Source organism: Haladaptatus caseinilyticus (assembly GCF_026248685.1).
Lineage (GTDB): Archaea > Halobacteriota > Halobacteria > Halobacteriales > Haladaptataceae > Haladaptatus > Haladaptatus caseinilyticus.
This window is the reverse complement of sequence record NZ_CP111036.1, coordinates 385,986-440,211: the sequence shown is the minus strand read 5'-3', so window position 1 is coordinate 440,211 and position 54,226 is coordinate 385,986. Positions and strand designations below refer to the sequence as shown.

General features: G+C 59.5%; 60 protein-coding genes (1 of these 60 running past the window's edge). 29 read left to right on the top strand and 31 right to left on the bottom strand.

All coding sequences use genetic code 11. The features are described 5' to 3' along the window. The 4 genes in view from OOF89_RS02465 to OOF89_RS02450 are tightly spaced (at most 31 nt apart) and all read right to left on the bottom strand, a layout consistent with a single transcriptional unit that may run on beyond the window. Nucleotides 1-684, bottom strand: partial view of an ABC transporter ATP-binding protein gene (locus OOF89_RS02465; RefSeq protein WP_266078121.1) — the 5' portion only. 516 nt of this gene lie to the left of the window's left edge; only the first 684 of its 1,200 coding nucleotides appear in the window; its start codon is at nt 682-684; the stop codon falls past the left edge of the window. Then, nucleotides 681-1,697 carry an ABC transporter permease gene (locus tag OOF89_RS02460; RefSeq protein ID WP_266078119.1) on the bottom strand — a complete coding sequence of 339 codons (1,017 nt, stop codon included), beginning with the start codon at nt 1,695-1,697 and terminating at the stop codon, nt 681-683. Before OOF89_RS02460 ends, OOF89_RS02465 begins: the two co-directional genes overlap by 4 nt. Further along, nucleotides 1,694-2,680 (bottom strand): ABC transporter permease, encoded by a 987-nt coding sequence (locus tag OOF89_RS02455; protein WP_266078117.1) that lies wholly within the window; start codon nt 2,678-2,680, stop codon nt 1,694-1,696. The genes OOF89_RS02460 and OOF89_RS02455 overlap by 4 nt, the downstream gene beginning before the upstream one ends. 31 nt (nt 2,681-2,711) lie before the next feature. Continuing rightward, a complete protein-coding gene (locus OOF89_RS02450) occupies nt 2,712-4,310 on the bottom strand; it encodes an ABC transporter substrate-binding protein (protein ID WP_266078115.1) in 1,599 nt (532 codons plus the stop codon). A 130-nt stretch (nt 4,311-4,440) separates the two neighbouring features. Here OOF89_RS02450 and OOF89_RS02445 point away from each other — a divergent pair, with 130 nt between their 5' ends. Continuing rightward, nucleotides 4,441-5,076, top strand: coding sequence for a reverse transcriptase-like protein (locus OOF89_RS02445; RefSeq protein ID WP_266078113.1), 636 nt, complete (start codon nt 4,441-4,443; stop codon nt 5,074-5,076). Nucleotides 5,077-5,089: 13 nt separating this feature from the next. Here the strand turns inward: OOF89_RS02445 and OOF89_RS24600 are convergent, their stop codons facing one another. Continuing rightward, a complete protein-coding gene (locus OOF89_RS24600; RefSeq protein ID WP_407661578.1) occupies nt 5,090-5,188 on the bottom strand; it encodes a C2H2-type zinc finger protein in 99 nt (32 codons plus the stop codon). Between the two features lie 181 nt (nt 5,189-5,369). Here OOF89_RS24600 and OOF89_RS02440 point away from each other — a divergent pair, with 181 nt between their 5' ends. Next, nucleotides 5,370-5,786, top strand: a complete 417-nt coding sequence (locus tag OOF89_RS02440; RefSeq protein ID WP_266078111.1) for a hypothetical protein — start codon at nt 5,370-5,372, stop codon at nt 5,784-5,786. A 104-nt stretch (nt 5,787-5,890) separates the two neighbouring features. Here OOF89_RS02440 and OOF89_RS02435 read toward each other — a convergent pair whose 3' ends face one another. Further along, nucleotides 5,891-8,146 (bottom strand): NADP-dependent malic enzyme, encoded by a 2,256-nt coding sequence (locus OOF89_RS02435; protein WP_266078109.1) that lies wholly within the window; start codon nt 8,144-8,146, stop codon nt 5,891-5,893. A gap of 72 nt (nt 8,147-8,218) precedes the next feature. Continuing rightward, complete coding sequence (locus tag OOF89_RS02430) at nt 8,219-9,298, bottom strand: M24 family metallopeptidase (protein ID WP_266079833.1); 1,080 nt, start codon at nt 9,296-9,298, stop codon at nt 8,219-8,221. 327 nt (nt 9,299-9,625) lie between these two features. On the opposite strand from OOF89_RS02430, the gene OOF89_RS02425 reads away from it, so the two are divergent. The 5 genes from OOF89_RS02425 (at nt 9,626) to OOF89_RS02405 (ending at nt 14,365) form a co-directional block, all read left to right on the top strand. After that, nucleotides 9,626-10,105 carry a COX15/CtaA family protein gene (locus OOF89_RS02425; RefSeq protein ID WP_266078107.1) on the top strand — a complete coding sequence of 160 codons (480 nt, stop codon included), beginning with the start codon at nt 9,626-9,628 and terminating at the stop codon, nt 10,103-10,105. 94 nt (nt 10,106-10,199) lie between these two features. Next, entirely contained in the window at nt 10,200-11,036 is an 837-nt protein-coding gene (locus tag OOF89_RS02420; RefSeq protein WP_266078105.1) for a basic amino acid ABC transporter substrate-binding protein, read from the top strand. 18 nt (nt 11,037-11,054) lie between these two features. Further along, nucleotides 11,055-11,885, top strand: a complete 831-nt coding sequence (locus OOF89_RS02415; protein WP_266078103.1) for an amino acid ABC transporter permease — start codon at nt 11,055-11,057, stop codon at nt 11,883-11,885. Next, nucleotides 11,882-12,616, top strand: a complete 735-nt coding sequence (locus OOF89_RS02410; protein ID WP_266078101.1) for an amino acid ABC transporter ATP-binding protein — start codon at nt 11,882-11,884, stop codon at nt 12,614-12,616. Before OOF89_RS02415 ends, OOF89_RS02410 begins: the two co-directional genes overlap by 4 nt. 75 nt (nt 12,617-12,691) lie before the next feature. Then, nucleotides 12,692-14,365: a Na+/H+ antiporter NhaC family protein gene (locus OOF89_RS02405; protein WP_266078099.1), complete on the top strand. Its 1,674-nt coding sequence runs from the start codon at nt 12,692-12,694 to the stop codon at nt 14,363-14,365. A gap of 399 nt (nt 14,366-14,764) precedes the next feature. On the opposite strand, the gene OOF89_RS02400 is transcribed toward OOF89_RS02405, so the two are convergent. Further along, nucleotides 14,765-16,225 carry a replication factor C large subunit gene (locus OOF89_RS02400; protein WP_266078097.1) on the bottom strand — a complete coding sequence of 487 codons (1,461 nt, stop codon included), beginning with the start codon at nt 16,223-16,225 and terminating at the stop codon, nt 14,765-14,767. A gap of 85 nt (nt 16,226-16,310) precedes the next feature. Further along, the gene (locus OOF89_RS02395) at nt 16,311-17,198 is read right to left on the bottom strand and encodes a PhzF family phenazine biosynthesis protein (RefSeq protein ID WP_266078095.1); all 888 of its coding nucleotides are present in this window, start codon (nt 17,196-17,198) and stop codon (nt 16,311-16,313) included. A gap of 82 nt (nt 17,199-17,280) precedes the next feature. On the opposite strand from OOF89_RS02395, the gene OOF89_RS02390 reads away from it, so the two are divergent. Then, nucleotides 17,281-17,730 carry a pyridoxamine 5'-phosphate oxidase family protein gene (locus OOF89_RS02390; protein ID WP_266078094.1) on the top strand — a complete coding sequence of 150 codons (450 nt, stop codon included), beginning with the start codon at nt 17,281-17,283 and terminating at the stop codon, nt 17,728-17,730. A gap of 177 nt (nt 17,731-17,907) precedes the next feature. Here OOF89_RS02390 and OOF89_RS02385 read toward each other — a convergent pair whose 3' ends face one another. Together OOF89_RS02385 and OOF89_RS02380 are read right to left on the bottom strand one after the other, a co-directional pair. Next, complete coding sequence (locus tag OOF89_RS02385) at nt 17,908-18,168, bottom strand: HalOD1 output domain-containing protein (RefSeq protein ID WP_266078092.1); 261 nt, start codon at nt 18,166-18,168, stop codon at nt 17,908-17,910. A gap of 82 nt (nt 18,169-18,250) precedes the next feature. Continuing rightward, on the bottom strand, nt 18,251-18,961 hold the full coding sequence (locus OOF89_RS02380; RefSeq protein ID WP_266078090.1) for a bacterio-opsin activator domain-containing protein: 711 nt from the start codon (nt 18,959-18,961) through the stop codon (nt 18,251-18,253). A gap of 100 nt (nt 18,962-19,061) precedes the next feature. Between OOF89_RS02380 and OOF89_RS02375 the strand changes: the two genes are divergently transcribed. Next, entirely contained in the window at nt 19,062-19,691 is a 630-nt protein-coding gene (locus OOF89_RS02375) for a GNAT family N-acetyltransferase (protein ID WP_266078088.1), read from the top strand. Next, nucleotides 19,688-19,924 (top strand): DUF7385 family protein, encoded by a 237-nt coding sequence (locus OOF89_RS02370; RefSeq protein WP_266078086.1) that lies wholly within the window; start codon nt 19,688-19,690, stop codon nt 19,922-19,924. The genes OOF89_RS02375 and OOF89_RS02370 overlap by 4 nt, the downstream gene beginning before the upstream one ends. 22 nt (nt 19,925-19,946) lie before the next feature. On the opposite strand, the gene OOF89_RS02365 is transcribed toward OOF89_RS02370, so the two are convergent. The 3 genes from OOF89_RS02365 to OOF89_RS02355 form a co-directional block, all read right to left on the bottom strand. After that, nucleotides 19,947-20,174 carry a hypothetical protein gene (locus OOF89_RS02365; protein WP_266078084.1) on the bottom strand — a complete coding sequence of 76 codons (228 nt, stop codon included), beginning with the start codon at nt 20,172-20,174 and terminating at the stop codon, nt 19,947-19,949. Nucleotides 20,175-20,357: 183 nt separating this feature from the next. After that, the gene (locus OOF89_RS02360; RefSeq protein ID WP_266078082.1) at nt 20,358-20,843 is read right to left on the bottom strand and encodes a GNAT family N-acetyltransferase; all 486 of its coding nucleotides are present in this window, start codon (nt 20,841-20,843) and stop codon (nt 20,358-20,360) included. 24 nt (nt 20,844-20,867) lie between these two features. Then, nucleotides 20,868-21,479 carry a metal-dependent hydrolase gene (locus OOF89_RS02355; RefSeq protein ID WP_266078080.1) on the bottom strand — a complete coding sequence of 204 codons (612 nt, stop codon included), beginning with the start codon at nt 21,477-21,479 and terminating at the stop codon, nt 20,868-20,870. Nucleotides 21,480-22,118: 639 nt separating this feature from the next. Here OOF89_RS02355 and OOF89_RS02350 point away from each other — a divergent pair. Genes OOF89_RS02350 through OOF89_RS02340 form a run of 3 tightly spaced genes read left to right on the top strand, consistent with a single transcriptional unit; the run spans nt 22,119 to nt 23,568 of the window. Further along, a complete protein-coding gene (locus OOF89_RS02350; protein ID WP_266078078.1) occupies nt 22,119-22,826 on the top strand; it encodes a helix-turn-helix domain-containing protein in 708 nt (235 codons plus the stop codon). 56 nt (nt 22,827-22,882) lie between these two features. Further along, entirely contained in the window at nt 22,883-23,188 is a 306-nt protein-coding gene (locus OOF89_RS02345; protein WP_266078076.1) for a hypothetical protein, read from the top strand. Further along, entirely contained in the window at nt 23,173-23,568 is a 396-nt protein-coding gene (locus tag OOF89_RS02340) for a hypothetical protein (protein WP_266078074.1), read from the top strand. Before OOF89_RS02345 ends, OOF89_RS02340 begins: the two co-directional genes overlap by 16 nt. 44 nt (nt 23,569-23,612) lie before the next feature. On the opposite strand, the gene hmgB is transcribed toward OOF89_RS02340, so the two are convergent. The 5 genes from hmgB to OOF89_RS02315 all read right to left on the bottom strand — a co-directional run bounded on the left by hmgB (nt 23,613) and on the right by OOF89_RS02315 (nt 28,801). Continuing rightward, the gene (hmgB, locus tag OOF89_RS02335) at nt 23,613-24,950 is read right to left on the bottom strand and encodes a hydroxymethylglutaryl-CoA synthase (RefSeq protein WP_266078072.1); all 1,338 of its coding nucleotides are present in this window, start codon (nt 24,948-24,950) and stop codon (nt 23,613-23,615) included. Between the two features lie 66 nt (nt 24,951-25,016). Then, the gene (locus OOF89_RS02330) at nt 25,017-26,780 is read right to left on the bottom strand and encodes a hypothetical protein (RefSeq protein ID WP_266078070.1); all 1,764 of its coding nucleotides are present in this window, start codon (nt 26,778-26,780) and stop codon (nt 25,017-25,019) included. A 44-nt stretch (nt 26,781-26,824) separates the two neighbouring features. Beyond that, the gene (locus OOF89_RS02325) at nt 26,825-27,406 is read right to left on the bottom strand and encodes a DUF2150 family protein (RefSeq protein WP_266078068.1); all 582 of its coding nucleotides are present in this window, start codon (nt 27,404-27,406) and stop codon (nt 26,825-26,827) included. Nucleotides 27,407-27,455: 49 nt separating this feature from the next. Next, a complete protein-coding gene (locus tag OOF89_RS02320) occupies nt 27,456-28,304 on the bottom strand; it encodes a TatD family hydrolase (RefSeq protein ID WP_266078066.1) in 849 nt (282 codons plus the stop codon). Between the two features lie 32 nt (nt 28,305-28,336). Beyond that, the gene (locus OOF89_RS02315) at nt 28,337-28,801 is read right to left on the bottom strand and encodes an NYN domain-containing protein (protein WP_266078064.1); all 465 of its coding nucleotides are present in this window, start codon (nt 28,799-28,801) and stop codon (nt 28,337-28,339) included. A 229-nt stretch (nt 28,802-29,030) separates the two neighbouring features. Between OOF89_RS02315 and OOF89_RS02310 the strand changes: the two genes are divergently transcribed. The 3 genes from OOF89_RS02310 to OOF89_RS02300 all read left to right on the top strand — a co-directional run bounded on the left by OOF89_RS02310 (nt 29,031) and on the right by OOF89_RS02300 (nt 32,744). After that, nucleotides 29,031-30,587, top strand: a complete 1,557-nt coding sequence (locus OOF89_RS02310; protein ID WP_266078062.1) for a S8 family serine peptidase — start codon at nt 29,031-29,033, stop codon at nt 30,585-30,587. 172 nt (nt 30,588-30,759) lie between these two features. Beyond that, nucleotides 30,760-32,448, top strand: coding sequence for a Na+/H+ antiporter (locus tag OOF89_RS02305; RefSeq protein ID WP_266078060.1), 1,689 nt, complete (start codon nt 30,760-30,762; stop codon nt 32,446-32,448). Nucleotides 32,449-32,552: 104 nt separating this feature from the next. Further along, complete coding sequence (locus OOF89_RS02300) at nt 32,553-32,744, top strand: hypothetical protein (RefSeq protein ID WP_266078058.1); 192 nt, start codon at nt 32,553-32,555, stop codon at nt 32,742-32,744. Here OOF89_RS02300 and OOF89_RS02295 read toward each other — a convergent pair. Continuing rightward, nucleotides 32,720-33,172 carry a hypothetical protein gene (locus OOF89_RS02295; RefSeq protein WP_266078056.1) on the bottom strand — a complete coding sequence of 151 codons (453 nt, stop codon included), beginning with the start codon at nt 33,170-33,172 and terminating at the stop codon, nt 32,720-32,722. The two genes, OOF89_RS02300 and OOF89_RS02295, sit on opposite strands and share 25 nt — an antisense overlap. Before the next feature lie 63 nt (nt 33,173-33,235). Here OOF89_RS02295 and OOF89_RS02290 point away from each other — a divergent pair, with 63 nt between their 5' ends. The 5 genes from OOF89_RS02290 to gcvPB all read left to right on the top strand — a co-directional run bounded on the left by OOF89_RS02290 (nt 33,236) and on the right by gcvPB (nt 37,942). Beyond that, nucleotides 33,236-33,403 carry a hypothetical protein gene (locus OOF89_RS02290; protein ID WP_266078054.1) on the top strand — a complete coding sequence of 56 codons (168 nt, stop codon included), beginning with the start codon at nt 33,236-33,238 and terminating at the stop codon, nt 33,401-33,403. A 76-nt stretch (nt 33,404-33,479) separates the two neighbouring features. Further along, nucleotides 33,480-34,577, top strand: coding sequence for a glycine cleavage system aminomethyltransferase GcvT (gcvT, locus tag OOF89_RS02285; RefSeq protein ID WP_266078053.1), 1,098 nt, complete (start codon nt 33,480-33,482; stop codon nt 34,575-34,577). After that, complete coding sequence (gcvH, locus tag OOF89_RS02280; RefSeq protein ID WP_266078051.1) at nt 34,574-34,957, top strand: glycine cleavage system protein GcvH; 384 nt, start codon at nt 34,574-34,576, stop codon at nt 34,955-34,957. The genes gcvT and gcvH overlap by 4 nt, the downstream gene beginning before the upstream one ends. A gap of 226 nt (nt 34,958-35,183) precedes the next feature. Then, the gene (gene gcvPA, locus OOF89_RS02275) at nt 35,184-36,524 is read left to right on the top strand and encodes an aminomethyl-transferring glycine dehydrogenase subunit GcvPA (protein WP_266078049.1); all 1,341 of its coding nucleotides are present in this window, start codon (nt 35,184-35,186) and stop codon (nt 36,522-36,524) included. Beyond that, nucleotides 36,521-37,942: an aminomethyl-transferring glycine dehydrogenase subunit GcvPB gene (gene gcvPB, locus OOF89_RS02270; RefSeq protein ID WP_266078047.1), complete on the top strand. Its 1,422-nt coding sequence runs from the start codon at nt 36,521-36,523 to the stop codon at nt 37,940-37,942. The genes gcvPA and gcvPB overlap by 4 nt, the downstream gene beginning before the upstream one ends. 495 nt (nt 37,943-38,437) lie before the next feature. Here gcvPB and OOF89_RS02265 read toward each other — a convergent pair whose 3' ends face one another. The 3 genes from OOF89_RS02265 to OOF89_RS02255 form a co-directional block, all read right to left on the bottom strand. Further along, complete coding sequence (locus OOF89_RS02265) at nt 38,438-38,605, bottom strand: DUF7838 family putative zinc beta-ribbon protein (protein ID WP_266078045.1); 168 nt, start codon at nt 38,603-38,605, stop codon at nt 38,438-38,440. A gap of 48 nt (nt 38,606-38,653) precedes the next feature. Further along, nucleotides 38,654-39,658 carry a DHH family phosphoesterase gene (locus OOF89_RS02260; protein WP_266078044.1) on the bottom strand — a complete coding sequence of 335 codons (1,005 nt, stop codon included), beginning with the start codon at nt 39,656-39,658 and terminating at the stop codon, nt 38,654-38,656. A 95-nt stretch (nt 39,659-39,753) separates the two neighbouring features. Then, nucleotides 39,754-40,248 (bottom strand): pyridoxamine 5'-phosphate oxidase family protein, encoded by a 495-nt coding sequence (locus tag OOF89_RS02255; RefSeq protein ID WP_266078041.1) that lies wholly within the window; start codon nt 40,246-40,248, stop codon nt 39,754-39,756. 128 nt (nt 40,249-40,376) lie between these two features. Here OOF89_RS02255 and OOF89_RS02250 point away from each other — a divergent pair, with 128 nt between their 5' ends. The 3 genes from OOF89_RS02250 (at nt 40,377) to OOF89_RS02240 (ending at nt 41,480) form a co-directional block, all read left to right on the top strand. After that, nucleotides 40,377-40,619, top strand: coding sequence for a glutaredoxin family protein (locus OOF89_RS02250; RefSeq protein WP_266078040.1), 243 nt, complete (start codon nt 40,377-40,379; stop codon nt 40,617-40,619). After that, nucleotides 40,616-41,149, top strand: a complete 534-nt coding sequence (locus tag OOF89_RS02245) for a cob(I)yrinic acid a,c-diamide adenosyltransferase (protein ID WP_266078038.1) — start codon at nt 40,616-40,618, stop codon at nt 41,147-41,149. Before OOF89_RS02250 ends, OOF89_RS02245 begins: the two co-directional genes overlap by 4 nt. A 112-nt stretch (nt 41,150-41,261) precedes the next feature. After that, nucleotides 41,262-41,480 carry a hypothetical protein gene (locus OOF89_RS02240; RefSeq protein WP_266078037.1) on the top strand — a complete coding sequence of 73 codons (219 nt, stop codon included), beginning with the start codon at nt 41,262-41,264 and terminating at the stop codon, nt 41,478-41,480. 64 nt (nt 41,481-41,544) lie between these two features. Here OOF89_RS02240 and OOF89_RS02235 read toward each other — a convergent pair whose 3' ends face one another. After that, a complete protein-coding gene (locus tag OOF89_RS02235; RefSeq protein ID WP_266078036.1) occupies nt 41,545-42,687 on the bottom strand; it encodes an acyl-CoA dehydrogenase family protein in 1,143 nt (380 codons plus the stop codon). 362 nt (nt 42,688-43,049) lie between these two features. Here OOF89_RS02235 and OOF89_RS02230 point away from each other — a divergent pair, with 362 nt between their 5' ends. The 5 genes from OOF89_RS02230 (at nt 43,050) to OOF89_RS02210 (ending at nt 47,249) form a co-directional block, all read left to right on the top strand. Next, on the top strand, nt 43,050-43,868 hold the full coding sequence (locus OOF89_RS02230; protein ID WP_266078035.1) for an RIO1 family regulatory kinase/ATPase domain-containing protein: 819 nt from the start codon (nt 43,050-43,052) through the stop codon (nt 43,866-43,868). 80 nt (nt 43,869-43,948) lie between these two features. After that, nucleotides 43,949-44,452: a cupin domain-containing protein gene (locus tag OOF89_RS02225; RefSeq protein ID WP_266078033.1), complete on the top strand. Its 504-nt coding sequence runs from the start codon at nt 43,949-43,951 to the stop codon at nt 44,450-44,452. A gap of 124 nt (nt 44,453-44,576) precedes the next feature. Then, the gene (locus OOF89_RS02220; RefSeq protein WP_266078032.1) at nt 44,577-46,112 is read left to right on the top strand and encodes an aldehyde dehydrogenase family protein; all 1,536 of its coding nucleotides are present in this window, start codon (nt 44,577-44,579) and stop codon (nt 46,110-46,112) included. 81 nt (nt 46,113-46,193) lie between these two features. Beyond that, a complete protein-coding gene (locus OOF89_RS02215; protein ID WP_266078031.1) occupies nt 46,194-46,361 on the top strand; it encodes a hypothetical protein in 168 nt (55 codons plus the stop codon). 390 nt (nt 46,362-46,751) lie between these two features. Then, nucleotides 46,752-47,249: a YciE/YciF ferroxidase family protein gene (locus tag OOF89_RS02210; protein WP_266078030.1), complete on the top strand. Its 498-nt coding sequence runs from the start codon at nt 46,752-46,754 to the stop codon at nt 47,247-47,249. A gap of 25 nt (nt 47,250-47,274) precedes the next feature. On the opposite strand, the gene OOF89_RS02205 is transcribed toward OOF89_RS02210, so the two are convergent. The 7 genes from OOF89_RS02205 to OOF89_RS02175 all read right to left on the bottom strand — a co-directional run bounded on the left by OOF89_RS02205 (nt 47,275) and on the right by OOF89_RS02175 (nt 54,216). Next, nucleotides 47,275-48,936, bottom strand: coding sequence for a tRNA uridine(34) 5-carboxymethylaminomethyl modification radical SAM/GNAT enzyme Elp3 (locus OOF89_RS02205; RefSeq protein WP_266078029.1), 1,662 nt, complete (start codon nt 48,934-48,936; stop codon nt 47,275-47,277). Between the two features lie 414 nt (nt 48,937-49,350). Then, complete coding sequence (locus OOF89_RS02200) at nt 49,351-51,381, bottom strand: DHH family phosphoesterase (protein WP_266078028.1); 2,031 nt, start codon at nt 51,379-51,381, stop codon at nt 49,351-49,353. 348 nt (nt 51,382-51,729) lie between these two features. Next, on the bottom strand, nt 51,730-51,981 hold the full coding sequence (locus OOF89_RS02195; RefSeq protein WP_266078027.1) for a hypothetical protein: 252 nt from the start codon (nt 51,979-51,981) through the stop codon (nt 51,730-51,732). 110 nt (nt 51,982-52,091) lie between these two features. After that, on the bottom strand, nt 52,092-52,355 hold the full coding sequence (locus tag OOF89_RS02190) for a hypothetical protein (RefSeq protein WP_266078026.1): 264 nt from the start codon (nt 52,353-52,355) through the stop codon (nt 52,092-52,094). Nucleotides 52,356-52,382: 27 nt separating this feature from the next. After that, on the bottom strand, nt 52,383-52,997 hold the full coding sequence (locus OOF89_RS02185; RefSeq protein WP_266078025.1) for a YIP1 family protein: 615 nt from the start codon (nt 52,995-52,997) through the stop codon (nt 52,383-52,385). Nucleotides 52,998-53,005: 8 nt separating this feature from the next. After that, on the bottom strand, nt 53,006-53,593 hold the full coding sequence (locus tag OOF89_RS02180) for a thymidine kinase (RefSeq protein WP_266078024.1): 588 nt from the start codon (nt 53,591-53,593) through the stop codon (nt 53,006-53,008). Nucleotides 53,594-53,634: 41 nt separating this feature from the next. Continuing rightward, nucleotides 53,635-54,216: an NADPH-dependent FMN reductase gene (locus tag OOF89_RS02175; protein WP_266078023.1), complete on the bottom strand. Its 582-nt coding sequence runs from the start codon at nt 54,214-54,216 to the stop codon at nt 53,635-53,637. Between the last annotated feature and the right edge of the window lie 10 nt (nt 54,217-54,226).

The following is a 54,226-nucleotide window of genomic DNA, read 5'->3' as shown; positions in this document are numbered from 1 at the left end:
GTCCGCGATGAGCAGGTCCGGTTCCCCCGCGAGTGCCTGGGCTATCATCGCCCGCTGAAGCATCCCGCCGGAGAACTGGTGTGGATACTCCTCTGCGCGGTCCGCAGGGTCGGGGATGCCGACTTGCTCCAGCAGGGAGACAGCTTTCGCGTGACTCGCCTCGCTGACGTAATCCTGCGACGGCAGGACGGTACTCGCGATCAGGTTGGTAAGCCCGTACCCCTGCGTCCGCGAGCGCGTCGAGCGTGGGTTCGACCGCGCTCGCCGTTGGACTTCGACCGCTTCCGCGATCTGTTCGCCGACGGTAATCGACGGGTTCAGACTGCTCATCGGGTCCTGGAAGATCATGCTGAACGACGGGCCCCGAAGGGCGCGTCGTTCGCGGGTCGTCAACTGCCGAATATCGACGAACTCGCCATCGACGGCCTCCGGCCGGTCGCTTTTCGTCTCCTCGGCGAGCGTCGGGTTCCGGTACCACACTTCGCCGGAGGTGATTTTACCCGGCGATTCCACGAGGTCGATGATGGAAAGCGCGGCGACGCTCTTCCCCGACCCGGATTCGCCGACGACGCCGAACACTTCTTCCTCCCGGACGTCGAAACTGAGCGATTCACAGGCGTTGACCTGCCCCTTCTCCGTGAAGAAGCGCGTCGAGAGGTCGCGGACGCGAAGCAGGTCGCTCATACGCCACCTCCTTCGCCCTCGATACCGGGGTCGAGGGCGTCTCGCAACCAGTCTCCGACGAGGTTGATGCCGATGACGGTGATGACGATCGCTAAGCCGGGAACCGTCGAAATCCACCACGAGGTGGCCAAATAATCCCGCCCTTGCGAGATGTCGAAGCCCCACGAGAGGTTCACCCCGGAGAATCCGAGGTACGACAGCGCGCTTTCCAGCAGGATGATCGCGGCGATCTGGATGGTCGCCAGCACGATGATCGGCGTCACGCTGTTCGGCAGGATGTGTTTGCGCAGGATGAACGAGTCTCGCGCCCCGACTGACCGGGACGCTTTCACGTACTCCTTACCGGACACGGATAGGGCCTCACCACGTGAGACACGGGCGAACCACACCCAGTTGACGAGCGCAACGACGAGGATAACCGTCCCCGGAAGCGCGATTTTCGCGGGCATTCCGGAGACGACTCCCAGCGCCACGAGCGGGTCTGGGAACGTAATCACTGCGCGCTTGAACAGGCCAACCAGCGCGATGGCCAACACCAGCGACGGAAACGCCAGCATGATGTCGGCGCTCCGCATCAGCGCGTCGTCCACGAGTTTGCCGTAGTACCCCGCGACCAGCCCGACGGTCACGCCGATAAGCGTGGCCAGCGCGGTTCCGAACAGGCCGACGAGGAGCGACGTTCGCGCCCCGTAGATCACTCGCGACAACATGTCCCGGCCGAGCTGGTCGGTTCCGAGCGGATACGTGGGATTTGCTTCGACGTAGCTCGTGTTGTTGATGAGTTTTATCTCTCCATCGACCATTTCAGTGGTCGTCTCCGTCGTCTGTTTGCTGAACCCCAGCGGCGGCAGATTGGAGTCGTCCAGGTTCTGCCGAGTCGGGTTGTGCGGTGCCAACAGCGGTGCGAACATCGCGACGAAGATGACACCGATAACGACGACGATGCCGATTTTCGCGAGCAAACTCTGCCGGTATTCCCGCTTGAGGTTTCGAAGCGTACGCGGCGAAATCATTCGTACACCACCTGTGGATTGATGTAGGCGTACAGCGCGTCCACGAAGATGTTCAGAACGACGAAGCCGGTGCCGACGACGATGAGCGACCCCTGGATCAACGGCCAATCACGGGCGTTGATGGAGTTGATGATGAGGGTCCCGAGTCCCGGCCACGCGAACACCTGTTCGGTGATGACCGCGCCGCCGATGAGCGTCCCCAACTGCAGTCCGAGGACGGTGATGACGGGGATGAGTGTGTTCCGGAGCGCGTGTTTGTATCGGACCAGCGTCTCCGGCAGTCCCTTCGCCCGCGATGCGCGGATGTAGGTCTTACCCAGTTCGTCGAGCATGCCGCTCCGCGTGAGACGGGTGATGAGGGCGGTGAAGTACGTCCCGAGCGTTATCGCCGGGAGGAAGATGTGTGTCGCCCACGTCACCAGTCCGTTGAAGCTCCCCTGCGTGAACAGCATCTCTATCGCGGGGAGCAGACCGATTCCACGTTGACTCGTCGGAAGCGGCCCACCGACGGCCAGCAACAGTACCAACATAATGCCGAGCCAGAAGTTCGGCGTGCTGATACCGGCCAGCGAGAACGTCGTCGCTAGATAGTCCGCCGGCTCGTGACGACGCGTCGCACTGAGGACGCCCAGCGGAATCGAGATGACGACCGCGACGAGACTCGCCGCGACCGCCAGTTCGAGCGTCGCCGGAAGGCGATTGAAGATCCGCGTACTGGCCTGCGTTCCCGAGATGTACGAGTAGCCCATATCCCCTTGCAGGAGTCCCGCAAGATACTCGAAATACTGGACGTACAGTGGTTTGTTCAACCCGAGTTCGACCGCGATTCGCTGTTTTAACTGCGGACTCGCGTCCAACGGTGCGATAAACGTGACGGGGTCGCCGGGCGTGATGAATCGCAGGAGAAACACCACGGTGACGACGCCCCAGATGACGAATATCCCCTGTACGCTCCGTCGGAGCATGAATCGACCCATCGACATCTACTGACACCTCATCGATAGTTCCGACATCCTACTTTTGCGAAATCGCGTAGGCGTCGATGAGTTCATCGCGCCGTGCTTCCCACTTTAACTGTTGGTTGACGCCGTAAACGCTGTACTGCCGGTTGAGGTATATCCACGGCGCGTCGTTGTGGAGGATCTTGTTCACCTCTTTCAGCTTCGCGTTGCGCTTTTGGCCGTCCGGCATGTTCTGAGCCTCCTTCATCAGCTTGTTCACCTGCTCGTTGCTGTAGGAGGTGAGCGCCCCATCCTTCGTCAGTAGCGGGATGATAGTTTGACTGGCGTCGAACGTCGCATTACCCCATCCGATGAGGTAGAAGTGTGGGCCTGTTTTGATGTCCCCGTCGGCCAACTCCCCGGCGAGTGCGTTGAAATCACGCTGTTGGACGGAACAGTTGACGTTGCTGAGTTGGTTTATTTGCTGGGAGACGGCCTGTGCGATTTCCACGTCCTTCAGGTACCGACCGACCGGCGTGTGAAGCGTAATCTGCGCACCGGCGTGACCACTCTCCCGGACGAGGCGCTCGGCCTTCTTTTTGTTCTGCTCGTACGGTTTGACGTTCGAATTGTAGCCGGTAAATCCCTCCAGCGTCGGTTGACTGGTCTGGTCGGCGAAGCCGGAGAGGACGTTCTTGATGATGCTCGGCAGGTCGATGGCGAGGTTCATCGCCTGACGGAACTTCGTGCTAGAGAACGGCTCCACGTCGTAGCGCATCGCGTTGTAGATGATGCGCGTGCTCGGCACCGCGGCGAGGCGCGACTTGTCGGACCCTCTCACGCGTCCTGCGTCCTGTGGCGGGACGTTGACGACGATGTCCGTCTCGCCGTTGACGAGTTGGTTCACTCGTGTGCTCGACTCCTTCGCCGCGTTGAAGGTGAGCTGTGAAACGGCGGCCGGGTCGCGCCAGTAGTTCTCGTTGCGCTGGAAGACGACCTTCACGTCCTCCTGATAGTTCTGCAGCTTGAACGGCCCGGTGCCGTTCATGTTCTTGGCGATGAAGTTCTTGTTGTTGTTCTCTATCCACTTCTTCTGGACGATGTCACAGTACGTGGCGAACAGGCCGAACACGATAGGGTTGACGCCGTCGGACGTGACCTCGATCTTGCCGTCTTTGACTTTCGCGCCCGTCACGCCGGAAAGCTGGTCGCTCTGTGGACTTTCCAACCCACCAACGTCCGATTTCACGATGCGGTTGATGCTGAAGGCGACGTCCTCCGGAGTCAGGTTGTCCCCGTTGTGGAATTTCACGTCGTCGCGGATGGTGAACTCGACCGTCCTATCGCCGGTACGTTCGTAGTTCGTCGCCAGTTTCTTCGTGATTTTTCCCTTCGGGTCGCGGGAGAGCAAGCCTTCGTAGGCCTGCAGGACGACGTTGTCCGTCGTTGTTTCCCGATGGTTGTGGGGGTCGAGCGTCGATGGCATCTGCCCCTGAGTGATGATGACGGGGAAATCGCCCGTCTGTCCGCCGCCTCCACCGTTACCGCCGGTAGTCGTTCCGTCCTGATTTCCGTTGCCGTTTCCGCTCGTGCATCCGGCGATCGAAGCCGTTGCCGCGGCTCCACCTGCAAGCTTCAGATACGTGCGCCGATTCAGTTGCTCGTCGGGCATACCCTCTTATGGCCGTTTCTCAGATATATATCTGTGGTAGAAGTCATCAATCCCCGCGTCTAATAATCTCATGACATATATTGTCGAACACAACCTCACTTTTATGTAATCAGACATCGAAAGGTTGAATATGGCCGTTCACGGCCGACATCCCTCACTGCGAGATTTGTTCGACGAGTCGCCCACGCCGCACATCGCCCATCCACCCCATACCCACCACCGTGATTTCTACGTCGCCACCGATGGCTCGTACAGTCACAACGCCGGTGAGGGCGGGCTCGGCGTCATCATCGAAACCCGCGATGGCAAGCGTGTCACCCGGCTTTCTGTCCCCGACTATGATGTCCCCGACAACAACGTCGCCGAATACCGAGCACTTCACTTGGGTCTCGACGTGTTAGCCGTTCGCGCCCCCGCGAATGCACGAGTCGGTGTGCTGGTTGACCACGACCAACTCGCCGCCAACGTCAACAATGCGGTGCTCGCCAGCAATCGAACCGACTGGCGACCCCCGAAACCGTTCACCGTTCCCTCTGCGGGGCGATTCCACTGGCGCGGCATCCGTGCCAGAATCGCCGGTTTCGGTGAACTTCGGGCCGCCCAAATCCGGAGCGATTGCAACCCCGCACACCCCTTGGCGAACGCGCCGAAGGAGTACGCGCACGTGAACCGCGAACCGGTGCGGTGCCTGCTCCCCGACGCTCCGGGATCGAGCGAACCACAGATCCCGCCGCCATCCCGGGCGAACAGGCACGCAGGTGATTGATCGATACTGACGTTCAGTCCACGAGTCCCTGCTCACGCATGTGTTTTCGGAGTTTCCGTTCGGTGCAGAACGTCGCCCCACACACCTTGCACTGATGCGGGTCGTTGCTCATGTCGAATCGGAACGTCGTGCATATTCATACCGTCTTCCCTGAAATTCGAGGCTCGACGGCTTGGCTTGTGCACTGTCTACCGAACCGGCCACGGCGGTGATAGGTCACGAATCGGTATGATACCGACAACGAAACGACTACAACACCCCTCAGAGAGGACTGCCGTAAGGTGTGGCACGCGATGGGTACGCGGATATTCGACTCGCTGAGACGATATTGGAAACGACGAACGAACCGCCCTGACTACCGGCAGGCGTACGTCAAGCTTCCGCTCGACACCGATCTCCCTGCGCTGGCACACGAGTTCGAGACCATCTGTGAAGGCCGACTCGACCGACTTCCCCAGCGGGATTCGATCGTCGTCGAGACGGATTACGTTTCGGAAGCGCGGTTCGACTCCGACGGGTTCACGGATCTGATCGATGCAATCCGAGAACGCTGTCCCGATGGATACGTTCTATACGAATCGACCAAGTGGCGGCGTCATCAGGACGGCGTGGCGAAGACGCATACCGTTGTCCCCGTGAGACCCCTGTATTCGATGTCCGGGTCGGAAGAACCGGTTTCGAAAGGACGAGTTTCCGGACGTCCTCGGTGAAGGGTTCGGCTTTACTCAATACTGTGTCCTCGTGCCTACGGCACTGTGGGCACCGCTCACGCAAAAAATCGCCACCAAAAAACGCTACTCCCTGCTTGCGGATGCTATTCTTTCTGTGCGTCCACGACCGCCACGCCTGCCAGGTTGACGATGTCCTTCACTTCGTCGCCGCGTTGGAGGACGTGGACCGGTTTGTCCATGCCGACGAGCATCGGCCCGATGGCCTCCGCGCCGCCGAGTCGCTGGAGGAGTTTGTAGCCGATGTTACCCGCCTCGAGGTTCGGGAAGACGAGCACGTTCGCTGGTTGGTCCAGGTCTGAGAACTCGTAGGTTCCGGTGAGGATTTCCTCGACGACTGCGGTGTCGGCCTGCATCTCGCCATCGACGTCGAAATCGACTTCGGGGTCGTCGCGGAGTATCTTTGCCGCGTCTCGCGGTTTACGAGTCCCTTCGTTGTCCACGCTGCCGAAGTTTGAGTACGAGAGCAGTGCGGCCCTCGGTTCGACGTTGAACCGACGCGCGAGTTTTGCGGTCTGCTTCGTCACTTCCGCCAGCACGTCCTCGTCAGGTGCCTGATTCACCGTGGCATCGGCGCAAAAGATGACCTGATTCTTGAACGTGAGCATGTACACTCCGGCGGCGTAGTTCACGTCCGGAGCGGTGCCGATGACCTGCAACGGTGGGCGGAGTGCGGATGGATACTGATGAGTCAGACCGGTGAGCATCGCGTCTGCGTCGCCCTGTTCGACCATCACGCTTCCGAAGTAGTTGCTGTCACGCTCGACCAGTTCCGCGGCCTCGCTTCGAGTAACCCCCTTTCGTTCGCGTAGTTCGTACAGACGGTCGGCGTAGTCCTCGTAGTCGCCGTTTTTGGGGTCGACGACTTCGGGCTGGAAATCGAGTCCGAGGTCAGCGGCGGTGGATTCGATTTCTTCGCGACCACCGATGAGGACGGGGTCAGCGATACCCTCCTCGCGCAGCTGATAGGCCGCGCGAATCATCTTCCTGTCCGTACCCTCCGCGAGTGCGACGCGCTTTGGGTCGCTTTTCGCCTTGTTTAGGACGACGCGCATCATCTCGCGAGATTTGCCGAGTCGTGCTTCGAGCGTTTCGACGTACTCGCCGACGTTGAGGTCGCTCCGGGCGACGCCGGTTTCGATGGCGGCCTCGGCGACCGCCGGTGCGACTTCGAACAACACCCGCGGATCGAGCGGTTTCGGGATGATGTATTCGGGACCGAACTGGAGCGGTTGGTCGCCGTAGGCTTTGACGACGGCGTCCGGCACGTCCTTCTTGGCGAGTTCTGCGAGTGCGCGCGCCGAGGCGATTTTCATCTCCTCGTTGATGTCGCTGGCACGCACGTCGAGCGCGCCGCGGAAGATGAACGGGAATCCGAGGACGTTGTTGACCATGTTGGGATAGTCCGACCGTCCGGTCGCCGTGATGACCATATCGTCGCGTGCCGCTTTTGCCTCTTCGTAGCCGATTTCGGGGTCGGGGTTCGCCATGGCGAAAATAATGGGGTCGTCGGCCATCGAGCGCACCATCTCTTGGCTGACGATGCCGCCGACCGAGAGGCCGACGAACACGTCCGCACCCTTCAGGGCGTCCGCGAGACTTCCCTCGGGGATGTCCCGCGCGAATTCCGTTTTGAACTCGTTTATGTCGCCTCGTTTGGCGCGGTTTTCAGTGATGATTCCCGAGGAGTCACACATCGTGATGTTCTCCCTGCGCGCACCGAGTGAGACGTAGAACCGGGCTGTCGCGATCGCGCTGGCACCAGCGCCCGAGAAGACGATGTTCAGTTCCTCCAAGCGTTTCCCGTTGATTTCGGTCGCGTTGAGAAGGGCGGCCCCGCTGATAATGGCAGTTCCATGCTGGTCGTCGTGGAAGACGGGGATATCCATCTCCTCGCGGAGTCGTTCCTCGATTTCGAAGCACTCCGGTGCTTTGATGTCCTCCAGATTGATGCCGCCGAAGGTGGGCTCCATCGCACTCACGGTGCGAATGATGTCGTCGGCGCTTTCCTGGTCGAGTTCGATATCGAATACATCGATATCGGCGAATCGTTTGAACAGGACGCCCTTTCCTTCCATAACCGGTTTACTTGCTTGTGCGCCGATGTCGCCGAGTCCGAGGACGGCGCTCCCGTTCGATACCACGCCGACGAGGTTTCCTTTCGCGGTGTAACTGTACGCATTTCCGGCATCGTCCGCGATTTCCTCACACGGGGCGGCAACGCCGGGCGAGTATGCGAGGCTCAGGTCACGCTGTGTATTCGTCGGTTTCGTCGTCGATATCTCGATTTTCCCCGGCGGGTCGCTCCGGTGGTAATCGAGTGAATCCTCTTCGAGTCCCATGCCCGGTATCTTCCCGCCCTCCGCTAAAAATCTATCCGAATCCGTCGAATTTGCCTTCGACGAATGTCGAACTCACGGATGGAGTATCGACGGTCGCGGAATCGTTCCCTCGCGGCCGACCGCAGTCATCGCTTTCGTGGGCCAGTCTCCCGATTTCGTCAGGATTTCCATCCCGTCCTCGGAGATAAGCACCGTATCTTCGCTTTTTGCACCCTGCACCGTCGGGTTCCACGCGAACGTCATCGGAAGCCGGATTTCGGCATCCGTCGTCGGCGTGGCGATCCACTCCCGACCGGCATAGCCTGCGGCCCCACCCTGATGATGTTTTTTCCACTCATCTTCGTAGCCGACCGCTTCGTACGCCGATCGAATCGCTTCGAACACTTTTGCTCCCGCTTCCCCCTCGGTCCCGGCCTGTTTGGTCGCCGCGAGGGCCGTCGCTTCGACCGTTGCTGCGGCTTGATGCCGCGATTCGAGCCACTCCGGTGGGTCGAACGCGACGGTTCGAGTCAGGCTCGCGTGGAGCCCTCCTCGTTCCGCAGTGACGGAAACGAGCGCGTAGTTCCCCAACTCCGAATCGGTCGGCGTGTAGTGACGGTACTGCTGTGCTCGCTCACTCCCGCCGACGAGCGTGACGGGCGTCTCGATTCCTCGTGCATCGAGCGCGCCGCGCACGGCAGACGCCACGTCGCGTTCCGTATCCTCCGGCTCCAGCTCCCGACAGATGGCTTGGACCGCCGCGGCGGTTTCCTCGCCGAGGGTTCGATACGCCTCGATATCGTCCGGGGTCAGCGGTTGGCGTAGTGCGGATGCGGTCACCGATTCGAAGTTCGGGACGTCGAAATCCGCGGCTGCGGGCGTCGTCGCGTGTTCCACGACGGCCTCCGCGAGGGACTTCTCGTACCACTCGTATGCGATGACGGAGACATCACCCGGACATTCTTCGTCGCGTAAACGTGGTGCCTCGATAGTGTCGGTGACGACGCGAAGGTCGTTCCCGTCGTAGCCGACTGCCGCGACTCCGACGTCGCCTTCGCGATCGACGACGTTGTTGCCCCCCGTAAGCCACGCGAAACTGTTCGGTCGTGCGAACCAAACCGACTGGAGGTCGCGCGCATCGAGGAGGGCATCGAGACGGTCCAGTTTCGTCATGTTCGGTTGGTCGCTCCGGAGTCCCTTGAAGCTGTTTCTGTCGTAGTCTACGGCTCTGCGGAAACGTTTCATTCCCACAAAACTTATCACATCCTTACACGAACGTACGTTCGCCCACCATGCCGCCCGCTGGTGGCCTCGCAGGCCTGTTTGGCTCCCGTTGAACCTTCCGCCCGGCTTTTTCTTTATGGCTACACTCTCCCGTTCCCCGGCATCCCCTGTCTCCCACGTTCCGGGAAAGTCGGACAGACCTAAGTACGACGCCTCCAAACCTCCTAAAAAGGGGATTACCGTGATACGACACGACACAACCGAGGTGAACATCTAATGGGGTCGCGATTCCGGCGCTTTGCCGCGTTCACGACGAGTCTGACGTTCGCTCTCATCCTGCTTGGCGTTTACACCGCCGCGTCGGGAGCGGGCCTCTCGTGTAGTGCTCAGTGGCCGTACTGTGATGGCGGCCTGCTCCCGCAGAGCATTCCGAGCTTCATCGAGTGGTTCCACCGCCTCGTCGCGATGGTGACCGGCTTTTTCATCCTCGGAACGACCGTCGGCGCGTGGAAATACTACGACAGCACCCGTATCCGAGTTGCGGCGACCATCGCGCTGGTCGTCCTCCCGGTGCAGTTGCTCCTCGGCGGTGCAACCGTGCTCATCTACGGCCCTGCTTCGCAGGTGGCCCACCACGCGGCCGCGATGATAATCTTCGCGTCGCTGATGGCAACCACGCTATGGGCGTACGAAGAACCGGACGAAGCAGCGACGTCGGCAAGCGAATCCACCACCGGATACCCATCTGACGACTGATATCTTCCGTCGAAATTTTTAACGGGTTCGTGCGAGATTCCGATAGTAGGTTTCTATACGATGATTGACTATGTAGTATCGGGGGAGAACCACAATGCACAGACGGACCTTTCTCAGGGGGAGTGCCGGAGCTGTCGCTGGACTGACGCTCATAAACAACGCGAGCGCTCAGGACGGCGGCGTCGTCAGAATCGGCTCCGACATCCCGTATCGACCGTTCGAATACCAAACAGCGACCGGTGAGCTCGTCGGCTTCGACGTGGATATCGCCGACGCGATTTTCACCGGGCAGCTCGACCGAAACTACGAGTTCGTCCAGACGAGCTTCGACACCATCATTCCGAGCCTCAACAACGGGAACTTCCGCGTCATCATGAGCGCGATGACCATCACGCCCGAACGAGCGAAACAGGTCGATTTCTCCGACCCGTACTTCACGGCGTATCAGACAGTCCTCGTGTTGAAAGACGGTGGCATCAACGATCTGCAGGATTTGCGCGGACAAACGGTTGCGGTACAGAAGGGAACCACCGGCGAACAAGCTGCAGAAAAGTTGAAGCGGCAATTCAACGGAAATCTCACCATCGACAGCTACGACCAGATTCCCGATGCCTTCGCCGCGCTCGGCAACAATCAGGCCGCGGCGGTCATCAACGACAACACAGTCAACGCGGAGTTCGCACAGCAGAACGACCGCGTCAGGTTGTTGGAAGGAGAAGGGGTGGCGGAGCAGCAGGGACGAGAGAACGCTCCACCATACCTCACGCTCACCGTCGAGGAGTACGGCATCGCGTTCCGGAAGAACGACAACCAGTTCCGACAACAGGTCAACGACGCACTGGCGACGATTCAGGAGAACGGCACGTACGACGAAATCTACGACGAATACTTCCAATCGGTGGGAACTGACGGGGGCACGACCAGTGGCTAACTGCCACGGGTGATCGTGATGGCCGAGACGTACACCGAGCAGGGTGTCGAACGTCCGACGGAGGGCGAAGAGGGATTCCTGACCGACCGGCGCGTCAAGTGGATCGGCATAGCGGTGGCGGGCCTGTTCACTGCCAGCATCCTCTTTTTCTTGGTTCTCATTTTGACACAGTTCGTCGACTACGACCTGTTGGTGACCATCATCCCGCAGTTCGTCGATGCGCTCCTTCTCGTGCTCGAAATAATCGTCATCTCGAGCGTCCTGTCGCTCTTCTTCGGCGTGCTCGTCGGATTGGGCCGCGTTTCCCAAACGGAGTTTACGCAATCCATCGCCACGCTGTATGTGGAGTTCTTCCGAGGAACGCCGCTTTTGTTCCAGTTGTTCGTCGTCTATATCGGAGTTCCGGCACTGTGGACGGGGAGCGTCTTCCCGATATCCAACTGGAGCTACGCCGCCGCCATCATCGGATTGACGCTGAACCACACCGCCTACATCGGCGAGGCGGTCAAGGGCGGCATCAACTCCGTCGCCGAAGGACAAACGGAAGCGGCGCGGTCGCTCGGTATGTCGTATATCGACTCGATGCGATTCGTCATCCTGCCACAGGCGTGGCGCAACGCGCTGGCGGCCATCGGTAACGACCTCATCATCCTCGTCAAGGATACGTCGTTGCTGACGGTACTCGCCATTCCCGAACTCATCAGCGTCTTCCGGAACGTCAACAGCGCGACGTTCGACGCGTGGACTCCAATCGTGGTGGTCTCCGTAGCGTACCTCGTCATCACCGTTCCGCTCGGGAAGCTCGTCCGGACGCTGGAAGAGCGTTCCATGTGGGGGACGGAACGATGAGTGTCCCCGAAGTGGAGTACGATCACGTTGACAAGTATTTCGGCGAGACACACGTGTTAAAGGACGTCAGTCTCGCCGTCGATGACGGCGAAGTGGTCGTCATCGTCGGCCCGAGCGGAAGTGGGAAATCCACGCTCCTGCGCTGTACGAATCGACTCGAAGAGATTCAGAACGGCGAAATCAGAATCGAAGGACAGGCGATCACCGACCCGGACGTGGACGTGAACGAACTCCGGGAACATATCGGAATGGTGTTCCAGAGTTTCAACCTGTTTCCGCACAAAACGGCGGTGGAGAACGTCGCCCTCGCACCGAAAGTCGTCAAGGGATTCGACGATGGGGGTGCGGAGAAGTGGGCGAGGGCCATGTTGGACCGCGTCGGCCTTTCCGACCAAGCCGACAAATATCCGAACCAGCTTTCGGGCGGCCAGCAACAGCGCGTGGCAATCGCCCGTGCGCTGGCGATGGACCCGAGCGTCATGTTGTTCGACGAAGTCACCAGCGCGCTCGACCCGGAACTCGTCGGCGAGGTGCTCGAAGTCATGCGAAACTTGGCGGAGGAGGGGATGACCATGCTCGTCGTCACGCACGAGATGGGGTTCGCCCGCGAAGTCGGCGACCGCGTAGTGTTGATGTCCGAGGGGCGCATCGTGGAATCGGGGCCGCCGCGGGACTTCTTCGCCAATCCCGAGACCGAGCGTGCGAGACGATTCCTCGCACGAGTCCATTAAGGAATAATTTTTGATTTCAGGCGATTAGGTATCACGCGTCGAAACCCATTTATTTGCCCACTTGAGAGACACCGTATGGCTCTCGATCAAATCAACGCGGGTTGGCTATCCATCGTTCCGGCCCTGCTGGCGATTAGCCTCGCGTGGTATTCACGCGACGCTATCATCGGCCTTTTCGTCGGTGTTGCGGGGGCAGGGGCGGTTTACGGCGCACTGAAGCCCGCCTCTGCGGGTGTTCCTTCGGATATGATTGGGGGTGTGTTCGGCCACCTCCTCGGCGCGATATTCGGCTTGAAACACGTCCCGACCCTCATCGCGACTTCCCCACTCTTTTCCGACTCGTGGTACGTCGAAAACGTCCTGCTCGCAATCTTCGCCATCGGCGGCATGATCGGACTGATGATTCGCTCCGGCGCGATTCAGGGCGTTCTCGAAGCCCTGGCGGCACGAGCGGACTCACCCGCAGACGCGGAGAAAGCGGCGTTTCTCGCGGGTATCATCGTCCACATCGACGATTATTTCAACTGCCTCGTGGTCGGGTCGATGATGCGCCCGCTGACGGACAAGTACAACGTCTCGCGGGCGAAACTCGCCTACTACGTTGACAGCGCCGGGAGTCCGGCGGCCCGCCTCGCATTCTACTCGACGTGGGGTGTCGCACTCATCGGCTTCATCGGCAGCGGTCTCGAATCGGCCCATTCCCAGAACATCCTACCCGCGTACATGAGTGGCTATGTCGTCCAAAACGGCGACAAGGCGCAGGCTGCGACCGACCAAATCTGGCCGCTGTTCTTCAACAGTCTCGCGTTCGGGTTCTACTCGTGGACGGCGCTCATCGTCGCTGCGCTGGTTGCGTGGCAGGTGGTTCCCAACATCTTCACCATGGGCGACGAGGAAGCCCGTGCCAGAAACGGCGGCGGCGTCGTCGGCGACGACCACGACCCGATGATCTCCCGCGAGATGGACGAGTACGAGATAGCGGACACCGCGACCCCGGACTGGCGTAACTTCGCCATCCCCATCGCCACGATGATCGTCGTCGGCCTCGGCGCGATGTTCTGGCGCGGAAGTCCGGTTATCTCCACCCCGGAAATGAATACCCTGTTCTCGCTCGGCGGGTACGATCTCATCCTTCCGGCGGGTGGAAAGTGGTCGTTCAACATCGGCGGCATCCAACTCGGCCTCGCCTCCTTCTCCGCGCTAGTCGTCGCGTTCGTCCTCTATCGTCTGAAGGGCGACATCCCGAGCAACAAGGACGCCACCGAGGCCATGACGCGCGGATTCAAGGGAATCCTGCTCGCTGCGGTCATCCTCATGTTCGCCAGTTCCATCCAAAACGCCGTGACGGTGCTCGGTATCTCGAAGTTCGTCACGAACTGGTTCACCGGGGTTCCGGCTTTCCTCGTGCCGGTGGCGCTGTTTGCCGTCACCAGCATGGTCAGCTTTTCGGACGGGAGTTCGTGGGCGACCTACGGCATCATGTTCCCCATCGCCATTCCCGTCGCGTTCTCGACGGGCGCGAACCTCCCCCTCGTCATGGGTGCGGTGTTCAGCGGCGGTATCTTCGGCGACCACAGTTCGCCCATCAGCGACACGACGGTGCTCGCCTCCTCGACCAGCGGGAGCGACCACCTCGTCCACGTCAAGACGCAGATTCCCTACGCCCTCATCTGTGCGACGGTTGCGGGTACGTTGTTCCTCCTCCTCGGCTTCGTGCTTCCGGAGAGCTTCCGGATCTTCCCGTACTAACACGAGTTTTCGAAATCGTCGCGGTCGTTTTGTAAAACCGTGACTCCGGTCGCTCCGGCGTCACGCTCACGAATTGGAACTGATCTCTGTTGCGTTGTGCTGTTTGCAGGTGTCAGGCGCGAGTCACGCCCAACCTATGAGGTTTCGGTCGGACGCTTCGCGTTCTCGCCTTCGCCCCGTCTACGGACTGGCCCGGGGGAAATCACCGATTTCCCCCGGTCGCGAAAGTGGTCCCCTCTTTCCCGGATGTGGCTTGCACCGATCAGTACTCGTCTCCGCGACGAAGTCAATCCCAGTGCGTCGTTGAGACTGGTGTCTTCGGAACATCAGGGTGCGTCGACGGAGAACGGTTCGACGTGGTTCGATTTGGACTGCTCGAAGACGAATGGCGAAACTGCGTCACATGAAGTCGCCGAGGCCGGACTGTCCGTCGTCCTCGCTCCGGGTTTCGGCTCCCTGCTCATTTTCGGCGTCTTTCGGGTCCTCGTTTTCCGATTCGTCGGATTCGCCCGCTTCCGAATTCTCCTCCTCGTCCGATTCCGAGGCGAAGCTCCCATCGAACGCGCCACCCGAATGTTCGACGGCGGCCTTCTCCTTCGATTCCTCGGCGTCTTCCACGATCTGCTGGACTTTGTTCGTGTCCTTTCCGCTCCCCGTGATGAACGAGACGTGCTTTGCTTCCATGTCGTAGCGCGCCGCCATCGTCACCGTCAGCTCCCGATTCTTGCAGTGGTGGGTCATCTCCGCGAGATACGGGATGACCTCCCGCCGGGCCGTGCTCATGCTGATACCACTCTCCTCGGCGATTTTTCGCGCGATGTAGTCACGGGTGTTTCGCGCGCCCTTCGAACTGCCGAGCTTGCGCCAGTAACTCGGCGGTCCGTAGCGCGTCCATCCACCCTTCTTACCGCGACGTGATGCGGCGACTCCCGCGGTCGCGTTGTCGGTCGCGTAGCGCCAGTATCGGTAGTTCTGGGTGGCTCGAACGCGACCCAACCAGCGGTCGGCGTTCGCCATGAAACCGTAGGCGTCAGCGAGTTCTTCGCCGTCGTAATCCTTCGGAACGTTGTCCTCGATCCAGTTGAGCAGGTTGTCTGGCGTCTCGTCCACGTCGTAGGATGCCTTCAACGCGCCCTCCGCGTCCTCGTTTTTGATGAGATCGTCCAGAAAGTCGAAGATCCCGCTCGTCGTGTCGCGCTCGGCGGTCACGACGTCGTCCGCGGTGAGTGTTCCGTTCGACGTTGCGACGGCTTGGAGGTCGTTCACCGCGGAACGGAGGTCGCCGCTGTCGTTTTCCGCGATGGCTTCCAACGCCTCGGGTTCGTACTCGATGTTCTCCTGACGGCAGATATCTCGGAGGGCTGGCGTGATGCTTCGGGCCGACACGTCCCGGAACTCGATGGTTTCACAGGCGTTTCGCAGGGAGTTCGACATATCGTAGAACTCGTTCGCGATGAGGATGAGCGGTTGACTCGCCGATTTCACGACGTCCGTAATCGCACGCGAGCCGCCGCGGTCCGCGTTGTGCGTCAGATTGTCCGCCTCGTCCATGATAACGACGCGCCTTCCCCCCGTCCCACCCGTCAGTGTGCCGCTTTTCGCCGCCTCTCCCGCGACGCGTTGTATCACGTCGCCCGTCCGCTGATCGCTGGCGTTCAGTTCGATGGTCGGCCATCCCATATCGTTCGCCAGCGCGTGGGCTGCCGACGTCTTCCCGACGCCGGGACTGCCGTGGACGATGACGGCGTCCCCGTGTTCTTCCCAGGTTTTGGCCCACTCGTGCAGTTTATCCCGGGCCTTGTTGTTCCCGCGCACCTCCGAGAGCGTACTCGGGCGATACTTCTCCGTCCAGTCTACCATTACGTCGTCCTATGCAGGTAGTGCGTTTAGTGGTTGCGAAGGCTGAACCGAGCGTGAGTCGATGAAGATAAGAGACCATCGACGATTACAACAACTGTCCTTTTGCAACCGGCATCACTCGCCCACCGACCGCAACTCCGATATCGTTCCCGTCCTTCGATGCTCGAAGGTGAAGGAGTGAGGGGCGACCCATCTCGTAACCCTGTTCGACACGAACGTCGATTTCGTCCGCACCGAAGAACTCGTGTTCGACCAGATATGCGGCTAAACACCCGTTCGAAGACCCCGTCGCCGGGTCTTCGGGAACGCCTGCGCAGTCGGCGAACACCCGCGCGTGCAGATCGTTTTCCGCCTCCGTTTCCGGCGCGAAAAACAGGATGTTCAGGTTTCCATGCGGTTCGATGAGTTCCTCGTAGTACGGTTCGTGGTTCGTCTCCGCTCGTCGAACTGCATCCAGCGACCGAAGCGGGACGACGAGGGTCGGCAGCCCAGTCGAGATGAGTTGGGCCGGATAGTCGGTGTCGATATCGTCCTCGTCGAGACTGAGGACTCGGGCCACGAGGGAAGGGTCGATGGTCTCCTCGAACGTCGGTGGGATTTGGTGCATCCAGAACTGTTCGGATCCGTCGTCGTCCCGTTCGACGTGAACCGGAATCCGTCCAACGTCGAGGTTGAGGGTGAGTTCGTCCGGCCGGTCCTCGCGGACGAATTCACGAATCACGAACGCGGTGCCGAGCGTCGGATGCCCCGCGAACGGCAGCTCCTCTGCGGGGTCGAAAATACGAACATCATACCCGCCGTTTCGGGGAGTGGACGACTCGATAAACGTTGCCTCCGAAAAGTTCGTTTCTCGCGTGATAGCCAGCATCTCCTCGTCTGTCAACGAGTCGGCGTCGTGGACGACGGCGAGTTGATTACCCGCGTATTTTTTCTGCGCGAACACGTCCACGACGTGGAAAGGATTGTCTGCCATGGCGGAGTTTCAGTTCGTGGGTGGAAATGTGTTCACCTCCGCACCACACCTTTTTCGCCCAACAGGTCGTACTCCGTCTGCTATGGGGGACAGTCAATCCGGGCAGATGGACGACGAAGAACGGGACGAGTTCTTGACTACGGGGGGTACCGGCGTGGTTTCGTTTTCGACGGGATCCGACGAAGCGCCCTACTCGCGTCCGGTATCCTACGGCTACGACGCCGCGACCGGTCATTTTTACTTCCGGTTCGCCATCGGACCGAACAGGGAGAAGTCGGAGTTCGTCGACCACCCGATATCGTTCGTTACGTACGACCAGGGGGAAAGCGGCTGGAGAAGCGTCATCGCCACCGGGACCGTAGACGACGTGGAAACGGCGGACATCGACTCGGAGATCATCGATGGAATGCGTCGGGTCGATATTCCGCTCGTCGATATCTTCGACCGGCCGTCGAGGGAAGTTTCGTTTCAGTTTTTCCACTTCGTTCCGGACGAACTCACGAGTCGAAAGGAGATACGAACTGAAGATTGAGTCTCGGTCGGACGACGAACTCCTCGTTTCGACGGCGTTGGTCGTAACGATTTACACGGTGACATCGCTCACGGTCGGTGTTTTTCCGATGGCAAGGATTCCGTTTACGGTCGGAACCGAGTTCGTATCTTTCCCGTAGCAGTCCGAGAACGACGCCGATTCGCCAACACGAGTGAGTCAGCGTTTCTGTTCTACGTGAACTGTATCGTCGTCGACGACTACCTCGTATCCCGCGAACGAAAACGAAATACGGAGATCCTGTCCGCCGTGTTCGACCATCGCGTTCAGTGCGTCCGGATCGATGCTGTCGTACAGTCGCGGAAGGTCGTTGGTCTTCACTTCCGCGCGGTCAGCTACTGCGACGACGATTCGATGGCTGATGGGTTCGTGCTGTTGGGTTCCGGTCATCGTGGTGCGACTCTGATTTGTGGTGTCCATGTTGCGAACGTCCAATCATCGTATCGACCGGACGGTCCTGACGGCATCGCCTATGTCGAATGGTTTGGTGTAGTGTATCGTTTCACACGTCGGTACCGCCATCGAACATCGTTCCGAGCAGTTTCTCCACGCCCGTCCATAGATGTTGGCTGAACGTGGGTTGTGAAACGTCGAGCGCATCCGCACATTCCGCCGCGGTGCTCTCGCGGGGCCACGAGAGGTAACCGAATCGGACCGCTACTTCGACCGCCCGGAGCTGCTTTTCGGTCAAGTTCGACAGCAGATAGGCGGTCCGTTCCCGGTTCGCGATCGCGGGGACGCTGGCACCGAGCGAGCGTTTGGCGATCAGATCGGCAGTTGGATGGTTCTCCTCGAACGTCTCCACGACTCGTCGAACGGACCCGTACGACGGCACGTCCGCGATAACCGTCGCGTCGCCGTTTTCGGCCCGTGCGGTTTTCAACACGGCGTCCGAGTCCGCCAGCGTCGTCGTCACACACGACCCGGTGATGACGAACGACATCAGCGTCGAATCAGGGCGCTCACGGACGATTCTCGCGTCGTGTGCTGTCTGTATGGAACCGACAGCATCGAGCAGGGTTTCAGGCCGTGTTCCACGAACGTCGAAAAATTCGAGGAGGTTCCCGTCGGAGCGGCGTACTACCTTTTCCCCGACGAGTTCGCAACCTGCTCGCTTGGAGGCCGTGACGAAAAAGCACGACTCGTCTCGGAGCGAGAACTCGAGTTCTACGGTTTCGTCCCGTGGTGGATGCGGGGACTGTCGGTGGACCATCCTGTCCGGGTAGGCTTCTCGAACCGTTATGTCCTTCGTGGCGGGTGTGAACGTTACACACGTCAGAAACCTTTTAGGCCTGTGATTTGTCGTCCGGGGTATGTTCCCCGAACGCATCGAGACGGAACGCCTCGTACTGGACGCACTGACTCACGAGAACGTCGATGTGTTCGAACTATACCGGCACGTCGCCCACGATGCGCCGGACATCGACGAGATTACGGAACACCTCTCGTGGGATCCCCATGTTACGCCGAAGGAGACGAAGGATTTCATCGACATCGCGGAGAAGAACCGCGTCGAAGGCGAAGGTTCGGAATTCGTAATTCGGCTGCAGGATGGCGAACCGGGTGCTTCGTCGGGACCGTCCGACGGTTCCGACGAAATCGTCGGAGCGACCGGTATACACGTGGATTGGGAGCGCCGAACCGGCACACTCGGCTTGTGGCTTCGGAAGCCGTTTTGGGGGCGGGGGTACTCAGGCGAGCGTGCGTCGGCACTCATCGACCTCGCCTTCGAAACCCTCGACCTCGAACTGGTCGCCGTCGAGCACATCGACGGCAACGAGAAATCGAAGCGTGCAATCGAGAAATACATCGAAGCACACGGCGGACAGTACGACGGCCTGCTTCGCAATTGGCATCCTGACGGCGATGCGGTTCACGACTCGCATCGCTTCACCGTGACACGTGAACAGTGGCGGGAACGTCGCGATGGTGATGGGTCGTGACCGACCGATTCGACGTGCACGCGATTCGTCATCGCCTGAAGCTGAAGCGGGATGCTGGACACACCTCCCTGTTCGAAAATCGCGATTCCGTGGTCTGTCCGGCGTGCGACGAACCGTTCGCCGAGGTGCTGCTGACCGAGCGACGAAAACACAGCTTTGGGCCGACCGAGTCGATTCGATTCTGTGTCGTTCGAGAGGGAGACTGCATGCAACTGTTTACGCACGAGCCGTGAGATTTCGATCCGTATCGATTCGTTACGACTTGTACTTCGCGATGAGCGACCAGAGGCCGAAGCCCATCCCAGTGCCCGCAGCCGAGGCGGTCAGCCCCATCGAGAGGAACGCCAACGTCTGAACGAACAGCACGACGACTGAGGGTAGGCTAGTCCGAAGCGGTACCTGTGCCTCTTCGTCCCGAATCGTCGGGATGAGCGAAATCATGATGACGATACTACCCGCTAGGAAGACGTACTCTTGCCACATTCGTTTCTCACCTCCTGCCAGTCCCTGAGGGAGTAACGGGGGGTTGGCAGGCGTTATACGGATATTAACTCAGAGTCGAATAAATATCTCGGTTTGGGATGAGGTTTGGAATGATCTATAATTTCGGTGGTATGCTATCGAACCTCGTGCAACTGTTTCTCGTTGAGTGGGACAACGATTTGTTTACAGCTGTTTTGCGACCATTTCTCCCCAGTGTTCGAAGCCGTAGCGGTCGTAAAGCGCCTGTGCGCGGTCGTTTTCGCGGTCAACGTCGAGGACGAGTCTCTCCAGCGGAAGCGGTTGATCACGGGCGAGGGTAACTGCCGCCTCCATCAACTCGTCCGCGACGCCGGTTCCACGGTGGTCGGGATGGACGAAGATCTCGTTCAACACTGCGGCGTCCCAGATGAACGCGAGACGGGCAGGTAGAACGAACACGTAACCAACGAGTTCCTCCCCGTCATCCGCGACCGTGACACAGCGCTCATCGTCGCGCACGCAGCGTTCGACCCAGTCGGTGTACTCCTCGCGGTACTCGTCGGTCAGTTTTTCGGCATAGATGTCCGCCTTGTCGTCCGTGCCGGTTCCCTCACCGAGGCCGAGTTCGAAACCGCGTTTGAGTTTCCACAGCTCGTCCGCGTCGTCCGCGTCGTACGGGCGAATTTCCATACCGTTTCTCCGCAGGGAAGGGGCTTACTTTTTGCGTGACTCCCAGACGCGGAACCCGAGGATACCGAAACTCATCACCCCAAACAGGAGTTGTCGTCCGCTCTGAACGATTGGGAACGTTCGCTCTTTTCCCGCCGGGTCAGGTCCTCGTGCGAGGTCGAATCCCGTTCGATAATGGGTGTTCCCCGTCGAACCGCGGGATTCGGATTCGAGGAACGTCTGTACGACTCCTTCCTGATTCGAGAAGCTCAATTTTCCCGAGACCGTGTAGAACTGGTCGTGAATCGGATAGAACACGTTCACGCCGTTGGTGACCAGATCCAACCCGACTCCCGCAACCAGTAGCGAGACGAGGCTCACCCACGCGACTCGGACGCCGTACGCCCCCCAGCGCCGACGAATCCGGTTGCCGCCGACTCTGTCCATGAGAAGGAGTGCGCAGATTCCCATCGGAAGGAGTAGCGTGTGTAAGACTGCCCTGTGTCCTCCCGGAACCCACAACCCTACCAGCGTGTCGAGGTCCGGTAACGCGGCGGCGGCCATCACCACGGCTGCTGCGCGACCATCGAAATGGTCGGCAAGCAGTGACGTAGCGAGTAAGCCTGCCACCGCGACGTGTACGACCGTCGATGGCATCAGACGGTGGACGGCATCGTCATGGATAGTAATTGCCCGGCAGTGACGAGCGTAGGCTCACCGTACTTTCGGTACGCTCGGATGATTGTTCGGTATGCTCGAGTGAGTCGCGTTTGTTCCGGATTGGTTTCGGGAGGGAGATGCTTGGGAAGGTTATCCGACGTTTTCCAGTGTCGTTGGGAAGCGTCCACGGGATCGATCCCTTCGAAAACTGCCTTACTTTTCAACACGATGGTCGCTACGAACGACCGCCCCAATCATCTATACGCCTCTCGAACCGATTCTTTCGTCGCTACTGCTCCTTCGGTTATCCTCCGTCGGAGACGTCCCCTAACGAGCGGATGGCAAACGCTTCGCGTGTGTTCGCCCCGAGGAACGGGATTCCCACGCTGCGCTCGATGGCGCGACGGAAGTGTGTTCGTGCGAGCGACGAGCGAGCGGAGGGGGCGAGTCGGGCGGGGAGGGTTGAACTTTCGCGGGCCGATACGGTTTTTGGAAGTCGTCGATACCGAACAGCGGTCGGGAAAGGATCGGAAACGAGATCGCTGGAACCGATCTACTGTCAGATTTTCTGGGTCTCGACGAGTGTCGAAGGGTGGTTTCGATATCCTTTTCCGTGTTACCACCACACGCAATTTCATGACAGATGCGCGCCGGACCCTCGCGGAACAGATCGCGGGCGAAATTACGCTGTCCGACGACCCCGGGGCAACCCTTCGCAAGTGGCGCACCGATTTCGACGTGTCTCAGACCGCGCTCGCCGACCACTTGGACGTTTCCTCATCGGTTATCTCCGACTACGAAAGCGGGCGGCGCGAAAATCCCGGTATCGGCGTCGTTCGCCGGACGGTTACGGCCCTGCTCGATATCGACGAACAGCGGGGTGGTGACCGGATCCGCCAGTACGCTCGGGTCCTCTCGGCGGGATTCGATAGCACCATCGTCAACGACCTTCGTGAGTATTCGACGAGTGTTCCTCTCTCGCGGTTGTACGACGCCATCGACGCGACAGAAGTCGCATCCGGGGCGAAAGACGGAATTACAGGTCACACGGTCATCGACAGCATCGAGGCCATCACTCGCCTCTCGAGCGAGGAGTTCTACCGTCTCTATGGGCAGAGTACGAGTCGAGCGCTCGTCTTCACGAACGTCACCCGTGGGGAATCCCCGCTCGTCGCCATGCGTGTCGTCAACCCGACACCGAACGCAGTCGTCCTGCACGGACTCGATGCCGATGACCTCTGGGAGCACGCCGGAAAACTCGCCCAACTCGATGGGTTTTCGCTCGCCGTCACCGACTGCGACAAGGAGACGATGGTCGATGCCATGCGCGAACTCGCCCCGTAAAGGGTGGCGTGGTGAAGGCCAGAACTGAACTATTGTAGATGTGTTCGTATCGTGTAATGAGTACAGAGAAACCACGCGAGGAGGTCAGGCCGAACTCCCCAACCTGCCCGTGGTGTGCGAAAAACATAGACGAGCCGACCGATCGGGTTCAAATAGTGCCGCCCACTCGCCAACCGCCCGAACGTCGCTTTTCCACACGTTCGTCGGCACACACGTGGCATCTGCACAGGGAATGTGCCAGTCAGTGGCGAAATTTCGTCTCGCACCTTCGAACCCTCTCCGGATGTGGTGCGTTCCGAACGCTCGTGGAGGGACCGCTGTCGGGCGACGTCAATGAAATGGTGGAATGGAACGATTCCTAACACGTGCTAAAATATCTGTTGTCCAGTACGCTTCCGAACGCAACTTCTCCGTTCCCCGCTGGTCGAGTCGCTATTTCGACACGATACACAAAACCGGGACGACGACCGTGGGACTGACGACCGCCGAGCGTGCGAGCGTGCCGCACTTGCCCCAAGTGACTGATCGGCAGGACGGGCTTCGAACACAAACGGTTGGTCGAATTTGGGTTGGGCGGGCAGGCCGACGGCCTGCCCGCCCTGCGGTTAGGCCGGGAACGAGCGAACGAGTGAGCGATCGAGCAGACGCGAAGCGTCTGCGAGGGGAGCGAGTCGGGCGTGGCTTGTGCCTCGCAGTCGTGGTCAACGAGACGGACCCAACGTTCCTGACCGCTCAGACGTAGCAAAACAAGAACATCGAACGTCCCATTTCGCCCTACTCAATGATTCATTCGACGTATTCGTAGGTTCGCTCGTCCATCTCGCCGCGCCCCGTGAAGACGAACTCGTCTTCGGGGTCCGTGAAGTCGTCCAGTTCGACGCGCTTATCGTGGTTGTGGCGGTCGTGAACCTGCTCGTACTCCTCAAAGGAGAGGTTGTAGCGGTCCCGAATCTGCTCGTCGATGTTGAAGTCGCCGATCTCTTCCTCCCAGCCATCCTGCACGGTTTCGGCGTGGATTTCGGCCTGTGCGCCGCTGCCGTAGGACCCGACGAGAAGTTGCTTTCCGGTCACGTCGAGGTCGTTTTCGCTGGCGTACTGGAGCGCCGAGGCACGGGCGATGTGGACCGACCCGGTGTACCAGTTACCGACTTCGCGGGAGATGGCGAGCGTCGGATCGATGGTTTCGCCGTACCATTCCCGGTACTGGGCGGTCGATTTGAGCTGGTCCATGTACGCGAGGATGGCCTCCTCGTAGGATTCGCGGTCGTCGTACTCCTCCTCGCGGGGTTGGCGTCCGATTTCCTCGGCTAGCTCGTCCTCGACTTCGGTGCCCCGAATCATGTGACGGTAGCCGAGTAGACCCGCCTTTCGCACCATGCCAGGGAACGGCGTGTGGAACGGGATGTACTCGAAGTCCTCGGGGTGGGTGTCGCCCGCGACGCTCTCGAAGTCCTCGAGGGCTTCGCGCATCCGGGCGAGATAAACCTGCATCGAACGTTTGCCGTCCACACTCGGGAACTGCTGGTTTGGCTTCAGGAAGTCGGTTTCGTCGGCACTACCGTACCCCTGTTCCGTGGAGAGTTCGACGAGGCTCGGGTCCTCGCTGATGAGCATGGCGACCGCGCCTGCTCCCTGCGTCGCTTCGCCGGGGTCACCACGCGCATAGAGTGCCGTGTCGGTGGCGACGACGAGCGCTGAGCGTCCGCGATTCCGTCCCGCCTTGATCCAGTTGTAGGCGTCGTCCAAGCTCTGTGTTCCGGCGATACAGGCGAACTTTCGCTCGCCCTTGTTCGCGTGGTGGAAATCCCCGTCGTACACCTGTTCGAGACAACCCGCGATGTATGTCGATACCGGCTTGGAGTTGTCGAACGCGCTCTCAGTCGCCACGTCGATGCGACCGATGTCGTCGGGCGTCAGACCCTTTCGGTCCATGAGGCGATAGGCCGCGTTCGCACCCATCGTCACGATGTCCTCGTGCGCATCCGGGAACGAACTGGCGTACAGTCCCAGTCCTTTCGTGTACTTCTCCGGGTCTTCGTCCTTCTCGGGAGCGAAGGTCTCCGGTAGGTCGAGTTTCAGCTTCCCAGTCCATATTTCGATGGCGTCGATACCGACGGCTGTCATTCTTGCCACCACCTTGTCTAACACGGTATAAGTGTTTGTCGATGGAAGTATCGACGGTCGTCGAAATCAATCGGGTGTGACCGTAACCGTGGCCGAACCGGTCGTTCCGTCGCTGAGTTCGTACCAGACGGTTACATCGATCCGTCTTCCGGACATATCCACCTGTTCCTCATTTTGTTTTTGGAACTGGAAGAGGTGGAACGTCGCGGAGCCGCGTCCCGACAGGATCGGTTCGGTATCGTACGCACCGTACCACCCGTCTTGGTCGATGTCGATAGTCGCCGGAAGGTCGACGCCGCCACCGATATCGACTAACCCGTTTTTCTCGTCGGCATCGACGTACAGTTCGCTCCGCCATTTCCCAACGTTCGTCGTCGGGTCGCTCAGTCGTTTGAGCTTTCGTTGGGCATCGATTCCGACGTCAGTGATGGTAATCGACTGCGTCGCTTTTCCAGCAACAGTGAACCGAATTCCGGCGGCACGTCCGTCGCCGTCGACATCCACCGCGGTACCGTCTCGCTGATAGACGATGATATCTTCGGTCGGTGGTTCCTCTCCATCGTTTTCACCACCGTTTCCATTCGCTCGAACTGCAGTCACGTCGAATGCGAGCGTTTCCTTTCGTTCCCGGTCAAACGTCCCATCCGTCGCTGGGATACTTTCGATACTGCCCCGAACTTCGATACCGTCGCCATTCTCCGAAACGGATTCGAGGTGGTACGTCACTGTCGCCCTTCCATCGGTACCAGTGGTCGCCCGCACGGTTTGGCCGGTCGTCGTTTCGTTGCCCAGTTCGTGTGTCGTCCCCCGACTCGCGTCGGCGAGCGTGAAATTCACGCTCGCCCCGGACACGGGGTTGTTGTATCGGTCCCTGACCTCGGCGACGAGTCGCTGACGACCGCCTTCGACGATGCCGGTATCGTTGCCGGAGACGCCCGTCACGTAATGCGGTTTTTCACTCACGACGTTCGACCCGATGCCGACTTTCGCCATCCTGAGGTCGTACGTAATAGCCTCACCGTTGGCGTCCGTTTCGAGCAATGTTAGGGTGAGGATGCCACTCTCGACGCTGACATCCGTTACGTACCCATCCGGTGCCATCTGGTCGGTCAGCAGTTGCTTCCATTTTTCCTCGCCGAGACGAATCGGCACGCGAATCGTCACGTTACCGCTTCCGTTCGCATGCACGGGCACGGTCCGGGTCACCGTGGTCGAAGGACTGAGCGCATACGGGTCGATGCTCGTCGTTCCCGCTCGAGAGTCGGACAGCGACCCATCGAGGGTAACGAGCGTGAGGCTCCGTCCTCGTACCAGCTGCTGACCTGCCAGCACCGCGTCCCCTTCGTCGGCGCGATTGTATACGACCGTGTTTTCCATCACGGTGTCCGGTGCATTTCCGTACTGGTTGTAATTCGGCGAGTAGACCAGTGCGCGCGTCGCAAACGAGAGATCCGTCCGACCGCTATCCCAGTAATCCGATGTCTCGGGCGAACGTGTCGTTACGTTTTCGACCCTGATAGAACCCAATTCGGTGGTTTCCAGTCTTCCCGATGCAGGGGGTGGATTGATGAAAAACACACGACTCGGATACTGTGTTCCCAGCGTTACCGAAGCTGGTTGGCTGCTGCCTGTCGCGCCCGTCCGAACGACGGCGTTGCGCACGTCATTCATCTGACCCTGTATTCGCTCGTTGTGACGAAACTCGATTCCGGCGGTCTGGTTCGGAATCGCAGTCGCTTGATACAGCGACATGGCGACGACAAGCGTGGCAAACAACAGAATCGTCCCGACCTGCACGGTTACCCCGCGCTCGTCCGCCCCGAATGTCATGGGTGGGACAGATACGGCAAAAGGATAAAAAACCTGTTACTCGGTCACCCGTCGTCTTCCTCGACCACTTCTGGGTCGCTCATCGCGCTCTGGAGGCTGTCGAGGCCATTTACCCACTCCGTCACCAATCCGTAATCCATCTCTTCTGTCACGGACATGTCTAATTCATCGCCGGAGATGATGCGCGTACCGGCGGCGGACACGAGTCCAAGTGCCGAATCCAAATCCTCCGCAGCCTCGGCTTTCTGCGCTTCGAGGATGTACTCCTGTACTTCCGCGTCCTCCGCGGGGCCGTGAGCCACGTACTCCTCGGAACCATAAAAGACACAGAGGAGACTGGTCTGGACACCGTCGATGAGCATCGCTTTTTCTTCGTCCTCGAACTCGACTTCCGCGAGTACCGTTTCGCGAATGTCAGTGAGTTCGGAGAGTGCCGTCTCCTCGTCGATCTCGTCGTCATCGTAAGCGGTGACGATTTTGGCGACGGCGATAGCGACGTCGTCCTGAAGGTTGAGGAGTAAACGCGCCGAATCCTCGTTCTCCGGGTCGATGTCCTCGTCCTTGATTCTGTCCAACCAGTTCTGCCAGCGTTCTTCGGAGTAGAACTCCTCTGGAGGAGCGCTCATATCTCTCTCCTGCGTAGCACGATAAATAGGCCTTTCCTTCGGCCGGCGTCTACCGAGACAGCGTTTCGACCGTATTCACGCCGTAAACCATCTCTGGCGTGGTAATGTGGGCCGTTCGAATCCCTTCGTCGTGCCCTTGCTCCTGCATCCAACTGACTCTGCGCGGAACCGTTTTCGGTCCCATCACGGCACCGGGCCGATTGGGGTCGTCCACGAAGTCCGTTTCCATCAAAAACGGCTCCCCACGCTCGATAGCGACTTCCAAGCGTTCTTTTTCGCTCATCACGCTCGGCGTCACTCCCGCTAACTTCCCACCTGCATAATGTTTCACGACGCGCTCGGGCGCGAGCCCGGCCGACTCGGCCCATTCGGCGACGTCGGTGAGGTCGTCGGTTCCTTCGGTGTGTAACTGCACCGCACATCCCGTTTCGGCCCCCAACTCCAGTGCACGTCGGAGAACCGCGTTCGAGGCGTCCCACACGTCGTCGCTCACGTCGTAATGTGGTCGTCCGGATTTCAGTGCGATGGCCGAGCCTTCCGCGGCGTATTCGCTCGCGACTTCGAGGCCCGCTTGCATCAGGTCGCGCGCATCCGCGGGCGCGTACCCCCGATCGTCAACCAGCTTCGAAACGAGACCAGGATGAACGCCGAGGACGGGCCATGCCCGTCCTGGAAGTACTTCGTTCGCGCGGGCGACGACGTCAATCGTCGTCTCGAACACCTCACGAAAATCGCCGCCCGACTCGGCTTCGACGCCGAGCAACCACGAGGGTTTGTTGACGACGAATAGATGTGTCCCACCGCTTCGGACGAAGTCTTTGACCGCTTCGATACCTCGTCCGTGGTCGGGGTCCAGATGCAAGTGATTGTCGAGGACGGGTGTGCCGAGGTCGTTCATACGTGTCGGTCGCACCCCGAGGGAAAAAACGCCTACTTTTCTTCGATGACGAACGCATCGTGCGCGGCGTTTTGAAGCGCGTCCGAGCGCCCGTACTCGCCGGGTGCGATAGCGACCGTTCGAATTCCGTTGCGAGCCGCCTTCTCCAACACCGGTTTGAAATCCGTATCCCGTGAGGCGATGGCGAGTGCATCCACTCGCTCGTCGAGTGCGAGTTCCGTCGCGTCGATGGCGAGTTTGACGTCCACATCTCCGCTCGTTATTACGACTTCGAACCCGCGCGCTTCTGCCGCCTGAATCAATCCCGGTGTGGCGTGCTCGTCGAGATAAAGTCGGGAGACGACGAGTTGGCCGAGGTTTCTCCCTGCCGTTCGAACGTCGTCCAAATCGACATCGAACTGATCGCGAAGAACGTTCGGACCATCGACGAAGAGTGCGACCGTTTGACTGTCGTCGTCACCCTTTCCGCCAAGCACCGACCGCAAGCCGCCAGTCATGTGCTGTGATAGACGACACCGAGACATAGCCGTGGCGATTCTGCTTCTCGCCTCCTTCCTCTCTCGTTCAGCTTTGTTGAAATATTGTATATAATTCAGACAGTTGTTAAACCGAACGAATAATTGGTGCTTATGAATTTCTGTTTTATTTATTTGTACTCTAGTACAGATTTCATGCGTACGAATGAATAAAATTTAAATAGAGGAGAGAGGTTTGTTAGCGTGCTGTATGGCAGACGACAACACATCGCGATTTGACAGGCGGACATTCCTGAAAACGACCGGCGCTATCGGCGCGTCTGCAGCTCTTGGTGGAGTTACTGCAGCGACGCCCGGCCGTGAACCAGGACCAAAGAAGGACGAAGTGCTGGTCGGTATCTCTGCCGGAGAAGGGGACATCGAACAGAAGGTTGCCAAGTACACCACGGGCAACGCCGAAATCGTTCACAAAAACGAGAAGCTTCGATACGTCGCAGTGAAAGTTCCCGGTAACGAGACCGCCCGCGAGAACTTTATCAATGCGATCAAAAAGCGAGACGGTATCAAGTACGCCGAGAAAAACGAGACCCTTTCGACGCAACTGACGCCGAACGACCCACAGTTCGGCGACCAGTACGCGCCACAACAGGTCGAATCCGACAGCGCATGGGACGTCGCTGGAACTGATTCTTCCGACGTGACTATCGCCGTCGTCGACACAGGTGCACAGTACGATCACCCTGACCTCGCCGCGAACTACAAATCCAATCCCGGCTACGACTTCGCTGACAGCGACTCCGACCCGTATCCGGATGATCCTGCAAACGAGCAGCACGCGACGCACGTATCCGGCTGTGCCGCGGCCGTCATCGACAACGGTACCGGCGTCGCCGGACAGGGTAATTCGTCGCTGATCAACGGCCGCGCGCTCGATGAGAGCGGAAGCGGTTCCACGGCCGACATCGCGGACGCAGTTGAATGGGCAACGGACCAAGGCGCGGACATCATCAACATGTCGCTCGGTGGCGGTGGGTACACGAGCACGATGAAAAACGCCGTTTCCTACGCAGACAGCAACGGAGTGCTTGTCATCTGTGCGGCAGGCAACGACGGTAGTAGTAGTGTCTCGTACCCAGCGGCTTACAGCGAATGTATGGCTATCTCCGCTGTGGACAGCAACGAGAATCTCGCGTCGTTCTCCCAGTATGGAGACGTTGACCTCGCCGCACCAGGCGTGGACGTCCTCTCGACGATTCCGACCGACAGCTACGCAAAATTTAGTGGTACCTCGATGGCGACGCCCGTTACGTCCGGTGTCGCTGGTCTAACGCTCTCTAACTGGTCGAGCCTAACGAACAACGAGCTACGGACTCACTTGAAGGACACAGCAAAAGATATCGGCCTCTCGTCGGACAAACAGGGTGCCGGTCAAGTCAACGCCTACAATGCAGTCACCACCGAACCCGGTAGCGGCGGTGGCGGCGGGGACTCCTTCACCGAGACGGTTAGCGGTTCGCTATCGGGCTCTTCCGACTACGACGACTACTCGTGGAACTGGGAGTACAGCAGCCCGAGTCAGATCAAACTCGAACTGTCCGGCCCGTCCGGTGCTGACTTCGACCTCTACGTCAACGAGGGGACGACGACGGTCGCCAGTCCGAGCAACTACGATTACGCTTCGACCAGCACGAACAGTCAGGAGACCATCACCATCGACAATCCCGACACTTCGACGGCGCTGCAGATCGACGTGGACTCATACAGTGGATCGGGTAGCTACGACCTGACCATCACGGAGTACCAGTAAACCCCCGATCGTTCGATCGGTCCCCCATTCTTTCGTTTCGACGTTCGCGGAGTGACGACGATTCTTCAGACTCGGCTCAGTCGAAGAACCGTTCGATCGGTCGGCTTGTCGCCGCGGATTCCTCCCCGGAGCGGCTTTAATCTTTAATTACGTGCCACCCCAACCGCCAGCTATGGCTGCATCATCGGGAATCGAGGCTGGTCTTATCGATTTGCTCGCGGTGTTCATCATCGCGGGCGGCGTCGGCGTCTTCGTCGCAAAAGTCGGGCGGTTTCCGTACACTATCGCTTTACTCCTCGCCGGGCTTGGCGTCTCGATCCTCGGCATCAACATCGATATCACGCTCTCACACGACCTCATCTTGCTCGTGCTCCTCCCACCGCTCCTGTTCGAAGGGGCGGCGACGACGGATTTGGAACGGTTCCGCGAGAACATCGTTCCCGTGTTGGCACTCGCGGTTCCGGGGTTGATCGTCTCGGTTCTACTCCTGGGATGGGTCGGGAGCTACGCCTTCGGGTATCCGCTCTTGCTCTCCCTGCTGTTTGCCGCGATGGTGCTTCCGACTGACCCGGTTTCGGTGCTCGCGCTGTTCGAGGAACTCGGCGCACCGGAACGACTGGCGGTGCTCGTTGAGGGCGAGAGTCTGCTCAACGATGGCGTCGGCGTCGTCGTCTTCTCGACGCTGTTTTTGTTGGTACAAGATTCGGTTGAGAACAACACCGAACTCTCGGAACTCATCTCGCCGAGCGTCATCGCCGACGCGGGCATCGAGATCGTCGTCTCCAGCCTCGGGGGCTTGCTCGTCGGCCTCGCCGCGGGATATCTCATCTACCGCATCATGGTCAACCTGGACGAGCATATGACCGAAATCGTGCTCACGCTCATCCTCGCGTACGGCAGTTTCCTGCTCGCCGAACACTACCTCCACGTCAGCGGCGTTATCGCCACCGTCGCCGCAGGTCTGTTCATCGGGAATCGGGGTGCGGAGTACGCGATGAGCCCACAGACGAAAATCTCCATCTTCAACACGTGGGAAACCGCGGCCTTCCTCGTCAACACGCTCATTTTCGTGCTCATCGGCGCGAAAACACCCATCGCGCAGATGCTCGACAACTGGCAGATAATCGGTATCGCCATCGTGCTGACGTTGGCGGTTCGCGCGATCGTCGTCTATCCGATCACGGGGCTCGTCAACAGATACAGCAGTCGGACGGTGCCGTTTTCGTATCAACACGTGATGATCTGGGGTGGACTGCACGCCTCGATTCCGATCGCGCTCGTGCTCGGCCTCCCGCCCGATTTCCCCCGCGACACGCAACTGCGCGCGATGGTGTTCGGTGTCGCCGCGTTCAGCCTCGTCGTGCAGGGACTGACGATGGGGCGACTCCTCGACAGACTCGGAGTCGTCACCCGGAGCGAGGTCGAAGAACTGTACGAACTTCTTCTCGGACGCGCGCGAGCGGTGGACTCCGCACTCAATGCCGCTGAACGGTTGCACAACAAAGGCGAACTCCCCGCCGACGTGTACGAGGACTTCCGCGGCGAGTACGAACAGGAAAAGGACGATTTGAACGCCACGATATCTCGGCTGCTCAGTGATAATCCCGACTTGCGTCGGGAGGAACTGCTCGTCGGGGAGCGTCGCGTCCTGAAAGAGGAGAAAAGCGCCATCATGGACGCGATGCGTTCCGGCGTCGTCAGCGACGATGTCGGCGAACGACTGTTGGAAGAAGTAGACCTCAAACTCGACCGCGTCGATGGTGGCGAGAGCACGGTTCGGCAGAATCCCGAAAAAGAAGGTTACAAAGAGTTTTGGCGCGCACGCGTGGACGAATACGGCCTTTCTCTCAGCAACGACTAAACCGAACGGGCTTCCCTTCGAGAAGCAAACCGAACGTTGAAATACCGAAACGGAACCAGTTCGCATCGGCCGACAACGGAATACAACAGTCGGCCTGAACACCCATGACCTGCCGAAACTGTGGACACACCGATTCGTTCGTTTTGCTTCTCGACATCGCCGCTCACGTCACGGGCGACATCGAACCCCTCGACTGGTCGTTCGGCGTTCAATGCCCATCGTGTGAGAGCACGGACGTCGTGATCGAAGCGACCGACCTGCTCGCGCGCGGTCAGGGTTCGACGACGGAGTCGTAGAGACCGTCACTCACGGGTGTCGAGGCACCCGTCCACGTTACGAACGTCGCATCGACGGCCGTCGAAACTCGCGCTAACCTAGATTCCAATATGCCAACGGTAACCGGGCTGAGGCAGTCGATGAGCAGTGCGTGTCGTAACAGCCACACGCTGTCGGGCGCGTGTTCGGTGAGCAACTGCTCGGTTCCTTCTATGGCGTTCGCGAATCGGGCTGTGCAGAAGCGCCTCCCAGTTTGTCCATCCGTCGTCGGTACGGTGACGTGCAGTGGTACTTGCCAATGGTCGCCTCCGAACGCCGCGGCGACACCTGTATCGAAGGTTGCAACGTCATCCATCGCTTCACGGGGTGGTGTTCGGCCGCGAACGAGGATCCGCTCGCTACCACCTGCATGCAACCGTTCTACGAACTCCTCCGTCGAAATAGTCATTTGTGACTATTGTGCCGAAATAGCTACAAATCCATAACAGTACCGATACCAATGGAGGAGTAGATGTCTTCCGAACAAATTCTCGGGACGACGACCGTAACCCAGCGATGGCGTATTAGCCTTATCAAGGCCGTTCGTGAGGAGTTCGAAGATGCGGGTGTAGAAGTCGAGGAAGGGGACCGACTCGTTTTCAAGAAGCGCGACGGTCAGATCGTCATCGAACCGGCATAGTCTGTTCGAACTCGAGAACCGGCACGGTGCGGCAGAGAAACCAAAACATTACTTTCCTCGCTCCGACGGTTCGGGTATGCCCCTTCGAAAACCGCCGTTGCGCGATCGACACGATGAGCGGGGCGCGACGTTTACCGAGTTCGGCGGGTGGGACATGCCTGTCGAGTTCGATTCGATAAAAGAAGAGCACCAGAGCGTTCGCGATTCCGTCGGCATCTTCGACGTCTCCCATATGGGCGAGATAGAAGTTAGCGGCCCGGATGCCGAACAGCTCATGCAGCAACTGACGACGAACGACGTGACACAATTGTCGCCGGGAGACTCCCAGTACGCGATGATTACCGACGAGCAGGGCCACATCATCGACGATACGGTCCTCTACCGACTTCCCGAAGACGACGAGTCCGACTATCTGTTCATCCCGAACGCGGGCCACGACGAACAGATGCACGACCGGTGGAAGCGATTCCGAAACGAGTGGGACCTCGACGCGGAAATTCGGAACGCTACGGACGATTACGCGATGTACGCCGTCCAAGGACCGGATGCCCCGGAGGCGGTGGACGAGGTAACGGACGAGTCCGTCATCGACCTCTCGAAGTTCGAGGCGACGTACGCGACTGTCGCAGGTGTACGGTGTTGGGTCGCGCGGACCGGTTATACGGGAGAAGACGGCTTCGAACTCATCTGCCCGTGGGACGAGGCAGAAACCGTCTGGGACGCGTTCGACTGCCAGCCGTGTGGCCTGGGGTCACGAGACACGCTTCGTACCGAGATGGGATTCCTGCTCTCCGGACAGGATTTCGATCACGAAAACGACCCGCGAAATCCGTACGAGGCCAAAGTAGGTTTCACGGTGAAACTCGATACGGAGTTCGTGGGACGCGATGCACTCGAACGAGCGAAAGAAGAGGGCGTCGAAGAGACGTTCGTCGGCTTCCGACTCATCGACCGAGGCGTTCCCCGCCACGGCTACGATATCACCAACACCGACGACGCAATCATCGGAACGGTCACGAGCGGAACGATGAGCCCGACACTGAACGAGCCCATCGGGTTGGGGTATATCCCGGTGGAGTACGCGGACCCCGGAACCGTCATCCGAGTGATGGTTCGTGGACAGTCGAAAAAAGCAAAGATTGAGAGCACACCCTTCCTGAAAGATAAACAATGAGCTTCGAAGTACCTGAGAACCGTAACTACCTTGAATCGCACGAGTGGGTCGAAGTAACCGACGGAACCGCCAAAATCGGCATCACCGACTTCGCACAGGACGAACTGGGCGACGTGGTGTTCGTCGAACTCCCGAACGAAGGCGACGAACTCACACAAGGCGACGAGTTCGGCGTCGTGGAGAGCATCAAGGCGGTGTCAGATCTCTACTCACCCGTTTCCGGCACCGTCACGGCAACCAACGACGACTTGGAAAACACCCCAGAACTGGTCAACGAAGACCCGTTCGGTGATGGCTGGATGCTCGAAGTCGACGTGGACGACGAGAGCGAATTCGACGATCTACTCTCCGCGGACGAGTACCGCGACCAGATCGAATAACGGCCGGTCTGGCACTTTTCACGGTTGTATTCGTCGCTCCGATCGACACCGTATCACCGACCTGGAAAGTGCCGCCGCTGTTCGGATGAAATCCGAAATAGTCTGCTTTCCCGTGCATACTTTTCCGCTTTCTTCCCCGTTTGTTTGGGAGTGTTGCCCACGAACGTGCAACGCGAGCGTCCGCTTTCCTCCCATATTAAAAGGGTGCACTCCCTAGCCGGAACCAATGACCGGAGGCAATGCGAGTACGGGGAGTCCGTACGCACCGCACACGGTCGAGGAGACGGCGGCGATGCTCGATGCGGTCGGAGTCGAGAACGCCGAAGACCTCTTCGACATACCCGACTCGGTTCGATTCGACGGCGAGTTCGGCATCGAAAAACACACGGAACAGGCGTCCCGGCGCAAGTTGGAGCGGACGCTCGGCGAAAATCGAAACCTGACGGAGTTCCTCGGGCGGGGACAGTACAGTCACTACGTTCCATCGCTCGTCGACCATATCGCTGATCGGTCGGAGTTTCTGACTTCGTACACGCAGTATCAACCCGAAGTTACACAGGGCTTCTTGCAAGCGCTATTCGAGTACCAGTCGATGCTGGTCGAACTGACGGGGTTGGAAATCGCCAACGCCTCGATGTACGACCACGCGACGGCATTGGCTGAGTCGGCCCTCCTCGCATCACGAGTTCGTCGGACGAGCGGCACCAAAGTGCTCGTCCCGGAGTATCTGCTCCCCGGCCGACGAAGCGTCCTCGAAAACTACACCGAGGGACCTGGACTCGTCGTCGAGGCGTTCGCCACCGACGACGGAAACGTGGATCTCGATTCCCTCGCAGAATCGATGGACGACGACGTCGTGATGGTGTACGCCGAAAACCCGACGACGCGCGGCACTATCGAGGAAAACCTCGCTACGATCGGCGACCTCGCACACGACCACGAGGCGTTGTTCTGTCTCGGCACCGACCCCGTTGCACTCGCATTGCTGCAGAGACCCATCGATGTCGGTGCTGACGTGGTCGTCGGTGACGCCGCTACGCTCGGCCTCCCCGCGAGCTACGGGATGGGACTCGGTCTGTTCGCGACGCGCGAGGAGTTCGTCCGGCAGGTCCCGGGCAGATTGGTCGGCGTGAGCGAAGACGAGGACGATAATCGTGCATTCACGCTTACGCTCCAGACGCGCGAACAGCACATCCGTCGGGAGCGTGCGACCTCGAACATCTGTACGAATCAGGCATGGGTCGCGCTCCGGACTGCGATACACATCGCGTACCTCGGCTCGTCGGGGCTCGTCGAGTTGGCCGAACGATGCGTCACGTTGGCCGACGACCTCGCAGAGCGACTCGATGATATCAGCGGCGTGCAGGCTCCGGTCCACGACCGCCACCACTTCCGTGAGTTCGTTGCTCACACTGATCAGCCGGCACCACCCATCGTCTCGGACCTCGAAGAACGCGGCTTCGCGGTGCACGAAGTCGGCGAACACGAGGTACAGGTCTGTGTAACCGACGTGAACGAACACGCCGTCGGCGAGTTCGTCACGCTGTTTCAGGAGGTGGCTCGATGAGATACACGCAGGCAAAGTGGGAACGCGAATCGGACGATCTGTACGAGCCGCTCCTGTCCGAAAAGGACGGTAACGCCGTCGAGGTGGAGTCGTCGCTCCCGGACGAGCTGACCCGCGACAGCCTCGAACTGCCCGACCTCTCGGAACCCGAACTCGCTCGACACTACACGCGGCTCAGTCAGATGAACTACGGCATCGACAGCGGCCCCTATCCGCTCGGTTCCTGTACGATGAAGTACAACCCGAAGTTCACCGAGGACGTGGCCGCGCTCCCGGGCGCGAGCGTTCACCCCGACCGCTCCGAAGGGAGCGTGCAGGGCACCCTCGAACTCATGCACGGCTTGCAGGATTACCTCGCAAGAATCGGCGGCATGGACGCCGTCAGTCTCCAACCGCCCGCAGGTGCGGCCGGTGAGTTCACGGGAATCCTCGTCGCCAAAGCGTTCCACGAAGCGAACGGCGAGGGCGACCAGCGAACCGAAATCATCGTTCCGGACAGCGCCCACGGAACCAACCCCGCTAGCGCCGCACTCGGGGGGTACGACGTGGTCGAACTGCCGAGCGCGGGGGACGGACGCGTCGATTTGGATGCACTTTCCGCTGCCGTCGGCGACAGCACCGCGCTGTTCATGCTCACCAACCCGAACACGCTCGGCCTGTTCGAGCGCGATATCGAGGAAATCGCCGACATCGTTCACGACGCAGGCGGTCTGCTCTACTACGACGGTGCGAACCTGAACGCCCTACTTGGCCGTGCCCGTCCCGGGGACATGGGATTCGATATCATGCACTACAACGTCCACAAGACGTTCGCCACGCCCCACGGCGGCGGTGGCCCCGGTGCAGGCCCGATCGGCGTCGATGAGCGACTCGCCGAGTTCCTGCCCGCACCACGGGTACGGAAAGTCGAAACCCGATACGAGCGGTTCGACCCTGCACGGACCATCGGGAAGGTCCACGGTTTCACGGGCAACTGGCTGGTGTTGGTCAAAACCTATGCCTACATCATGCGACTCGGCGACGAGGGACTCTCGGACGCCAGCGAGAAAGCCGTCCTCAACGCGAACTACCTCGCGTCACAGATCGAGTACGACGTTCCGTTCGACCCGTTCCACCACGAGTTCGTCGCGAGCGCGGGCGACCAGGACGCTGCGGACGTGGCGAAGCGAATGCTCGACTACGGCGTCCACCCACCGACGACGAAATGGCCCGAAATCGTTTCGGAGGCGTTGATGACCGAACCGACAGAAATCGAGAACCGCGAAACGCTCGACGAACTCGCACAGGCATTCAACGCGGTCGCAGCCGAGGACGACGAGACGTTAGCGTCGGCACCCGAAACGACCACCGCAAAGCGCATCGACCAAGCGAGCGCCGCACGTAATCTGCGGCTTTCGTGGCAGACGTTGGACGAATAGCCTCGAACTTTTTTCCATCGCGTCGATATCCCATCGAACGCGTCCCGTCCCGTTTGTAGGATCGGGTTGGAATATCACGGCGAACGAGTGTCGTTGGTACGGTGTATCGTTGGTACGGTGTAGTGTACAGGCTTCTCGTCGAAGGCATCACGTACCCGAAAGCTGTGCATTCGAGATGACCGTGACGACGAACCTCATGTCGTTGATGTTTCCGAAACGGTCCATCTCTCTTGTCAGCGGTCGTCGTTCTCAGTTCGGATACTCGAGACTTCGATCCGTGACGGTTTCGTAGCAACCTGCCGCGTGTTCGAGTCGCGTCCGATTAAGGTGCCTATGGAAGCAATAGACCGCGAAACGAATCGTTGTCCGTACGCTGAATGAAACTCGCAAACGCCGTCCCCTATTTGATATCTCGAAATGTGGTTTATTACCTCAAATAAAAATCGCTCAGTGTCGCCACTCAGCCTCGAGCTACCGGGAAACAATGAATTCGGATTACGCCGATGCGGAGTCGATATCGCCGTCGATGCGGACGAACCCGTAGTCACATTCGGAACAGCGCCACTTCGTTTTCTCACCGAGGTGGAGGGTCGTGCTCGCGCTCCGCCAAAACGTCTGTTCGCCGCCGCATTCGGGACAGTCGTGTTGAATTTCGAGGCTCATGCTACCTACTCGGTCGGTGGCGAAGTTGAAGATACTGGTTTCGCCCGACTACTCTTCTTCACGTTCGAGATGGAGGGCGTCGAAAAATCGATGCAAGACTCGTCGAGACGCGAACTCGACGAGGTCGTCGTCGTCGGCATCCGAATCGGCGAACAGACCAAGCGGAATCTGCGCGCCAGCCATGTCGGCGTGGCCGCCTGCACTTCCCACATCGTCGAACGCCTGTTGGAGAACGTTCCCCGCGTGCACGCGAGGGTCGATAGAGCGAGCACTCATATCGACCGTATCGTTGACGATGCCGAACACCAACACCGTGTCCACACCTTCGACGTTCAGCAGATAGTCCGCGGCCTGCGCGAGCGCATCACGCTCGCTCGTCCGTCCCGCGGAGGTGGCGAGGGTTGCACCACGTTGAACACGGTTTCGAATGGCTTCACCGATCGCATCCACCGTCGAAGGTGAGAACGCGGCCCCGTACAGTCGCTCTAGCAGTTCGAGGTCCGCGTGTGGGTAGACGAACAGTGCCGCCTCGTACTCGTGGGAGGTGGGGTCTCGAATGAAATCGATCCGCTCGCGGTGAAGAGCAAACAGGAGCGCGGAACCCAGTTGAACGTTCATCCGCATCTCGAGATCGCGAATGTACTCCACGAGGATGGCCGCCGTCGAACCGTACTCCTCCCGAAGGTCCACAAAATCGCACACCGGGGCCTTGGTCGAATGGTGGTCGATGACGATGTCCGGTGTCGCGGATTCCAGTTCCGTATGGCCTGCTGGCCGTGCATGGTCTACGAAGGCGATGCGGTCGAACCGGTCCGGGTCGAACTGCTCCGTGTGCTCCAAATTTACGTGCAGTAAGTTGATGAACGCACGGTTTTGCTGGTGGGATACCGTCCCCCCGTAGAAAAGTTCGGTCTCTTCGACCCCGCTAAACTCGGCGATAGCTGAGAGGGCGAGTGCGCTCGCGATGCAGTCCGGGTCAGGATTGTCATGACAAATGACTGCGAGCGATTCGATCCCCGCCAGGTACTCTACTAACTCCTGAGCGCGGGTCATGCTAGATGTTCGACCCGAGATAGTATCAAGCCGCGGGTGCGAATCGCCACCGGGCCACAGAAAATAAACAATAACTCGCTATACAAAATCCGGTCTCAGTCGAAACTCCATCGAGTCGCGTCTTCCGGGTAGTCGCTCCATGCGAGCACCGTTTCGGGGCGGACCGCAAAGAAGGGGGTTCCATGCTGAATCCCATACTTACCCTCGTATGCCGCATCGAGTCGTTCCAAAAGCTCCTCGTCGGCCGTTTCGTCGTCGATTCGCTCGGCCGTCCCTTCGATGATGACGACGTCCGTTCCACTCTCCCGGTGGACGACGATTTCGGGGCGTAACGCCAGATTCCGTACCCATCGCGTTTTCTCTCCGCCGCCGCAGTAAAAGGTGTCATCGATCCAAACACCCCATATCGGTCGGGCATGTGGACGGCCGTCCGGCAGCGTCGTCGTTCCCCAATACGTTTCGTCGCTTGCCATTTTCCGCCGAACGAACTCCCAAGAGAGCATTCCGTCCTCGTGAGTGGGAATTCCGTAGCTTTCCTCGGTCGTTGGCCGACTTCGTCGTGGACTAGCGCCACTGGTTTCGTCCCCCATACTGCGGGGGTACGACGTAATGTGCGAAAAACTTGTGCTGGAACCCACTTTTCTCCGATCCGTTTCAGGGACGGTGGAACACTTTCGCGACGGTAGCTTACTTTACCCTCGCGTCCCATGTCCTATCCATGCCTTCGATAACTCTGTACTCGCTCGACGGTTGTCCGTATTGTGAGAAAGTCCACGACGCACTCGACGACGCCGGAGTGGAGTACGAAACGGAATGGGTCGAAGCCCTCCACTCGAACCGAAACGAGGTAAAGCTCGTCAGCGGTCAGCGTGGGGTACCGGTCCTCGTCAACGACGAGTCGGGCGTCACGATGGCCGAGAGCGAGAAAATCGTGGAGTACGTGGAGCAGTCGCTCGTATGAAGATCTACACTGGACGCGGCGATGCTGGCCAGACTGACCTCCAAAACATGTCCCGTGTCTCGAAGGCGAACCCCCGAATCGAGGCATATGGAACCGTCGACGAGGTAAACGCCCTCATCGGACGTTGCCGACCGACGGGCCACGACGACGTGGACGAACGTCTGCGCGAAATTCAAAACCATCTCCACATCGTGCAGGCGGACTTCGCCAACCCGGAACCCGACGAGGACGACCCGCAGGTGGCGACGGACCACGCCGACCGACTGGAATCGTGGATGGACGCCTACGACGAGGAGTTAGACCCTCTCACCTCGTTCATCCTTCCCGGCGGTAGCGAATCGGGAGCGAACCTGCACCACGCCCGCGCCGTCTGTCGGCGTGCCGAGCGTCGTGCGGTTGCACTGGCCAGCGAGGAGGATATCAACGACGACGCCGTGACGTATCTGAATCGGCTGTCGGATGCGCTGTTCGTCCTCGCACGTGTGGTGAACAAGCGCGATGGGGAGCGAGAGGAGAGTCCGACGTACTGAAAATTCTTGGCGATGTTCTGACATCTGCCGACCGAGGGACGTGACCGCGTACCCTCGCTGCGTAGCTATCTGAACCACGAAACTTATGTTCGACAACTATAACTCCTGAACTATGCCTCCAGCAGTGTTCGTCCTGTTCATGGTTGCGTTCGTCGCCATCGGGCTAGCGAACGTACTCAAACCCCGTGCAATGATGCGCTACCGTCTGAAAACGGAGTATGGCGTCGAGGGAGATATCGAACCGAGCGAAACGAGAATCATGGTTCAGCGATTGCTTTCCCTCCTGGTTCTCATCGTCGGTGTCTGGACGATGCTCTCGTGGGGATTCTAATGCCTCCACGGCAGTCCTCGGGATACCGGTTCTGCTCCGTTCGCTAACAAACGACTCGTGCCGTTTACAACCCGAGTTCGCGTCCGATGACGAGGTGCTGAATCTCGCTCGTCCCCTCGCCGATTTCCATCAGTTTCGCGTCACGCAGGAATCGCTGTGGGGCGAAATCCTCGGTGTAGCCGTACCCACCGAGAACTTGTACCGCATCCTCGGAAACCTTCCGCGCCGACTCGCTGGCATCGAGTTTCGCCAGCGCGCTCTCGTGGGAGACCGAATAGCCTTCGTCGTACTTGCACGCGGCCTTGTGGGTGAGTAGGCGCGAGCGCTCGATTTTCCGGTCCATGTCCACGACCTTGTTCCGGATGGCGTCGAACTTCGAGATCGGCTTGCCGAACTGTTCGCGCTCCTTGCTGTACTCCTTTGCAGCCTCGAACGCTCCCTGTGCGATACCTGTCGAGAGCGCGGCGATGGAGATACGGCCGCCGTCGAGCGTTTTCTTCGTCTGTTCCCACCCCTCGCCCTCCTCGCCGAGCAGGCGGTCTTCCGAGAGGCGAACGTCGTCGAGTTGAATTTCGCAGGTCGGCGAGGCGTTGAGACCGAGTTTGTCCCAGACCGTCGTGACCTCGAATCCGTCGTCCTCCTCGGGATCCACGATGAACGTCGAGATGCCGTCGTAGCCAGCATCGGAATCCGTGACTGCCTTGACGAGGACGCTCCCCGCCACGTTGGCGTTGGTGATGAACTGCTTCGTTCCGTTGAGTACCCACTCGTCACCGTCCTTTTCGGCGATGGTGTCCATGTCGCTCGCGTCCGACCCGGAACCCGGTTCCGTGAGTGCCCACGAACCGAGATACTCGCCTTCCGCGAGTGGCGTGAGCCACTTTTCTTTCTGCGCTTCCGTGCCGAACATCTCGATTGGCTTCGAAGCCAGCGAGATGTGTGCGGCGTACGAGAGGCCGATAGAACCGGAAACGCGCCCAAGTTCTTCGGTGACGAGGGCGTACATCAATTGGTCGCCGCCGAGTCCGCCGTACTCCTCGCTGACCGGGACACCCATCATGTCGAGGTCGGCGAGTTGGTCGAAAACTTCGTCAGGGAAGCGGTGTTCGCTCTCGATTTCCTGCGCAATCGGTTCGATCTCTTCGTCGCAGAACTCCCGAACGGTGTCCCGTACCATCCTGTGCTCGTCGGGGAGGTTGAAATCCATACGCAAAATTTGTGCGAGTTGGAGTATAAAGACACCGCAACAACGTTGCTGTTGCGAGCCTTCAGTCACTTCGCTCCTGAAGACACCGAAGGAAGGGAACCTCCTTCGAGGTCTCGTTCACTCCTTCGTCGCTCACGAGACCACCGCCACACGTCGGCACGACGAGCCTCACTCGCTTCGCTCGTAAGGACGCCAAACGCCAGCGGAGTTACGTGCCTTGGTTCGCGTTGCTCACGAGATTACCGCACCAAAGTCGTTCTTGCGACCTTCCACGAGGAACGCGAACAGGGACGCTCCTCCAGCGAGATGACTGAATTTTTCGGCGGGAGAGTTTATCAATCGTCGGAACAAACTCACTTCCGATGGGAATCCGTCGATTAGTCCGTGGCACGATAGAGTGGCCTCGCATCGAAGCGGTCATCGGTGAACTCGCGGACCGATACGATCGCGATGAGGTTCGGGTCGAGTTCATCGACGCCGACAACTGGCTTTCGACGCCCTGCGTCGTGGACGACCGGTGGTTCGTCAAAATCACGTCGGATCAAAACTCGCTCGTCCACGCGCTCTTTACCAGCGCGCGGAACTTGGGTGCTTTTTCCAGCGGCACGGAAGGGTTTTTCGAGCATTTTGCCGGGCCGGACGAGATGGCAGAGCACGAACTCGAAGCGACCAAAAAGATGCGCGAAATCGGGTTGAACGTCCCGGCGCCGATAGAGGCCTTCGAATACGACGGCCTCGGAGTGCTGGTGATGGAGTATCTGCCGGACTTCCAAACGTTCGACGAGCTGTCCGACGATGGAATGCACGACTACGCGCCGAAGTTATTCCGTGCCCTCTCGCGCATGCACGACAACAACCTCGCACACGGGGATTTGCGGGGGGAGAACGTGCTCGTTGCAAACGACGAAATCTACTTCATCGACGCGACGAGCGTGAACGAAGCTCGAATCGACGAAGCGAGGTCGTACGACCTCGCCTGTGCGCTCGCGTCGCTTACTCCCCTCATCGGTGCTCGTGACGCGGTGATAGCCGCTCGTAAACATTACTCCGCCGAAGAACTGCTTTCGGCCCGTGAGTTCCTCGATTTCGTCAACATGCGGCCCGACCACGATTTCGACGCCGTAACGGTGAAGGGGGAGATAGAGAAACTGGCCGACGCCGAAGACGGCGATGCTAGCTAACTGCAAGTCCGAACTGCAACTCGGTCGAGCGCTTTCTCCACAGTCGGAACGCTCTTTTCGACGGTCGGAGAGGGGGACATATGAACGACGAGAGACCGCGAGTCGTCAGCGAATCGAATCTGGACTGGGACGAAGAATCACACGGTGACGAGTTCCACGTTCGCCGCAAACAGTTGGGGGCGAAATCCGGCGGCGAACAGTTGGGGTGTAGTCTCTACGAACTCCCGCCCGAAAGGAAATCGTGGCCGTTCCACTATCACACGGGAAACGAAGAAGCGATATACGTCCTCGCTGGCGAGGGAACGCTCCGAGTCGAGGACGACGTGGAGACCCTCGAAGCCGGCGATTACGTCGCGTTTCCGGTCGGCGAGGAGTACGCTCGACGGGTCATCAACGATTCCGACGACGAACTCCGCTACCTCTGTTTTTCGACCATGCGAGAACCCGACGTATCGGTGTATCCCGACTCGGGAAAAATCGGCGTGTTCGTGGGGTCTGCACCAGGCGGCCACGAGGGGCGGACGTTGAGCGGCTACTTCCCACTCGACGCGGAGGTGGGGTACTGGGAGGGAGAAGACGAGTGAGGCGGTACCCACCGAGATGCATCAGCACTATTTACCTTTGTAGTAAACGACTGACCGAAATCGCGACACTCGCTGAGAATTGGGAGTCTTTTTTAGCGTACCCGTTCGACTTTCTCTCGAAGATATGAGCCAACAAGCCAGCGAGCAGGTTTACAGTCATTACATCGGAGGGGAATGGCGCGACGGAGAAGGCGACGAGACGTTCGAGAGCGTCAATCCGGCGACGAAGGAGACGCTCGGCGAGTTCCACCGCGGTACACCCGCGGACATCGACGCCGCGCTCGCCGCCGCGGAAGAAGCCGAAGACGAGTGGGCGAGCCTCTCGTACATCGACCGTGCGGAACACCTCTGGGACATCTACCACGAACTGAAGGAACGAACGGACGAACTCGGCGAAGTCATCACGAAGGAGTGTGGCAAGGAGATCTCCGAGGGGAAAGCCGACGTGGTCGAAGCCGCGCACATGGTCGAATGGGCCGCGGGCAACGCCCGCCACCCGCACGGCGACGTGGTACCGAGCGAAATCGGCGCGAAAGACGCGTACATGCGTCGAAAGCCACGCGGCATCATCGGCTGCATCACCCCGTGGAACTTCCCGGTCGCCATCCCGTTCTGGCACATGGCCCTCGCGCTGGTCGAAGGGAACACCGTCGTGTGGAAGCCCGCCGAACAGACGCCGTGGTGTGGCCAAATTATCGCCGAGATGTTCGAGGACGCGGGTGTCCCTGAAGGCGTGTTCAACATGGTCCAAGGCTTCGGCGACGCCGGCAACGCCATCGTCGAGGACGACCGCGTGGACACCGTCCTGTTCACCGGTTCCTCGGAAGTCGGTCACAAAATCGCGGGTAAGGTCGGCGGCGAACCCGGCAAACTCGCGGCCTGCGAGATGGGTGGGAAGAACGGCATCGTCATCACCGAAAACGCGGATCTCGACATCGCAGTCCACAGCGCAATCATGTCCTCGTTCAAGACGACGGGTCAGCGCTGTGTCTCCTCCGAGCGACTCATCGTCCACGAGGACGTGTACGACGAGTTCAAGGAGCGCTACGTCGAACTCGCGAAAGAAGTCTCCGTCGGTGACCCACTCGATGAGGGCACCTTCATGGGACCGATGGTCAACGAAGAGCAGGTCGAGAAGTTCGGTAAGTACAACCAACTCGCCAAGGACGAGGGTGCCGAAGTCCTCGTGGACCGCGAGGAACTCGACGACGACGAGATTCCGGACGGCTTCGAGGACGGCTACTGGGTCGGCCCGTTCGTCTACGAAGTCGATTACAGTCCCGACCTACGCTGTATCCACGAGGAAGTCTTCGGCCCGCACGTCGCCCTCATGAGCTACTCGGGTGACATCGAGGACGCAGTCGAAATCCACAACGACACGCCCTACGGACTGGCCGGTGCCATCATCAGCGAGGACTACCGCCAAGTCAACTACTTCCGCGATAACGCGGAAATCGGACTCGCCTACGGCAACCTGCCGTGCATCGGCGCGGAAGTTCAACTGCCGTTCGGCGGCGTGAAGAAGTCCGGCAACGGCTACCCGAGTGCCCGCGAAGCCATCGAGGCAGTCACGGAGCGCACGGCGTGGACCATCAACAACTCGAAGGACATCCAGATGGCCCAGGGCCTGTCGGCGGACATCAAGACCGAAGAGGAATAACCCGAACGTACTTTTGTTTTCGCCGGAAACGGGCGGATCGGTTCTCTAGTTTTTAGTAGCATTGCGACACGATATGATCGTATGATTCGAAACGTCCTCTCCACGTTCTTGCTCGCACTCATCGGGGCACTCATCAGCTATGTAGTGGTCGCGTACGTCGACATCGACTCCGCCTCCATGATTCTCGGCGCGTTCGTGGTGTTCGGTGTCTTGATTTTCGTCAGGTCATTTCTTCGCGCATCGAGCTAAATCGCCGCCCTGGAGATTCGTGAGTCTCGACTGAAGCTACCGATCGTGGATACTGGAAGACGGTAGAACTCGAAGACAGTGTTTCGATTTTGGTTTGCGAAGAGTGGAGATGACTGGAGACGAGGGGGGGTTGGGTTGTGGCTTCCGGAAGCCGGTGGGTTCCGACCAGTGTGCCCACGCGACGAGGCGCACAGTCCCGATATGCCGACAAACGACGAGAAAAGCGTCGCGTATCGGCATCCGTTTCTTTTTGCTTCTCACTTATAAATCTGTACAACCTGAATCGCGATGTCGGGGAACTGTCTCAAACTCGCGGCTCTTAAACACACGGCACACGCAACATCGTCGCTTACGCAATCTGCGATGATACCCTTCTGTGGGGGATTCACGATGAGTGGAGAAACACTGAACGATCTGTTCGAAGAGGGGCTGAAAGAGATGTACTACGTCGAAAACGAACTCGTGGACGTACTCGACGAGCTGCGTACCGAGGTTACCCACGACGACCTTCGAAACGCTTTCGAGAAGCACCGAAGCGAGACCGAGGAGCATATAACTCGACTCGAAGACGTGTTCGACCGCATCGGCGAGTCGCCGGAACAGAAACCGGTCAACGCGCTCAACGGGATGGTCGAAGACCATCAGGAGTTCACCGATTCGGACCCGGACCAGGACGTGTTGAACCTGTTCGATAAGGCCGCCGCGGAAAAAAGCGAGCACTTCGAAATCGCTGCGTACGGCAACTTGACGTTCATCGCATCCAAGTTGGGTCACGACGAATCGGCTGACATCCTCGAACGAAACCTGCGCGAAGAACAGGACGCGTTGGACGAACTGAAATCGCTCAGCGAGCAGTACGACATGGAATCGGTTCCGACACAGGGATAATCCGTTTTTTCAGTGCACCGAGCCGCTAGATTCGCTTGCTCACGTAGGGGCCGTCCTGATGATAGCCGAGTTTGTTCCGGTAGTACTCGCGCGCTCCAATACCGGAGATGACGCTGAGTTTCTCGTAGCCCGCGTCCCTCGCGAGGTCCTCCGCTTTCTCCATCAGTTGGCGACCGTAGCCGCGGTGCTGATGTTGGGTGTCCTCGCTTTCGGACCCGACCGAAACCTCGCTTCCGTAGACGTGGAGTTCGCGGATGAGGGCCGCGTTGTCGAGTTCCCGACGGACTGGGTCGCCGGGGAATCGGAGACGACAGAAGCCAACGAGCAGGTCCTTGTCGAAATCTTCGACGCTGATGAAGTGTTCCGTCCCGCCGGCAGCCTCGTAGGTCAGCACGTCGAGTTCGACGTTTTCGGGTTCCTCATCGTTCATGCCGACCTCACGGCATCGAATGCAGTCACAGGTCCACCCGTGTTCGTCCATCTTCTTCCGGGCGAGTTGCCGAAGGTTGGATTTCCACACGCCAGCGTCGATGAAGTCCGCGGGGATGTCGCGCTGGACGCGCTGGAGTCGGACGTATCGCGGAATCATCGACTTGATTTCCGCGACGAGTTCCGCGGCCTCCTCGTTGCGCAAGGGTTCGTACTCGTCTCGGTGCCACCAGTCGTAGGTCGCGGTCCCGCGGACGACCAGCGTGGGATAGATCTTGAGATAATCCGGTTTCCACTTCTCGTCCTCGAAGATGCGCCGGAAGTCCTCGACGCACATCGCCTTCGACATCCCGGGTTGCCCCGGCATCATGTGGAAACCGACCTTGAACGCCGAATCGCGGAGGCGTTGGTTCGCCTCGATGGACGCCTGTGCGCCATGGCCGCGATGCATCTCGCGGTTGATTCGCTCGAACGTCGTCTGGACGCCGACTTCGACTTTCGTCCCGCCCAAATCGAGCATCCGGTCTATCTGTTCGGGGTCACACCAGTCGGGTTTCGTTTCGAACGTGGTGCCGATGTTGCGCACGTCGCCCGTCTCGTTTTCGGCGATGACGTCCTCCAAATACGAGAACTCGTACTCGTCGAAATCCTGTGCGAAGCTCACGCCTTCCGCGGGTTCTGGCTCCTTGTCCGCATCGTATTCGTTCATCGCCTCGAGCGCGCGCTTGACGAACCATTCCTGATAGTCGTGGCTCCGTGCGGTCATCGTTCCGCCCATCAGGATGAGTTCGACCTTATCGACGGGGTGGCCGATTTCACGCAGTTGCTCCAGTCGCAGGGTGACCTGTCCGTAGGGGTCATAATCGTTCTGGACGCCGCGCGCCGCGGCCGGTTCGTGTCCCGTGTAACTCTGTGACGAGGAGAATTCTGACCCAGGACCGCCGGGACAGTAGAGGCATTTTCCGTGCGGGCACTGGTGCGGACTGGTCATTATCGCAATCGGTGAGACGCCCGACGCGGTTCTGACGGGTTTGCGCTGGAGCACTGGCTCTAACTCCTCGCGCTGGTCGTTCGGCGCGTGGTCGAGGATCTCGGAGTTCTTCGGCACTTTCGCGGCGGAGAACTCCGAACAGGCTTGCAGTTTGGCACTTTCCACGTCGTCGCGCTCGATGTCGCCCGCGAGGATGCGCTCGACGAGTGCCTCGCAGACCTGCTCGAACGCCTCGCTTTCCGTGGCGTCCGGCGTCTCGGTACTCATTACGTGCTATTTGGTCGTTTCGCCCGGATAAGCGTGTCGTCTACGACTAGGCGTCGGTGATCGAGTTCTTCGAGGTCTCGTGTCACGTTTTGCGGATGCGTTCGTCGGTGTGATGATTACAACTGCTAGACACAACCCACGTCTTCACTGACGGAGTCTCGATTGTACCGACGATAGGGCCACCGCAGATGATGCGAGGCGCAGGTCACACCCGAACGGCGAGGCTTCAAACGCAAAGCGTCGCGAGTTGCGGAAACCCCCTTTTCAAATACCGCGAAAGACGGAACGTCTTCAGTAAGCGCCACCTGCGCGTAGCAGTCGTTAACGGCGCAAACCCATACAGTGACGCTACGGAAAGGAGAACGTCGAAAAATCCCGACCAAAACAACACCGCTGCGGAAACGAAGTCCGAATCTAATTCACGCGTTCGCTGACGGATTCGATAACGGCATCCAGTGCGGCTTCGCGCTCGCCGCGGAGGAATTCGACCTTGCCGTCGTGGGTGCCGACAGCAATGATTCCTGCCTCAGGTGCGCGTTCGCGGGCTGCATCCGCGATGTCACGAACGTTGACGCCGACATCGCTTCGGATGTGGATTTCGTCGTCCGCGAGGCCGAGCGTGACGTTCTGGCCGCCGGGGCGGCCCGTGATGTCGTGACGGTGGAGCGCGTCGAGGAGCACCGACGTCGATGGGAAATCAAAGCGGTGGGTGTAGGCTTCCGTATCGAGGACGGTGAAGGTGACCCCGTTTGCGCCGCGAACCGAGAGGTTCGGTTCGGCGGTGTCGAGTTCGTTTTCGAGTTTGGTTCGGAACTGCTCGCTGATGTGTTCGGCGAGATCGCGTTTTGCGTGCTCGAAGAGGAGGTCGGTGATGAGTTCGCGTTTGTCCTCGTAGGACTGGTAGTAGGCCTCCAGCGCAACCGCTTCGCGAAGGGCCGTCACGTGTGCCGTATCGTAGCCCGCCTCTTCCGCGAGTTCGACGTATTCCGACGGTGTATCCGCCCAGTACCCGACTGCCGGGAGATGGGAGACGTCCTCTCGAACGTCATCGTTGATGTGTGCCGCGACGTTCGCGCCGAGGACACTGGCGGAAACGTCCTTGCCGGATTCGCCGAGGAACGGGTTGACGATGACTTCGGCCGTCTCGGCCACGTTCTCGTCCGGGAACTGAGTGTCGATGACGACGTGAGGTGCGCCGTAGATGTCGAGTAGGTCGAGACCGTCGCTGGATTCGACAGTGCTTCCCGCATCCACGAGGACGAAGAGGGGGAGTTTCTCGTCGTGGCGCTCGCGGTTGTCGAGCATGTTCGTCGCGTCCTTCGTCGCGTCTTCCATGTCGTAGAAGCCGTTTTCGAGCGGACGACGGTCGAAGTAGTGGTACTGAGCATCGCTTCGAGCGTGTTCCTCGCGCACCAGCGGGAGAACGGCACGTTCCAGTGCCGCACCAGCCGCGTAGCCTTCCGCACTCGCGTTGTGCCGAACGATGACGGGGCGGGATTCGATGACGGCGCGGCGAATCGCACCGGCGGCGTCCTTGATGGCGTCGTGAATCGCTTCGACGGAGCTATGCTCGGCGAGCAGATCGACGTCCGCCGGGCGCGCTTCGTCTTCCAGCGCTTCGGCGAGTCGGTTTATGACGGTCGCTTCCTCGTCGTCGGTGAGCGCGTCGAGTTGTTCGGTCTCGACTTGCAGTTCGTTGTTGCGAAGTTCGACTTCGCCGACCAGTCGGACGACATCGCCAGTATCGACTTGGGGGTACGCGCGGACGCCAGCCTCTTTGAACGCGGCACAGTCCACGACGGCGGTTTCGTCACGGAGTTCGAACACCGTTGGGCCGCTCGTCTGACTCGCACCGACGATTTCGCCCTCGATTCGGACGTGCTCGCCGACTCGGTCGCTCAGGGTTTCGATGGCGACTCGCTCCAGCGGTTCGTCGTGTTCCGGAATCGTCGCGCTACCGACCGCGTTTCCCGACCCATCCGTCGTCGGAGCGGGTTCCGACGATTCGGTCGCATCGGACTGGTCGTCCGTTTCGCTTCGTTCCGATGCCGACTGCTTCGGTTCCTCGTCGGAAAGGTACGTGTTTTCCGCATCCTGAATCAGTTTGCCGCGGAATTCGCGTTCCGACTGACGAATCGACCAGCCGAGGTCGATGTTTCCGTTGTCACGGACGCCGAGAACCTGGACGTACACCGTGTCGCCCGCGTCCCAGTCGAGGCTTTCAAGCCGTTTGTCTAGCTCGCTTTTGTGGAGGAGACCGGTGACGTTTTTTCCAACATCGATGAACACACCGAAGTCGGCGAATCCATCGACGGTACCTTTGTAGTATCGTCCCGCGGTGAGTTGTTGCGGACGATTTCCTTCGAATTCGAAGAGAACGTCCTGCTCGTGGCTCGAACAAATCGGGCCGTCTGCAGACGTCCCGCAAATGACGCAGTTACCCATTTATACTGGCACAGAATAGTCCCGGCCTAAAACGGTTGTCGAAATCCCACGGGCTTCTGACCCGGTGGGGGGTGCGCCAAAGCGAGTCAGTAATAGTAAAACGAAAAGTCGTCGCCACAGTGCTGACAATCCACTCGTCTCCCTTTGAGACGTTCTTCGCCCGACCGACGCTCATCTCTCTTCCTGTTCGACAACGTAATCGCCGATGCCGACCCGCAGTGGGGGGCATCCGACGGACATGGCTGATTGGGACATATCGTTTTGTCCGGTACGAAAACCCATAGTTATAGTCTCTCTAATGAAACTATGTAGACCATGGCAACATTTGTCTAACAGGTTAGTGATGTGTTAAGCGCTTCCCCGATGTCGATGGCCCACCAAGAGGGCGATGAGATTCAGCGTAAGCAGTATGAGAAACGTCTGGAGTTGGCCAGGCGTGTCGAGACCGGTTACGAGCAAGGGCATGTAGAGGAACGGGAGGGCAACAGCGGTCCAAAAACCGATGAATCGTACCGGGGTCGATAGTGATTCGGACGACGCGTTCGTTTCCTCGTCACTCTCCGCGGTATCGATAGTGTCGAGGTCAGTGATTGTTGACATGCTCCGCACACCATGTGACTATCTACCACGATATTATTATTGAGTCTCTAACGCTTCGAAAGCAATGCAATACGAGGGAACGTATCGAAACAGGCGATCGTTTTCGCCGTTTACTCGAAAACGGGGCTATCGCCCTCTAGTTCTGCTATCTCTCCGGCGATTTTTCTGACGTGTTCGGGGAACAGCGCGACCTGGACTTCGTTCCCCTCCTCGTCCTCGAACACCAGCTTCACCCGTTTGTCGCCGAACTCACGTGCTTCCGCCGATGCTACGTCGAACAGTTTCGCCGTCCCTTTCTTGTTCGTCGGCCCGACGTTCTTCAGCGACCCGTCCTTCAACTCGACCATGAAATCGTCGATAAGCAGGTTGAGCATACTTCCGATACGCTCCCCTTGCCTTAATTACCACGGGACGAGAGCTGCGAGCGACGGGAAGACGGTCTCGAAGGCGGCGAACCCCCGAAAGCCGTAGCCGAACACGAGTGCCGACGGAATCGCGGCCCCGACGGTCGCTCGGACGAGCGAGGTGTTATGTACCTCGCTCGTCCCGACAGTGAGCAGTATCGCCCCGTACAGTGTGCAAGCTGCGCGTAACTCGGGAAACGGGAGTCCGGCGAACAGACAGGGTGCGACTGCGTAGCCGATGACCTGTACCGTCTCGCTGATACCTGCCCGGTCTGGAACGACCAGTAGGAGAACAACCGTCTGTAGCGCCGCCGTAAGATGGAGCACGGCGGGCGCGACAAACAAACCGACCGCGAGAATGATGAACAGTTTCGAGAGAAGCGAATCGCCGCCTACGGTTCCGCCGACAGCGGACCCACCGAAAACCATCCGTGAGGTGACTTCTATCACCGTCACGAGGACGCCAAACACCAATCCGGGTGCTTGGTCGCCCGGCGCAACACCGACGTTGAAAAACCGACGCGGTCGTAGCATCACCTCGACCCACGCACGGACGATCGCCTGCGGTCCGCGGTCGCGCCCACCCGTCGGATTTTCGACCCACTGAGTCACGGTTCTTCTTAGTCGGTTCGGAGGGTATGACAGTTCCGACAGCGCGCTTCGTAGGACTCCTGTGCGCCGACCAGGATCGTCGGGTCGTCGGTGTGCGCTGGTTCCCCGTCGATGAGACGCTGGTTTCGCGTCGCTGGTTCTCCACACTTCGCACAGATGGCTTGGAGTTTCTCGACGTACTCGGAGACCGAGATGAGTTGCGGGAGCGGATCGAACGGTTCGCCTCGGAAAGTTTGGTCAGTTCCACTGATGACGACTCGCCGTTCGTCCTCGGCGAGTCGTTCACAGACCGCGACGATTTCTGAGGAGAAGAAGTTCGCTTCGTCGATAGCGACGACCTGTTCGCCGTTCAGCTTCTCGGGAATCTCCCATACGCCGTCGTCGTCGGGGTCGACGACGGTTGCCTCCCACGAACTCCCATCGTGAGACCCGACCGTGTCCTCGCCATATCTGTCGTCCAATGCCGGTTTGAACACGGCGACTTCCTGTCCCGCGATTTCCGCCCTGCGGAGCCGACGGAGCAGTTCCTCGGTTTTCCCGGAGAACATACAGCCGGTGATGACCTCCACCCACCCACTGTTCGTGATTTTGTGCATATCCGAACTGCGCTCAATCCTGCGTCAAAAGGGTTGCTTATTCAATCGACTGCTCCGATGTTTTCTTCGCTCTCGAAACTCGCCGGGCAAGCTTCGATTTTGGAGTACCGCACGACCTGCTCCCCGAGTGTAGCCACACGGGTCGCCAGTTCGTCGTCCGTGAATTTTCCGTTTCGAACCGCGCTGTGTGACTGTGGCACGGCGGCCTCGTACGGGAGTACCCAGGCATCGAGCGCTCGGCAGACCGACCGGAGATGGTCCATCGCGGTAATCGGAAACCGTCCGCCTGCCACGGCGAGCAAGCCGACCGTCTTCTGTTCGAACTCGTCGAATCCACAATAGTCGAGTGCCGTCTTCAGCACCGACGAGTACGACCCATGATACATCGGCGTTCCAAGGACGACGGCATCCGCCTCGCGTACCCGACGTTTGAGTTCCACTGCATCACCCGCCATCCGGTCGTTCGGGTCGTACAGTGGGAGGTCGAACTCGCGCAAATCGAGGAGGTCGCCGGTTCCACCCGCCCGTTCCGCTCCTGAGAGTGCCTGCTCCAGCGAGGTTCGGGTTGCACTGCTATCCCGGAGACTGCCGCAGATCGCGACGATGCGTGGTTCGTTCGGCATGGAACACGAT

Excerpts from the sequence above, each read along its gene's own strand:
- OOF89_RS02200 (WP_266078028.1), bottom strand. The coding sequence starts at position 51,381 with ATGGGTAACTGCGTCATTTGCGGGACGTCTGCAGACGGCCCGATTTGT.
- OOF89_RS02385 (WP_266078092.1), bottom strand. The coding sequence starts at position 18,168 with ATGGACACCACAAATCAGAGTCGCACCACGATGACCGGAACCCAACAG.
- OOF89_RS02260 (WP_266078044.1), bottom strand. The coding sequence starts at position 39,658 with ATGACCCGCGCTCAGGAGTTAGTAGAGTACCTGGCGGGGATCGAATCG.
- OOF89_RS02340 (WP_266078074.1), top strand. The coding sequence starts at position 23,173 with ATGGAACGATTCCTAACACGTGCTAAAATATCTGTTGTCCAGTACGCT.
- OOF89_RS02300 (WP_266078058.1), top strand. The coding sequence starts at position 32,553 with ATGACCTGCCGAAACTGTGGACACACCGATTCGTTCGTTTTGCTTCTC.
- OOF89_RS02380 (WP_266078090.1), bottom strand. The coding sequence starts at position 18,961 with ATGGTCCACCGACAGTCCCCGCATCCACCACGGGACGAAACCGTAGAA.
- OOF89_RS02180 (WP_266078024.1), bottom strand. The coding sequence starts at position 53,593 with ATGCACAAAATCACGAACAGTGGGTGGGTGGAGGTCATCACCGGCTGT.
- OOF89_RS02245 (WP_266078038.1), top strand. The coding sequence starts at position 40,616 with ATGAAGATCTACACTGGACGCGGCGATGCTGGCCAGACTGACCTCCAA.
- OOF89_RS02265 (WP_266078045.1), bottom strand. The coding sequence starts at position 38,605 with ATGAGCCTCGAAATTCAACACGACTGTCCCGAATGCGGCGGCGAACAG.
- OOF89_RS02215 (WP_266078031.1), top strand. The coding sequence starts at position 46,194 with ATGATTCGAAACGTCCTCTCCACGTTCTTGCTCGCACTCATCGGGGCA.
- OOF89_RS02315 (WP_266078064.1), bottom strand. The coding sequence starts at position 28,801 with ATGACTGGCGGCTTGCGGTCGGTGCTTGGCGGAAAGGGTGACGACGAC.
- OOF89_RS02410 (WP_266078101.1), top strand. The coding sequence starts at position 11,882 with ATGAGTGTCCCCGAAGTGGAGTACGATCACGTTGACAAGTATTTCGGC.
- OOF89_RS02230 (WP_266078035.1), top strand. The coding sequence starts at position 43,050 with ATGGGAATCCGTCGATTAGTCCGTGGCACGATAGAGTGGCCTCGCATC.
- gcvPB (WP_266078047.1), top strand. The coding sequence starts at position 36,521 with ATGAGATACACGCAGGCAAAGTGGGAACGCGAATCGGACGATCTGTAC.
- gcvT (WP_266078053.1), top strand. The coding sequence starts at position 33,480 with ATGCCCCTTCGAAAACCGCCGTTGCGCGATCGACACGATGAGCGGGGC.
- OOF89_RS02330 (WP_266078070.1), bottom strand. The coding sequence starts at position 26,780 with ATGACATTCGGGGCGGACGAGCGCGGGGTAACCGTGCAGGTCGGGACG.
- OOF89_RS02240 (WP_266078037.1), top strand. The coding sequence starts at position 41,262 with ATGCCTCCAGCAGTGTTCGTCCTGTTCATGGTTGCGTTCGTCGCCATC.
- OOF89_RS02405 (WP_266078099.1), top strand. The coding sequence starts at position 12,692 with ATGGCTCTCGATCAAATCAACGCGGGTTGGCTATCCATCGTTCCGGCC.
- OOF89_RS02425 (WP_266078107.1), top strand. The coding sequence starts at position 9,626 with ATGGGGTCGCGATTCCGGCGCTTTGCCGCGTTCACGACGAGTCTGACG.
- OOF89_RS02400 (WP_266078097.1), bottom strand. The coding sequence starts at position 16,225 with ATGGTAGACTGGACGGAGAAGTATCGCCCGAGTACGCTCTCGGAGGTG.
- OOF89_RS02365 (WP_266078084.1), bottom strand. The coding sequence starts at position 20,174 with ATGTGGCAAGAGTACGTCTTCCTAGCGGGTAGTATCGTCATCATGATT.
- OOF89_RS02420 (WP_266078105.1), top strand. The coding sequence starts at position 10,200 with ATGCACAGACGGACCTTTCTCAGGGGGAGTGCCGGAGCTGTCGCTGGA.
- OOF89_RS02325 (WP_266078068.1), bottom strand. The coding sequence starts at position 27,406 with ATGAGCGCTCCTCCAGAGGAGTTCTACTCCGAAGAACGCTGGCAGAAC.
- OOF89_RS02355 (WP_266078080.1), bottom strand. The coding sequence starts at position 21,479 with ATGCCATCGACGGTCGTACACGTCGCGGTGGCAGGCTTACTCGCTACG.
- OOF89_RS02360 (WP_266078082.1), bottom strand. The coding sequence starts at position 20,843 with ATGGAAATTCGCCCGTACGACGCGGACGACGCGGACGAGCTGTGGAAA.
- OOF89_RS02320 (WP_266078066.1), bottom strand. The coding sequence starts at position 28,304 with ATGAACGACCTCGGCACACCCGTCCTCGACAATCACTTGCATCTGGAC.
- OOF89_RS02255 (WP_266078041.1), bottom strand. The coding sequence starts at position 40,248 with ATGGGGGACGAAACCAGTGGCGCTAGTCCACGACGAAGTCGGCCAACG.
- OOF89_RS02455 (WP_266078117.1), bottom strand. The coding sequence starts at position 2,680 with ATGTCGATGGGTCGATTCATGCTCCGACGGAGCGTACAGGGGATATTC.
- OOF89_RS24600 (WP_407661578.1), bottom strand. The coding sequence starts at position 5,188 with ATGAGCAACGACCCGCATCAGTGCAAGGTGTGTGGGGCGACGTTCTGC.
- OOF89_RS02445 (WP_266078113.1), top strand. The coding sequence starts at position 4,441 with ATGGCCGTTCACGGCCGACATCCCTCACTGCGAGATTTGTTCGACGAG.
- OOF89_RS02210 (WP_266078030.1), top strand. The coding sequence starts at position 46,752 with ATGAGTGGAGAAACACTGAACGATCTGTTCGAAGAGGGGCTGAAAGAG.
- OOF89_RS02175 (WP_266078023.1), bottom strand. The coding sequence starts at position 54,216 with ATGCCGAACGAACCACGCATCGTCGCGATCTGCGGCAGTCTCCGGGAT.
- OOF89_RS02305 (WP_266078060.1), top strand. The coding sequence starts at position 30,760 with ATGGCTGCATCATCGGGAATCGAGGCTGGTCTTATCGATTTGCTCGCG.
- OOF89_RS02345 (WP_266078076.1), top strand. The coding sequence starts at position 22,883 with ATGAGTACAGAGAAACCACGCGAGGAGGTCAGGCCGAACTCCCCAACC.
- OOF89_RS02350 (WP_266078078.1), top strand. The coding sequence starts at position 22,119 with ATGACAGATGCGCGCCGGACCCTCGCGGAACAGATCGCGGGCGAAATT.
- OOF89_RS02395 (WP_266078095.1), bottom strand. The coding sequence starts at position 17,198 with ATGGCAGACAATCCTTTCCACGTCGTGGACGTGTTCGCGCAGAAAAAA.
- OOF89_RS02435 (WP_266078109.1), bottom strand. The coding sequence starts at position 8,146 with ATGGGACTCGAAGAGGATTCACTCGATTACCACCGGAGCGACCCGCCG.
- OOF89_RS02460 (WP_266078119.1), bottom strand. The coding sequence starts at position 1,697 with ATGATTTCGCCGCGTACGCTTCGAAACCTCAAGCGGGAATACCGGCAG.
- OOF89_RS02220 (WP_266078032.1), top strand. The coding sequence starts at position 44,577 with ATGAGCCAACAAGCCAGCGAGCAGGTTTACAGTCATTACATCGGAGGG.
- OOF89_RS02250 (WP_266078040.1), top strand. The coding sequence starts at position 40,377 with ATGCCTTCGATAACTCTGTACTCGCTCGACGGTTGTCCGTATTGTGAG.
- gcvPA (WP_266078049.1), top strand. The coding sequence starts at position 35,184 with ATGACCGGAGGCAATGCGAGTACGGGGAGTCCGTACGCACCGCACACG.
- OOF89_RS02295 (WP_266078056.1), bottom strand. The coding sequence starts at position 33,172 with ATGACTATTTCGACGGAGGAGTTCGTAGAACGGTTGCATGCAGGTGGT.
- OOF89_RS02235 (WP_266078036.1), bottom strand. The coding sequence starts at position 42,687 with ATGGATTTCAACCTCCCCGACGAGCACAGGATGGTACGGGACACCGTT.
- OOF89_RS02375 (WP_266078088.1), top strand. The coding sequence starts at position 19,062 with ATGTTCCCCGAACGCATCGAGACGGAACGCCTCGTACTGGACGCACTG.
- OOF89_RS02450 (WP_266078115.1), bottom strand. The coding sequence starts at position 4,310 with ATGCCCGACGAGCAACTGAATCGGCGCACGTATCTGAAGCTTGCAGGT.
- OOF89_RS02430 (WP_266079833.1), bottom strand. The coding sequence starts at position 9,298 with ATGACGAAACTGGACCGTCTCGATGCCCTCCTCGATGCGCGCGACCTC.
- hmgB (WP_266078072.1), bottom strand. The coding sequence starts at position 24,950 with ATGACAGCCGTCGGTATCGACGCCATCGAAATATGGACTGGGAAGCTG.
- gcvH (WP_266078051.1), top strand. The coding sequence starts at position 34,574 with ATGAGCTTCGAAGTACCTGAGAACCGTAACTACCTTGAATCGCACGAG.
- OOF89_RS02205 (WP_266078029.1), bottom strand. The coding sequence starts at position 48,936 with ATGAGTACCGAGACGCCGGACGCCACGGAAAGCGAGGCGTTCGAGCAG.
- OOF89_RS02390 (WP_266078094.1), top strand. The coding sequence starts at position 17,281 with ATGGGGGACAGTCAATCCGGGCAGATGGACGACGAAGAACGGGACGAG.
- OOF89_RS02225 (WP_266078033.1), top strand. The coding sequence starts at position 43,949 with ATGAACGACGAGAGACCGCGAGTCGTCAGCGAATCGAATCTGGACTGG.
- OOF89_RS02290 (WP_266078054.1), top strand. The coding sequence starts at position 33,236 with ATGTCTTCCGAACAAATTCTCGGGACGACGACCGTAACCCAGCGATGG.
- OOF89_RS02195 (WP_266078027.1), bottom strand. The coding sequence starts at position 51,981 with ATGTCAACAATCACTGACCTCGACACTATCGATACCGCGGAGAGTGAC.
- OOF89_RS02310 (WP_266078062.1), top strand. The coding sequence starts at position 29,031 with ATGGCAGACGACAACACATCGCGATTTGACAGGCGGACATTCCTGAAA.
- OOF89_RS02190 (WP_266078026.1), bottom strand. The coding sequence starts at position 52,355 with ATGCTCAACCTGCTTATCGACGATTTCATGGTCGAGTTGAAGGACGGG.
- OOF89_RS02415 (WP_266078103.1), top strand. The coding sequence starts at position 11,055 with ATGGCCGAGACGTACACCGAGCAGGGTGTCGAACGTCCGACGGAGGGC.
- OOF89_RS02440 (WP_266078111.1), top strand. The coding sequence starts at position 5,370 with ATGGGTACGCGGATATTCGACTCGCTGAGACGATATTGGAAACGACGA.